The organism is Arthrobacter sp. D5-1 (genome assembly GCF_017357425.1).
In the GTDB taxonomy this organism is placed as follows: domain Bacteria; phylum Actinomycetota; class Actinomycetes; order Actinomycetales; family Micrococcaceae; genus Arthrobacter.
Map to the genome: position 1 here is coordinate 2,111,518 of NZ_CP014571.1, position 57,671 is coordinate 2,169,188.

A 57,671-nucleotide genomic window follows, 5' to 3' on the forward strand; every position below is an offset into this window, starting at 1 on the left:
AACTCACCAAGAACCTCAGCGCCGGCTTGGGCCGCGCAGCTGCAGAAGCCTAGAAAAGGAAACCGCGAAGCGAATGCAGACCGTCCTCCACGCAGCGGCAATGGTCCCCATGAGTATCCCGAGCCCATCGTGGTCCGGTTTCGACATTCCGCTACCGTGGGGGACGCTGCGTATCCACGCTTACGCCCTCTGCATCCTGGCGGGCATCATCGTTGGCCTGTGGCTGACGTCGGCCCGATGGAAGCGCCGTGGCGCTCCTGAAGGCAGCCTGTGGGACATTGCCATCTGGGCAATTCCTTTCGGCATCATCGGCGGCCGGCTCTACCATGTGTTCTCCTCGCCTGACGCTTACTTCGGTCCGGGCTTTGACGGTACCGGGGACCTGTCCCTGATTCCGCAGATTCAGCGAGGCGGACTCGGCATTTGGGGTGCCGTCATCCTGGGTGCCGTGGGCGCGTGGATTGGTTGCCGCCGGGCAGGCGTCAAACTGACGGCTTTCCTGGACGCAGCTGCGCCGGGACTTCTGCTGGCCCAGGCGATCGGCCGTTTGGGGAACTGGTTCAACCAGGAACTCTTCGGTGCGCCGACCACCTTGCCTTGGGGACTGGAGATTGATCCAGCCAACGCGAACTTCCCGCCGGATATGGCGGCAGGCACGCTGTTTCACCCCACGTTCCTCTACGAGATGCTGTGGAACCTGCTGGGCGTGGCCATCCTTCTGCTGCTGGACAAGAAGTTCAACTTCCGGTGGGGACGGCTCTTCTGGCTCTACGCGGTGTACTACACCCTGGGCCGGGTGTGGATCGAGGCGTTGCGCATCGATGATGCTGAACAGATCAATCTGTTTGGCATTACCACCAGGCTCAATGTGTGGACCAGCATCTTTGTCTTCATTGCTGCGCTGGCCATCTTCTTCATCCTCGGCCGCCGGGGACGGCCTGTGCCCGACACTCCTTACTTGGCGGGGCGCGAGCCGGAAGAGAAGGCCGGAAAAGAGGCCATTCCGGTGACGAGCGTCACCAGTCATGATGTGGACGCATCTGTCTCAGATACTGGTTCGCGTGGTAATCTCCCTGATAACCAAAGCGATTCGGGCCACGTTGACGAGCCGCAGAAAACAGCAGGGAAGCCGGAAAAGGACAGCACGTCCGCCCCGGAATCCACATCTGCTGCAACTGCCGCAAGGAAGGCCCCCGGATCCACGCCGAAGGCTGACGACACCAAGTAGTCACGTTCGGTCAAGGGGCAACAGAGTCACCGCTCGTAGGGCCCAGTCCACAGCGTCGTGGCACCCCGGAAACCGGACCGCAGCATACCGATGTTTACTGGTCAAGCCGGGGCCAGAGGTCTGCGTAACTGTTCGTTGCGCTGGATCGGCTGGCCTACAATTCCAATTACTAGCGCTTTGTTGTGCCCGTCACAGGGCAGGCAAGGTGGGGCCAACGTTGTCCCTTCCATACGCACGATCTCGAGGAAGGACGTCTCCCATGACCCATCTTCATAACCCCGGTTGGTCCGAAAATATCGAACCTCAGGGTGCCATGTCTCCATTCAAGCGCTTTGCCGCGCTCCCGGAGGCCCAGGGTCTTTACAACCCTGATACGGAGAAGGACGCCTGCGGCCTGGCTATTATTGCCACGCTCCGCGGGGAACCGGGATACGACATCGTGGAAGCGGCTCTGACCGCCCTCCGCAATCTCGAACACCGCGGCGCCGTGGGCGCCGACGAAGGTACCGGCGACGGTGCGGGCCTGCTTATGCAGGTACCGGACGAGTTCTTCCGGGCCGTCACCGAATTCGAACTGCCCGCCCCTGGCCAGTACGTGGTGGGCACAGCTTTCCTTCCCGCCGAGTCCCGCGAAGCAGAAACCGCGAAGGCCGGCATTGAAGCGCTTGCAGCCGACGAAGGCCTGACGGTCCTCGGCTGGCGTGAAGTTCCAGTGGTCGCCGATCTGGTCGGCGCCATGGCACGGGCCTGTATGCCGTACTTCTCGCAGCCGTTCTTTGCCTCTGCCACCGGTGAGCAGCTTGAGCACAATGAGCTGGACTCCCGCGCTTGGCGCATCCGCAAGCGTGCCCAGAACAAGTTCGGCGTGTACTTCCCGTCGCTGTCCTCGCGCACCGTCGTTTACAAGGGCATGCTGACCACAGCCCAGTTGGAGCCGTTCTACCCGGACCTTTCGGATAAGCGCTTCAAGACGAAGCTCGCCATTGTCCACTCGCGCTTCTCTACCAACACGTTCCCGTCATGGCCTTTGGCGCAGCCTTTCCGCACCATCGCGCACAACGGTGAAATCAACACGGTCAAGGGCAACCGCAACTGGATGCGTGCGCGTCAGTCGCAGCTGGCGAGCCCGCTGCTGGGTTCCGTTCCCGAAGAGCTGTACCCGATCTGCACCCCCGGTGCCTCGGACTCCGCTTCCTTCGACGAGGTTGCCGAGCTCCTGTGGCTGTCCGGCCGCCCCATCACGCACTCCATCATGATGATGATCCCGGAAGCGTGGGAGAACCACGCCACCATGGATCCCGCCCGCCGTGCTTTCTATGAGTACCACTCACTGCTCATGGAGCCGTGGGACGGTCCGGCCGCGGTTTCCTTTACCGACGGCAACCTCGTTGGTGCAACCCTGGACCGCAACGGCCTGCGCCCGGGACGCTACTGGATCACCGAAGACGGCCTCATCATCTTTGCCTCCGAAGTTGGGGTGATCGAGGTAGAGCCTTCCAACGTGGTCAAGAAGGGCCGCGTCGCCCCCGGCAAGATGTTCCTGGTGGACACCGAAGCCGGACGCATCATTGACGACGCCGAGGTCAAGGCCGAGGTTGCTGCTGCCAATCCGTGGGCTGAATGGCTCAAGGACAACCTGATCGACATCAACGAGCTCCCTGAGCGCGAGCACGTGGTCCACACCGCGGCGTCGGTCAACATCCGCCAGCGCACGTTCGGGTACACCACCGAAGAGCTCAAGATCCTGCTCGGCCCGATGGCCCGCACGGGTGCCGAGCCCCTGGGTGCCATGGGTTCGGATACTCCTGTCGCCGTGCTTTCCAAGCGCCCACGCCTGCTGTTCGACTACTTTGTGCAGTCCTTCGCCCAGGTCACCAACCCGCCACTGGACGCCATCCGCGAGGAACTGGTCACTTCACTGAAGTGTGCCATCGGCCCCAACGGCAACCTCCTGGACGGCAAGCAGGTCCGCCAGCCGCAGATCTCCCTGCCGTTCCCGGTCATCAACAACGACCAGCTCGCCAAGATCGCGAACATCGAGACGCCCGACGGCGACCGCATCGCCATGAAGGTCCGCGGCCTTTACCGCCCGGAGGGTGGGGAAGCGGCACTTCGTGCACGCCTGACCGAAATCTGCGAACAGGTTTCCGGCGCGATCAACCGCGGTGTGCAGTACGTGGTGCTGTCCGACCGTGACTCAAACGCACAGTGGGCGCCGATTCCCTCGCTCCTGCTGGTCAGCGCCGTTCACCACCACCTGCTCCGCAGCGCCAACCGCACCAAGACCGCGCTGGTGGTTGAGGCCGGCGATGTCCGCGAGACGCACCACGTCGCCGTGCTCATTGGCTACGGCGCGTCCGCAGTCAACCCATACCTGGCCATGGAATCGGTGGAACAGCTGATCTCCAATGGTGACGTCACGGGCGTCACCGCTGAAGACGGCGTCTACAACCTGATCAAGGGTCTCGGCAAGGGTGTCCTGAAGATCATGTCCAAGATGGGTATTTCCACCGTGGCTTCCTACACGGGCGCCCAGACCTTTGAAGCGCTGGGCCTGTCCCAGGAGCTCGTGGACGAATTCTTCTCCGGCACGCATTCCCAGCTGGGGGGCGTCGGCTTGGACGTCATCGCTGCCGAAGTTTCGGCGCGCCACCAGATGGCCTACCCCGAAGGTGGCATCGAGCACCCGCACCAGCCGCTTCTTGGCGGTGGCGAGTACCAGTGGCGCCGCGACGGTGAACCGCACCTCTTCAACCCTGAGACTGTGTTCCGCCTGCAGCACGCTACCCGCGAACGCCGGTACGACATTTTCAAGGCCTACTCCAAGGGCATCGACGACCAGTCCGAGAACCTGATGACCCTGCGTGGGCTCCTGAAGTTCAAGGACGGTGTACGCCCTGCGGTTCCGCTCGAGGAAGTGGAACCGGTCTCCAGCATCGTCAAGCGGTTCTCTACCGGTGCCATGAGCTACGGCTCCATTTCCAAGGAAGCGCACGAGACCCTGGCCATTGCCATGAACCGTTTGGGCGCCAAATCCAATACGGGTGAAGGTGGCGAGGACGTTGACCGCCTGCTGGATCCGGAGCGCCGCTCTGCCATCAAGCAGATCGCTTCCGGCCGCTTCGGCGTCACCAGCCTGTACTTGACCAACGCCGACGACATCCAGATCAAGATGGCCCAGGGTGCCAAGCCCGGCGAAGGTGGCCAGCTGATGGCCCAGAAGGTCTACCCCTGGGTAGCCCGGACGCGTCACTCGACTCCCGGCGTTGGACTCATTTCCCCGCCCCCGCACCACGACATCTACTCGATCGAAGATCTCGCACAGCTCATCTACGATGCCAAGCGCGCCAACCCTTCGGCCCGTGTCCACGTGAAGCTGGTTTCGGAAGTCGGGATCGGCACGGTGGCGTCCGGCGTCACCAAGGCGAAGGCCGACGTCGTACTTGTTTCAGGTCACGACGGCGGTACCGGCGCCTCGCCGCTGAACTCGCTCAAGCACGCGGGCGTGCCGTGGGAACTCGGCCTGGCCGAGACCCAGCAGACCCTCATGCTCAACGGTCTCCGCGACCGCGTGGTGGTTCAGGTGGATGGCCAGCTCAAGACCGGCCGCGACGTTGTTATTGCTGCCCTGCTGGGTGGCGAGGAATACGGTTTCGCGACTGCTCCGCTGGTGGTTTCAGGCTGCATCATGATGCGCGTCTGCCACCTGGACACCTGTCCCGTTGGTGTTGCCACACAGAACCCCGAGCTCCGCTCCCGCTTCAACGGCAAGCCCGAGTTCGTGGTCAACTTCTTCGAGTTCCTCGCAGAAGAAGTCCGCGAAATCCTTGCAGAGCTCGGTTTCCGCAGCCTGGAAGAAGCCATCGGTCACGCCGAGGTGCTGGACACCCGCGAAGCGATCAACCACTGGAAGGCCGAAGGGCTGGACCTCGATCCCATCCTGCACGGGCTGGAGTTCGACGACGACGTGCCGCTGCGCAACATGACCGGCCAGAACCACGAGCTGGACAAGCACTTTGACCAGCGGCTCATCACCATGGCCCAGGAAGCACTCAGCGACCGCATGCCCGTCAAGATCACCCTCGACGTCATTAACACAGACCGGTCCGTGGGTACGATGCTGGGCCACGTGGTGACCAAGACCTTCGGCATCGATGTCCTGGCGACCGACACCATCGACGTCACGCTCAACGGCACCGCAGGCCAGTCGCTCGGAGCGTTCCTGCCCGCGGGCATTACGCTGCGGATGTTCGGCGATTCCAACGACTACGTCGGCAAGGGTCTCTCCGGCGGCCGCATCATCGTCCGCCCGGACCGCACCAACGTGTTCCAGGCAGAGCGCAATGTCATTGCAGGCAACGTCATCGGCTACGGTGCCACCAGCGGCGAGATGTTCCTGCGTGGCCAGGTTGGCGAACGCTTCCTGGTCCGAAACTCCGGTGCGACCGCCGTCGTCGAAGGTATTGGCGATCACGGGTGCGAGTACATGACCGGTGGCCAGACCTTGATCATCGGGCGCACCGGCCGTAACTTCGGTGCCGGCATGTCCGGTGGTACCGCCTATGTGCTGGACCTGCAGCCCGAGCGTGTCAACAAGATGGCCCTCGACACCGGCGAACTCCAGCTCCTGGAGCTCGATGCCGAGGACCGCGACATCGTTCACGGCCTCCTCACCAAGCACCTTGAGGAAACCGAATCCGTCCTGGCCGGCCGTCTGCTCGAAAACTTCGACGACACCGCCGCCCGCATCACCAAAGTACTGCCCCGCGACTACGCAGCAGTCCTGCAAACCCGTCTCGACGCCATTGAAGAGGGTTTGGACCCCGATGGCGAAGAAGTATGGTCTCGAATCCTGGAGGTAACCGGTGGCTGATCCACGCGGATTTCTGAAAGTCCGGCAGCGCGAAACGCAGCCACGCCGTCCTGTTCCCGTCCGCATCATGGACTGGAAAGAGGTGTACGAAGCACAGGAAAAGGGTGTCCTGAAGAGCCAGGCCGGCCGCTGCATGGACTGTGGCGTTCCGTTTTGCCACCAGGGTTGCCCGCTGGGCAACCTGATTCCTGAGTGGAACGACCTCGTGTGGCGGGATAAGGGTGAAGAAGCGATTGAGCGACTTCATGCCACGAATAACTTCCCGGAATTCACGGGCCGTCTGTGCCCTGCACCCTGCGAAGCGTCCTGCGTGCTGGGTATCAACCAGCCTGCAGTGACCATCAAGCAGGTCGAGGTTTCGATCATCGACCAGGCCTTCGACAACGACTGGGTCCAGCCGCTGCCGCCGACGCGCCTCACTGGCAAAACAGTGGCCGTGGTGGGATCCGGACCGGCAGGCCTGGCCGTGGCACAGCAGCTGACCCGTGTTGGCCACACCGTGGCCGTCTACGAACGCGACGACAAGATTGGCGGACTGCTCCGCTACGGCATCCCCGACTTCAAAATGGAGAAGGAACAGGTTGACCGCCGCCTGGAGCAGATGAAGGCCGAAGGCACCCGCTTCCGGACCGGAGTCGCCGTTGGTACAGACGTGACCTGGGAGCAGCTGCGTCGCCGTTACGATGCCGTCGTAGTCGCCACCGGTGCTACCGTGCCGCGTGACCTGCCCATCCCGGGCCGCGACCTTGAGGGCGTCCACTTCGCCATGGATTACCTGGTTCCTTCGAACCGTATGGTGGCAGGGGAGAACCCCGAAAACCACATTGATGCCCGCGGCAAGCACGTTGTCATCCTCGGTGGTGGCGATACCGGTGCTGACTGCATCGGCACCGCCCACCGCCATCAGGCCGCTTCGGTGACCACGCTCGCGATCGGCAAGCAGCCGCCGTCGGAACGTGCAGGACACCAGCCGTGGCCGACGTTCCCCACCCTCTTCGAGGTCGCAAGCGCCCACGAAGAAGGCGGCGAGCGTACCTACCTTGCGTCCACCGTTGAGTTCGTTGGAGAAAACGGCAAACTCACCGGCGTCAAAGTTGCTGAAACCGAGTTCGTGGACGGCAAACGCCTGCCCAAGGCCGGTACAGAACGGATCATCCCAGCTGACCTTGTCTTCCTGAGCCTTGGCTTTACCGGCGCTGAGCCGGCAGGAATCACGGAGCAGGTCAGCGCAGAGTTCGACGGTCGGGGCAACGTTGCCCGCGACGGCTACTACATGACGAACACCGAGGGCGTGTTTGTTGCCGGCGATGCCGGACGTGGCCAGTCACTGATTGTGTGGGCCATTGCGGAAGGCCGTGCATGTGCGGCCGCAGTGGACAAGTTCCTGATGGGAAGCACCATTCTCCCGGCACCGGTCGCCCCCACCGACCGGGCAATAGCGGTCTTATAGCGCCGGCAGGAACGTTTCTTTTACTCAATCAGCATGAACTACTTAGGGTAGGTATATGAGACGCGCGAAAATTGTGGCAACTTTCGGCCCGGCTATCTCCAGCTTCGACAACACCCTCGCGGTGCTGGAGGCCGGCGTCGACGTTGCTCGCATGAACATGAGCCACGGCGACTACTCCGTGCATGACATCACCTACGAAAACGTCCGCAAGGCTGCGGCGCAGCTGGGCAAGCCTGTTGCGATCATGGCTGACCTCCAGGGACCCAAGATCCGTCTTGGCCGTTTTGTTGACGGACCCCACGAGCTGGCCGTCGGCGACACCTTCACCATCACCACCGAAGACGTACCCGGCACCAAGGACATCTGCTCCACCACGCTCAAGAGCCTCACTGAAGACGTCAACGTGGGCGATGCCCTGCTGATCGACGACGGCAAGGTGGCCATGCGTGCCATCGAGGTTGACGACGTCAAAGTAGTCGCCACCGTTACTGTTGGCGGCAAGGTTTCCAACAACAAGGGCATCAACCTGCCCGGTGTTGCCGTCAACGTCCCCGCCTTGAGCGAAAAGGACGAGGACGACCTCCGTTGGGCCCTCAAGCGCGGCGCCGACCTCATCGCCCTCTCGTTCGTGCGTGATGCCTCAGACATCAAGCGCGTCCACGAGATCATGGACGAAGAAGGCCGCCGTGTTCCGGTGATCGCCAAGATCGAAAAGCCGCAGGCAGTGGAGCAGCTCCACGAAATCATCGACGCCTTCGACGCCATCATGGTTGCCCGTGGCGATCTCGGTGTCGAGCTGCCGCTCGAAGAGGTGCCGATCGTCCAGAAGCGTGCCATTGAACTGGCGCGTCGCTGGGCCAAGCCGGTCATCGTGGCTACCCAGGTACTGGAATCCATGATCGACAACCCGCGTCCGACGCGTGCCGAGGCTTCAGACTGCGCCAACGCAGTTCTCGACGGCGCCGATGCAGTCATGCTCTCCGGCGAAACCTCTGTGGGCCAGTACCCCATCGAAACCGTCAAGGTCATGGCCCGGATCATCGAGTCCACCGAAGTTCACGGCCTCGAGCGCGTCCCCCCGCTGGGTACCAAGCCCAAGACCCGCGGTGGCGCCATCACCCGTGCCGCCGTCGAAATCGCCGACCAGTTGGACGCAAAGTACATCTGTACTTTCACCCAGTCCGGTGACTCGGCACGCCGCCTTTCGCGCCTCCGCCCGGTCAAGCCGGTCTTCGCGTTCACGCCGGTGGAGCACGTCTGGAACCAGCTTGCCCTCACCTGGGGCATCCAGCCGGTACTGGTTCCCTCCGTGGGCCACACCGACGAGATGACCGCACAAGTGGACAAGAGCCTGCTGGAAATGGATCTTGTGGACGAAGGCGACCTGGTTGTCATCGCCGCCGGTTCCCCTCCAGGACAGGCCGGTTCCACGAACTCACTGAAGGTCCACAAGGTGGGTGACCTCGCCGATACCTCCAAGGTTGACGACGGTTCACGCAAGGAACCTGTTGGCCCGTGGCCTGAAAAGAAGTCCAAGACCAAGAGCTAGTTCTTCGGTTGTTGAATGCGGGCCCCGCCTTATGGCGGGGCCCGCATTTTTGTTTGTTGGTGGTGAGTACGACGGCGGCCGCCCACCTCGCAGGGCCGGTTCTAGCGGTCGTTGCAACACCCAGAATTTTTGGGAGTTGCAACGACCGTGTCGTCTTTAAAGAAGGTACCGGTAAACCGGCGGATGTACGCGCCTGAGCTAAGGACTCAGTTCTTTCAAGCCCTTGATCGTCTTGGCAGCGTCACTGCCGCAGCTTCGGAACTTGGACTGAATCGGGTGACTTGTTACCAGTGGTGCCGGAAGGCTGGCGTCCGGAACGAGAAGGTCGTCAGGACGCAGTACGCGCCAGAGCAGAAGGAAGAGTTCTTCACGGTCCTCCGGCGCGTGGAGAGCGTGACTCTGGCCGCTGCCGAACTTGGTTTGAACGTCAATACCTGCCACCGCTGGGCCTCGGAAGCGGGAATTGCCAGCAAAGCCCCAGGATCCGACCGGCGGGAGAAATTCCTTCGGCTGCGGAAGGTCGGAATGAGCCGAAGCGAAGCCATCACCGCCGTAGGTGTCAATCCTAAGACCGCCCGGGAGTGGGAACGCGGGATCAGGAAGTCTGGTGGGCGACGCATTTATCCGGATGGCCGGGTGGTCGATTACAAACGTGGTGTGACCACTAAGACCTCTTCCACCGGCACACCAGGAGTGGTGCCGGTGGAAGTATCAGCGTTAGAGAAACCTATTGACCCGCGATACCTCAATGTTCAGGAACGGGAATTGATCCGGGATCTGCAGGCAGCTGGCTCCTCGGTGAGGGCGATCGCCCGCACCATCGGCAGATCGCCTTCAACAGTCAGCCGGGAGCTGGCACGAAATACCGACCCCCTCCTGGGCTACTTGCCCCACGGAGCGCATCGCAAGGCAGCTACCCGGCGGAGGCGGCCCAAGTCCGCCAAACTGGCCATCGAGTCGGGCCTGCGCAACTACGTGAAAGACAAGTTGCTCCTAGGCTGGTCTCCAGAGCAGATCAGCCACACCCTGGTCGAAGAATTCCCCGACAGACCGGAGATGCGCGTGAGCACCGAGACCATTTATCAGGCCCTCTACCTCCAGGCACGGGGCGGACTCAAACGCGAGGTCCAGGCAGCGCTACGCACCGGCCGGACCCGCCGGAAACCCCACCGCACGGACGAGCAGCGCACCCCCAGATTCGTCGACCCGATGATCATGATTTCCGAACGACCACCCGAGATCGAGGACCGCGCGGTGCCCGGCCATTGGGAGGGCGACCTCATCACCGGGGCCCTGAACCAGTCCGCGATCGCGACCTTAGTCGAGCGCACCACCCGATACGTGATGCTCGTCCACCTCCCGGGCGACCACACCGCCGAAACTGTCCGCGACGGCCTCATCAAAACAATGGCGACATTGCCGGCACACCTGCGAGGCTCCCTGACCTGGGACCAAGGCGCCGAAATGGCAGCCCACAAATCCTTCACCCTCGCCACCGACATGCAGGTCTATTTTTGCGACCCCGCCAGCCCCTGGCAACGCGGCTCAAACGAAAACACCAACGGCCTGCTACGCCAATACTTCCCCAAAGGCACCGACCTATCCGCCTACGGACCCGAAGACCTCGAACACGTCGCCCAGGAACTCAACGGCCGCCCACGCAAAACGCTCGGCTGGAAAACCCCAGCCGAGCGCCTACGTGATTTACTACTAACCACCTAACCAACAGGTGTTGCAACGACTCCTAGAAACCGCCCAGGAGGTAAGCGGCCGCCGTCGTTGTTGTGGTTCTTGCGTCAGTTGACCTGGTTGATGATGGTTTCGGCAACCTCACGCATGCTGAGGCGACGGTCCATGGAGGTCTTCTGGATCCAGCGGAAGGCTTCCGGCTCCGTCAGGCCCATCTTGGTGGTCAGGAGGCTCTTGGCGCGCTCTACAAGCTTGCGCGTGGCGAACTGTTCCTGGAGGTCGGAAACCTCGTTCTCGAGCGCCTTGATTTCCTCGTGGCGGGAGAGAGCGATCTCAATGGCCGGAATCAGGTCCGCGGGGGAGAACGGCTTGACGACGTAAGCCATGGCACCGGCGTCGCGTGCCCGCTCCACCAGTTCCTTCTGGCTGAAAGCAGTCAGAAGGACAACAGGCGCGATGCGTGCCTTGACGATTTTCTCAGCCGCCGAAATGCCGTCCATCACGGGCATCTTCACGTCCATGAGGACAAGGTCAGGCTTCAGTTCCTCGGCCAGCTGCACAGCTTTCTCGCCGTTGTCTGCCTCGCCGACGACGTCGTACCCCTCGCCCTTCAAAATCTCGATAATGTCCAGGCGGATGAGGGTCTCATCCTCGGCTACGACAACGCGTCGGGCCGGCTGGGCTGTGGGTGTGGACTCCGTCTGTTCGGTCACGGGATCTCCTTGAAAAGGTTCGGCGGGTTCATGTCCATCTTAGTGTGGACTCTTTGATGGCAGGTTTTTGTTGCATCAGCGCGCCCGGTTCTTTGAATCAGCCTATCTGCATGTATAGTAATTTCGCGTGCTGGGAAAGGATCGCGTTGCTCACAGACGTGAGCAGTCAGCGAGATTTAACTTCCCGGTAATCCGCGCCCGAGTGGCGGAATTGGCAGACGCGCTGCACTCAAAATGCAGTATCGAAAGGTGTGTGGGTTCGAGTCCCACCTCGGGCACGGCAAACCCCCTCGTCAGAGGGGGTTTTTGCTTTAATGTGTGTACAAAGCTTGACGCGAGTCTCTGATGTGTGGCGCCGGCGTGTGCCTGGCGGCCGGTTGACCTGTGCAGTTGTGGGGGAGCGGGTTCAGGGTTGTGGCTGGTTTGCCCTCCGCCTGCTCTGTATTGGGGTTATGTATTTCTTTCTTGGTTCGTCCGGTAGGTCGTGGTTGGCCTACACCTCTTCACGGATAGGGGAACCGAGCGCATCATGACTTCGAGATCCTTCGACGAAGACTCTGCGTTCAGCGCTCTCCTGGAGGGAGGCTAGGCTGGGGAAGCCTTTGTCAGGCCAAGGAGGGTGTGTGCATTGTCCAAGCTCAATTCTGTTTTTTGACGGATCAGAGCGAGCTTCGGATTTTTGCCTACATAACTTCAGTGGTGAGCGTGTGTTCTCCATATCATGATCGGTTTTGAGGAGGCGTCGCCGCGGGCAAACCAGTGAGAACTGGACCATGAGGACAGCCCTTTTCCAGCCGAGTTCATGCCAGTAGTAAATGATTTGTGCCACTCGCATCTCGGGGCTATGCAGCTTTTCCCATGGTGAGTCCACTCGGCACATTGGCCGATGCCACGAATTTGAACGCTGGTCGCATGCCAACTCGCGAAGCGAAAGTTTCAAGCGGCCGGCGGTAAAACTGGCGTTGTGCTACAGCGTTTATCCGCGCCCAGGCGTCCTAGCGACGTGGCGGGGCTGAGGTCTTTCGCACGATGAGCCGCGGTGAGACCAGGACGTGCTCGGATTCGGTCCGGCCCTCGATCCTTGAGAGGAGCAGCTCCGCAGCTTGTCTGCCCATCTGGACGCCAGACTGGTCGACGGTGCTCAAACCGATAGGGGGGAGGCCCGTAGCGGGGATGTTGTCATAGCCTACGATCGACATGTCGTCCGGTATGTGGATCCCGGCTTCGAACAACGCAGTGTAGGCGCCAAGCGCGGCAACGTCGGCGCCGCCGTGCAGGGCAGATGGACGTTGGGCCAGAGGCCTGGCGGCGAGTGACCGGCCGGCTTCCAAGCCGCTCTCAGTTCCCCATCGCCCCGGGACGTGATCAATCCACTGTGAAAGCCCGTGCTTCTCCATGGCGAGGTCGTAGCCGCGGCGGCGGACTGTTTGTGGCATGCCTGGTTCGCTGTCGGGTTGCGTGTTGGCGAGCATCGAGATCCGCTCATGCCCCAGTGAAACAAGGTGGTCCACGATGAGCGCGCTGCCGGCGATGTCGTCGCTGGCGACGGTATCGAAGTACTTCGCTGGTCCGTGGCGGCCCAGGACAACCACGGGGATGGTTTGGCCAAGCTTTTCCAGCTCGTCGTTCGGTCCAAATGGTGCGATCAGGACCAGGCCGTCCATGCGTCTGTCGACCATTGCCTCGATGAGTTTCTGCTGTGCGTCGAGGCCTTGTCGTGCCTGCCCGATGAGCACCTGGTACCCAAGTTCTTCTGCGACATCGCGGATGCCCTCGGCAAGGACTGAGAAGAAGGTGTTGGAAAGGTCCACCAGGAACACACCCAAGGTGTAGCTGTTACCGCGCATTCCGCGGGCCAGGGCAAGGGGGCGGTAGTTGAGGAGGGTCATTGATTCCTCGACTTTGGTCCGCATGGCGGGGCTGACCCCATAGGCATTGCGGAGGACCTTGGAGACCGCGGCGCGTGAAACGCCCGCGTGCTCAGCAACGTCGCTGATGGTTGCGCGCTTCAATTGCTCCGTCATCTGCATCCCTTCTTGAGTGCCTTCTCCGTAATTGTAGATTGATCTACGAAAAAGTCTTGGCAGGAGCTGTGACATGACTTACAGTAGTAAAACGTAGACCGATCTACACAAAATCCACACAGGGCTCACAGCGTCATTAAGAGCCCTGTTTGAAACGTTCCACAGACTACGGAGTCCGTGGCTTTACGAGGAGGTAAAGATGGCCGCATCGAGCAAGCAGCGCTGGGCCGCTCTGGCTGGGGGAGTGACAGTCCTGGCGCTGGCTTTGACCGGTTGCAGTGGCGGTAGTTCCACTGCCAATGGAGACGAAAAGACCATCACATGGCTGGTGGACAACGCGGAAAACACCGTTGCCGCAGCGGAAAAGGTCGCCGAAGAATTCACCGCAGCCAATCCGGGGATCAAGGTTGAGGTGGAAACCCGTCCGCAGGGCGGCGATGGTGACAACATCGTCAAGACCCGGCTCTCGACCGGTGACATGGCGGACGTCTTCAACTACAACACCGGCTCGCTTCTGCAGCAGATCAATCCAGAGCAGAACCTGCAGCCCATTACCAGCGAGCCGTACCTGTCCAATATCACGGAGTCCTTCAAGCCTGTGGTGACGTCCGGCAGTGAAGTGTACGGGGTGCCGTTCAGTACCGGCATGGCCGGAGCGGTGCTCTATAACAAGAAGGTCTACGAAAAGCTCGGCTTGTCCGTCCCCAAGACCTGGGACGAATTCATGGACAACAGCCGCAAGATCAAGGACGCGGGCATCGCGCCGATCATCCAGTCCTACCAGACAACGTGGACCTCGCAGCTCTTTGTCCTTGGCGATTTCGCCAATGTGGTGACCGCGGACCCCAACTTCCCGGCAGACTACACCGCCAACAAGGCCAAATTCGCCACGAACGCCGCCGCAGTCAAGGGCTTCGAACACCTCGAGGAAGCCGGCAAGGCCGGTCTGTTTAACGAGGACTTCGCCTCCACCACCTATCAGCAGGCACAAGACATGCTGGTCAACGGTGAAGGCGCTCAGTACCCGATTTTGAGCTTCGCCTTGAACAACATCAAAGTGACCTACCCGGACAAGCTGAACGACCTTGGGCTGTTCCCGCTTCCTGGTGACGACGCGTCAAAGAACAAGCTGACCGTCTGGATGCCCGGCGGAACGTACATTCCCAAATCGTCCAAAAACATGGAGGAAGCCAAGAAGCTCCAGGCCTTCATCGCCAGCAAGGCCGGATGCGACGCGCAGACGGCGGCAGCGGGGGCGGCCGGGCCGTACCTTGTGAAGGATTGCGAGCTGCCCTCGGACGTCCCCGACGCGGTGAAGGACATGCTCCCGTACTTCGAAGATGAGGCCAAGAACAGCCCCGCGCTGGAATTCCTGTCCCCGGTCAAGGGTCCCGCCCTAGAACAGATCACCGTCGAGGTCGGTTCGGGTATCCGCACCGCCAAGGACGGCGCCGCCCTCTACGACGAGGACGTCAAAAAGCAGGCCAAGCAGCTGAACCTGCCCGGCTGGAACTAACCTCCGAAAACTACAAGCCGTCCGGGCTTTCCCGGCCCGGACGGCCCTTGGAGAGATTCTCATGACACTCAACACCGCACCGACGGCGACGGCGGTACGTCAAGCACCGCAGGCCGCCCACCCCAAGCGCCGCAAAGGCAAGTCAGCCTATCCGTACTGGTTTTACCTCCCCGCCGCGGTCATTTACACCGCACTATTCCTGGTCCCGACGGTTGTCTCGTTCTTCTTCAGCCTGACGCGCTGGAACCTCAACGAATTCACCTTCATTGGCCTGGACAACTTTGTTCAGTTCTTCCAGGAACCCGCGCTGATCAAGGGCCTGACCAACACCTTCATCTATGGGATAGTCACCTCCGTCCTGAAGGTCGTCCTGGGGATGCTTCTGGCAGTCCTGCTGACCTCCCAGATCATCGCCCGCGGCTACCTCCGCTCGGTAATGTTCTTCCCCGTGCTGCTAAGCAGCATCGGCGTCGGCATTGTCTTCACCGCCTTGATGGATCCCCGCAACGGCATGATCAACGAGGGCCTCGCAGCCATCGGTATCCAAGGGCCCGCGTGGCTCACCGACCCGGCGTGGGCGCTGCTTTCCGTAGCTTTGGTGGATGTCTGGAAGGGCGTTGGCCTGGCCACGGTCATTTACATCGCGGGCATCGTCTCCATCCCGCAGGAGTACTTTGAAGCGGCCAAGATGGACGGGGCAAGCTCCTTCAAGAGCTTCTTCAACATCACCTTGCCACTCGCCCGCCCGGCTACCGCAACGGTCATCATCCTGTCACTCATTGGCGGACTCCGGTCCTTCGACCTGATCTGGGCCATGACCAAGGGTGGCCCGGGATTTACCTCGGACGTCATCGCGTCCGTCATCTATAAGCAGTACCAAGCCGGCTTCTACGGCCTGTCCACGGCCGGGAACGTGGTCCTGTTCCTCATTGTCACGGCCATCATCCTGCCCCTGTCCATGTTCCTGAACCGCAAGGAGGTTGAACAGTGACCACTGCCCTCAAGCGCTATGGACTCGGTGTCCTGGCCATCGCCGTCAGCATTGTTGTTTTCATTATTCCGTTGCTCTTCATGGTCCTCACCGCCGTGAAAGACCGCAAGGAAGCGGCCAAGCTGGACTTCGCCTGGCCCACCAACATCCAGTTCGTGGAGAACTTCACCGCTGTCCTCTCGGCCAGGAAATTCATGCTGGTCACTGCGTTCATCAACAGCACCATACTGACGGTTGTCAGTGTGACCATCCTGGTGATCCTCGCGGCCATGGTGGCCTGGGTCCTTCAGCGACGTAAGTCCCGCTGGAATGGCGTTGCCAACTTCCTGATCCTGTCCGGCCTGATCATCCCCCCAGCGATCGTCCCCACTATCTGGGTGTTGCAGGGCATGGGACTCTTCAAAACACTCCCGGGGCTGATCCTCATCGAAGTGGCTTTCGGCCTATCCTTCTGTGTCATGTTGTTCCGGGCGTTCATTGCCTCGATTCCCAAGGAACTCGATGAGGCCGCAGTCATTGATGGTTGCGGGCCCGTGAGGTTGTTCTTCCGGGTGATCTTCCCGCTCCTGCGCTCCGTCATTGTGACCGTGATCGTGGTCCAGTCGGTACATATTTTCAACGACTTCCAGAACCCCCTCTACTTCCTCCCCGGAGACGCCAACGCCACGGTGCAGCTCACACTGTTCAACTTCCAGAGCCAGTTCACCACCAACTACAACCTGCTCTTCATGAACATCCTGCTCATCACCGTGCCGCCGTTCATCATGTACCTCTTCTTCAACCGCCAGATTGTCGCGGGCATGACAGCCGGCGCCGTCAAGGGCTGACCCAGCCGCTATCCGGCGCCAATCACACACATCAAGGAGACTTCCGCTATGCCTGCCATCGTGCACCCGGCAACGTTCGAGCACCTGCCCCCAACTCCCGGAAGCGGCACCCTGGGCATCGGCCTTCCAACCCCCCGCATTTCCTGGAAAACCAGCGCCGAACCCGGATGGGTCCAAGAGGCGTACCAAGTTTCGGTGACCACCGCTGAAGCGCAATGGACCAGCGAACGGACCGGATCGACGGAATCGGTACTCGTACCGTGGGAGGCAGCACCGCTGATTTCCTCCCAACGCGCCGAGGTCAGCGTCCGCGTTTGGGGGGCGGGCGAGCAGGAGCCCAGCGGCTGGAGCCAGCCATCCTCCGTCGAAACCGGCCTGCTTGAGCCCGGCGACTGGACCGCCGCTGCCATCACTCCAGCATGGGAAGAAGACCCGGAAGCCGAACGGCGGCCGCCACTGCTGCGTCGCGGCTTCACCCTTAACCGTCCGGTGGCATCTGCCCGCCTGTACGTCACGGCCCATGGGCTCTATGAGGTGGAGATCAATGGCGTGCGAGTAGGCGACGACGCTTTGTCGCCGGGTTGGACCGTCTACGGCCAGAGGCTCCGCTACTACACCTACGACGTCACCGAGCATGTGGCTAACGGCGACAACGCCATCGGCGCGTTCCTCGCGGATGGCTGGTATCGCGGCCGGATTGGCTTCAAGGGAGGGCACACCAACCTCTATGGCGACAAAGTGGCGCTTTTGGCTCAGCTCCACATCACGCACGACGACGGCTCGGTCACCGTGGTGGGCACGGACGAAACCTGGAAGGCTTCGTTCGGACCAATCCTCCTTTCCAGCTTGTACAAGGGCGAAAGCTACGATGCCCGCGAACTGCCAACCGGCTGGAGCAGCCCCGCGTTCGATGACTCCGGCTGGGAGCCGGTGACCGGCGTCGAACGCGACCCACGAACACTGGTGGCACCGGAAGGTCCGCCGGTCCGCTGCACTGACGAGATCCGTCCGGTGAGGGTGTGGACGTCACCGGCGGGCAAGACGTTGCTGGACTTTGGCCAGAACCTCGTGGGGCGCCTCCGAATTACCGTCTGCGGAGACGCCGGCTCCACTGTGACGCTCCGACATGCGGAAGTACTGCAGGACGGCGAGCTGTACACGCGCCCACTGCGCGGAGCCGACTCCACGGACCACTACACCCTGGCCGGGGCCGGCGAAGAAACCTGGGAGCCGAGGTTCACCATCCACGGCTTCCGCTACGCCGAGATCAGCGGTTGGACCGGCGGGGACATCGCCGACAACGTTGTGGCGCGGGTCTACCACACAGATATGCAACGCACCGGCTGGTTCGAGTCCTCCAACGCCGACCTCAACCGCTTGCATGAGAACGTCCTATGGAGCATGAAAGGCAACTTCGTGGACATCCCCACGGACTGCCCCCAGCGCGACGAACGCCTCGGCTGGACAGGAGACATCCAAGTGTTCGCCCCCACAGCCAGCTTCCTGTACGACTGCTCAGGCATGCTGTCCTCGTGGCTCAAGGACGTGGCCGCCGAGCAGCTCCCGGACGGCACCGTGCCCTGGTACGTACCCGTCATTCCCGGCGGAAACTACTGGACCCCCATTCGACCGGGCGCGGTCTGGGGCGACGTAGCGGTGCTGACCCCTTGGACCCTCCATGAGCGTTTCAACGATCCAGGCATCGTGGCCGCGCAGTATGAAAGCGCAAAGGGGTGGGTGGACCTTCTGGACCAGCTGGCCGGTGAGGGTCGCCTATGGAACGGCAGCTTCCAACTGGGCGACTGGCTTGACCCCACAGCCCCGCCTGAAGATCCCACCAAGGCCATGACCGACAAGCACCTGGTGGCAACGGCCTACTTTGCCTGGTCTGCGCGGCACCTGGCGAAGTCGGCCGCAGTCCTGGGCAAGTCCGACGACGAATTGCGCTACCTGACATTGTCCCGCGAAGTTGCCGCGGCGTTTGCCTGCGAATACATCCACCCGGATGGCATCATGAGCAGCGACGCCCAGACGGCCTATGCACTGGCGCTGGTGTTCGATCTCTTCCCGGATGCCGACTCCAAAGCACGTGCGGGCTCCCGCCTGGCTGAGCTGGTGCGAGCGAACGGAAACCGTATCGGCACAGGATTTGCCGGCACACCCGTGGTCTCTGACGCGCTTACGCTGTCGGGTGAAATCGATGCCGCTTACGATCTGCTGCTGGAAAAAGAATGCCCCTCCTGGCTCTACGCCGTAGGGCAGGGCGGAACCACCATCTGGGAGCGCTGGGATTCCATGCTCCCGGACGGCTCCATCAACCCCGGCGAAATGACGTCCTTCAACCACTACGCCTTAGGCGCCGTCGCGGACTGGATGCACCGAGTAGTCGCCGGACTTGCACCCCTGGAACCCGGTTATCGCAAAATCCTCGTCAAGCCGCAGCCAGGCGGTGGCCTCAGCTGGGCCTCAGCCCGCCATGAGACGCCGTACGGTACCGCTTCGGTGCAGTGGCGGATCGACGACGGGGACCTCACCGCCGTCGTCGATATCCCAACCGGGACCACCGCGCGAATCGAGCTGCCCGGGCAGGACCCGGTTGACGTGGGGCCCGGACGCCACGAGCTCGCGGCGCAGCTGGTTTCCTAGCGATTGATGCAAAGTGCCGGGCAGGGGACTTCCCTTGCCCGGCACCAAGTCACAAGCGTTCCGGGGCCGGCACTGCTGAGGAAGGTCCGATGACAGGACTCCGCTCGACACGAACCTGCAAATCACGGAGGGTAGGGCCATGCCCCGCACTCAAGGTGGAGAGTCTGTCCTCTCCCGCGCCGTCCGGATCATTGAAGCCTTCGGGCCCGGTGATACCGCGTTGACCGTCACAGAGATTTCCCGCCGTTCGGGGCTGCACATCGCCACTGCCTCGCGGCTTGTAGAGGAACTCAGTGGGTTTGGGTGGCTCCAGCGCGACGAGGACCGGAAGGTTCGGATCGGCGTCCGGATGTGGGAGCTGGCTTCCCGTGCTTCACCGACGCTGAGCCTCAGAGAAGCGGCGATGCCGGTCATGGAAGATCTGCACTCGATCGTCGGCCAGCACATCCAGCTGGGCGTCATGGAGGGCGATGAAGTGCTTTTCGTTGAACGGCTGACGGCTCCCGGGGCTGTCATCAATTACACCCGCGTTGCGGGTCGCTTGCCCTTGCACGCTTCGTCGTCGGGCCTTCTTCTGTTGGCTTATGCTCCGGCGGCCCAACAGGAGCGGATCATAGCCAGGCCTCTTGAGGTGTTCACCGACCAGACGATCAGCACTCCGCAGCAGCTCAGGTCTGCCCTTGCCGAGGTGCGTCGGCAGGGGTTCGCTTTTTTGGCGGGGCACCTCCACCCGGCCGCTGCCGGTGCGGCCGTTCCGGTCAGGGATCCCTTGGGCAAGGTGGTGGCTGCGTTGGCTGTGATTGTGCCGAATGATGCCATTGCGAGGTCCCGCATCGCCGTTCTGCAGGCCGCGTCGGCAGCTGTGACCCGCTCGATGGAGTATCCCGCACCGCCTCCGAGGTGACGCAGCTCTCAAAAGCGATCTCAATCATTGAGAATTCCGTAGAGGCGACGGACGACTGAAAGCGAGTCTTTACGGAGAACAACGCGAGCAAAGGAGCCGAATGTTCACCGAAGAGAATTTCCAATCATATGCCTCTGAGACCAAGTTGGTAGTGACCGCGAAGACGCATCTCGCGGATGGAGTTGTGTCCCTGAACCTGGCTCACCCGGCAGGGCGCAGATTGCCCGACTGGACGCCGGGATCGCACATTGACGTAGTACTGCCGTCCGGCATTAATCGTCAGTACTCCCTTTGCGGAGACCGATGGGATGCTCACAACTACCGCATTGCCGTCCTCCATGAGAGGGACGGTCGCGGCGGATCCGAGTTCATCCATCACGGGCTCACCGAGGGCACGACCCTCGCTGTTGGCGGGCCCCGTAACAATTTCCGCCTCGTACCATCCGAAAAGTACCTATTCATCGCCGGAGGCATCGGGATCACACCCATGCTGCCCATGATCCAGTCCGCCCACATGATGGGAGCGGACTGGAAGCTGCTGTACTTTGGACGGTCACGGCGCACTATGGCATTCCTGGACGAGCTCGCAGCCTATGGTGATCGCGTCATGATCGTGCCCAAGGACCAAGCAGGACCCCGCAGCGCATCGGACCTCATCGGACCAGCTTCAGTCGACACGAAGGTGTACGTCTGCGGTCCGCAGAGGCTCCTTGCCGCCGTTGAACGCCACTGCGCTGACTGGCAGCCCGGCCTCCTGCGCCTTGAACACTTCGCCGCGAAGTCGCACGGCGCCCCCATCAGAGACGCTTCTTTCGACGTCGAACTGGCCCGCGCAGGGCTCACCGTCACCGTTCAACCGGAGGTAAGCGTCCTCGAAGCGATCCAGAGAGCCGGCGTGCGGATGTTGACCTCGTGCAGGGAAGGCACGTGCGGAACCTGTGAAGTGACAGTCCTTGGCGGCCAACCAGACCACCGCGACTCCATTCTTAGCGACGCGGATCGGGCAGCGGGAAACTGCATGTTTCCTTGCGTCTCACGCTCCTGCGGGGACCGCCTCGTTCTTGACGTTTAGCCCCGGCACATCTCAGGAAGGACCCACCCATGACAACCATTATCAGCGACCCCAAAACCCCTTGCACTGACGTCGATCCGTTCAGCCGAGATGTCCTGGAAGATCCACTCCCGTTCCAGTCCGAACTCCGGGCTGCAGGCCCCGTCGTTTACCTCAACAAGTACGACGTCTACGCCATGGGCCGGTACGGGGAAGTACAGGCCGCGCTGACCGACTGGCAAACATTCCAGTCCGCCGCAGGTGTTGGCCTCAGCAACTTCCGGAAGGAAATGCCATGGCGACCACCGAGCCTTCTCCTCGAAGCCGACCCTCCCCACCATGACGCGCCACGTGCTCTGCTGACCAAGATTCTCGGACCCCGGGAGATCCGCAAACTGGCGGAATCCTGGACAGCCGACGCGGAAGAACTGGTGGACCAAGTCCTATCCCGTGGCCCGGAGTTCGACGCCGTCGCGGACCTGGCCGCGGCTTTCCCGCTTCGTGTCTTTCCAGATGCTGTGGGCATACCCCAAGCCGGCCGGGAGAACCTGCTCCCGTACGGGGACCACGCATTCAATGCCTTTGGCCCGCCCAACGAGCTCGTGGCAAAGGGTGCGGCGCGGGTGCCGGAACTGTCCGCCTCGATCGCCTCTCAATGTGCTCGGGAGGTGCTGACCACGGACGGATTCGGTGCCCAAATCTGGGCCGCCGCGGATCGGGGAGACATCACCGAGGCGCAGGCTCCGCTGATTGTCCGGTCACTGCTCACTGCCGGCGTGGACACCACGGTCAACGGCCTGGCCGCTGTACTTTACGCATTTGCGACCAACCCCGGCCAATGGGCCCGTCTTCGCGACAACCCCGCACTTTCACGTACCGCCTTTGACGAAGCCGTCCGCTTCGAGTCACCCGTCCAGACCTTCTTCCGGACTACCACACGGGACATCGAGGTGGGCGGGACGCTGATCCCCGAGGGCAGGAAGATTCTCATGTTCCTGGGATCAGCCAACCGGGATCCCCGGCGCTGGGACAATCCGGACACCTTCGACCTGAACCGGGATCCCTCCGGGCATGTGGGGTTCGGTTTCGGGATCCACCAGTGCGTCGGCCAACACATTGCCCGGCTCGAAGCGTCCACCCTTCTCGAAGTGCTCGCCCGAAGGATTGAATCCATCGAAATCTGTGGCCCCACACGCCGGCACCACAACAACACGCTGCGGGCATGGCAATCCTTGCCCGTGCGCGTCAAGACAAGTTCCACCTTTACAAGGAAGTAAACATGGACATTCTCAAAGACCTTCGCTCATCCCCGATGAGCAGGCTCCAAGTCCGGGCCGTTGCGGTGGCCATCGCCCTGATGCTCATTGACGGCATGGACGTTGCGGTGGCCGCCTATGCCGCACCCGCACTGTCCAAAGCGTGGAGCCTGGACCCCGTCACGTTGGGTTTCCTCCTCAGCTCCGGTCTCGTAGGGATGGCAGCGGGCTCGCTGATTCTCACGCCATTTTCAGACAAGATCGGCCGACGCCGAATGATGCTGGTGGCACTGATCCTCGTGAGCACGGGCATGGTCCTCTCGGTCTTTGCCGGCGACGTCATCCAGCTCATGGCCTACCGGGTGCTGGCCGGCCTGGGCATTGGCGGCATGATCGCCAACTTGAACGTGTTCGTCTCGGAGTACTCGTCGGATAAACGCCGCGGGAGCATTTTCGGGTTGTTCACCTCAGGGTTCGCCATCGGCGCGACTCTCGGTGGCTTCATTGCGGGGCCGTTGATTCCACACTTTGGCTGGCGCTCTGTGTTCGCCGTCGGGGCTGCGGCCAGCATCATCATGCTTGCGGTGACGTGGCGATTCCTCCCCGAATCGCTGGAGTACTTAGTCAGCAAGCGTCCGCCCAATGCCCTGGCCCGGATAAATGCCCTTCTCCTGCAAATGCGGAGGCCGGCCCTGGCCGAACTCCCTGACCTATCTCAGGGGCAGCAAGTGCAGCGCGGAATCAGGGACCTGTTCGCCGGACGAATGGCCATCCAATCACTCCTGCTGTGGACTGGCTACGGCTTGATGATCGCCGCTTACTACTTCGCCAGTACGTGGACACCCAAGCTCATTGCCACTTCATCGGGCGACGACAGCCTGGGCGTGACCATGGGGCTTGTGGTCAACTTCGGTGGCATCATCGGTTGCTTCATCTTCAGCATCCTGGCCGTTTTCCTGCGCAGCCGGCACTTGCTGCTGGGATCCCTACTGGTCTCTGCCCTGATCTACGCACTTTTTGGGACGACGTTCAACCAAACATCACTGGCCATCGTGATCGGCGCAGTTCTCGGTGTGGTCACTTCTGCCAACGTTGCGGGGTTCTACGCCACCACACCCACCCTGTTCCCGGCCGCCTTGCGCGGAACGGGCATCGGTTGGATGGTGGGCATCGGACGACTCGTCTCGATCGTTTCGCCCATCCTTGTGGGCTATCTGCTGGCCGGCGGGTGGAAGGCAGAGAACGTCTTCATTCTCTTCGGCATCCCGTTAGTGGTATCGGCCTTGTCGATGGCGGCGATCTGGTCGCTTGCCTCCCGGAAGCCGGTAGGGGAGCGGGGTAGCGAGACGGTGAGTGTGGGCTAAAAGTAGCCCGAAACGAATTCGACGTCGGCACTCTCTTGAGTGCCGACGTCGATCGCTGCGGGAATGGAGGCCACTCCTGAGGCTGTCGATTTCACAAAGAAAACATGCAGTGTTTGCGCGCTACTGCTAAATACCCTCTTGTGGGTCGGTTTTTAACTTGCTAGGCTTCTTTGAAAGCAGGATCGAAACGATTCAAAAGGCTCCTGCTCCCAGAAACTTTGTGATTCAAAGGAGAGTCCCATGAATGCTCTTGACCAACGGGCCGCGACCCGCCACGGGTGGCGGGTTGCTTTTGCTTCCGGCCTTGCCTCCTACGTTGACGCCGGAGCCATCGCAGGCACAGGCACCGCTCTGGTGATTCTTCAAGGTCCGCTTGGTTTGACGCCCGGGCAGATTGGCCAAATGTCAGCGCTCCTGACAGTAATGATCGCCGGCGGCGCGCTCATTGGCGGCCGGCTAGGTGACAGGTTGGGCCGTCGTCGCGTTTTCCTCGCCACCCTCAGCATTTTCATTGTGGCTGCATTGGCTCTCATGCTTTTCCCGAGCGTTGCAGTCCTCTACGTAGGCCTGGCCGTGCTCGGCTTTGCGGCCGGAGCGGACCTCCCCGTCTCCATGGCGATGATCGCCGAGTCGGCACCCGAGGATAAGCGCGGAAAGATGGTGACCTTCACACATGTGCTATGGATGGCGGGCATCCTGGGCGTCATTGTCATCAGCATCTTCTTCGGCAACGCAGGAGTTCTCGGTGCTCAAATCATCTACGGCCATTTGGCGGTGGTTGCATTGCTTGCAGTTGCGCTGCGGTGGGGCATTAAGGAATCGCACCTCTGGACCGAAGCGCACAATCGTCCTGTAGCCAATGACGCAGTCGATGAGGAACGCGTGGATCTGCGATCCTTGCGTGCGCTCTTCGCGCCCAAGCTCCTGGCACCCCTGGCAGCCACTGGCCTCTTCTATGCCTTGGTCAACATCGCCGCCAACACCAACGGACAGTTCTCCACGTACCTCTTCGTAAATGTAGCTGGCACCGACGTCGCCACGGCCTCGATGCTGGGACTGGGCATTCTGCTCCTCAGCGTGGCAGGCCTGTTCATCATGATGAAAATCGTTGACACCTCCAAGCGACACCGTTCGTTTACCATCGCCGCCGTCGTCGCCGTCGCCGGTCTTGCAGTCCCGCTCGTCTTCGGCGTCACCGCCGTGACACTGGTGATTATGGGCGTGCTGGGTGCACTTGGCGGTGCCATCGCCGGCGAACCAATGTACAAGATCTGGTCACAAGAGCTTTTCCCCACCAGCCACCGAAGCACGGCGCAAGGCATCACCATCGCCTTCGCCCGCCTCGTTGCGGCCGGGGCAGCCCTGGTGACTCCACTGATCATCTCGGCAGGTCCCACGCTGCTCTTTGTCTTCCTGATCATCACCTCCGGCGCGGCGTACCTGATCGGCATCTTCTGGATCTTCCGGATGCGCACCTTCCTCAAGGGCGACGGCGGCGTGACGGTTACCCAGGACGCGCGCCAGAACGTGGCAGGCTAAGCGGCTAAGTTATGACGATGCAAACCGAGGTAACCACAGCAGACATTGAACGCCCCAAGCGCGTGCGTCGGACTGGTCCGTACAAGGCAGCCGATGCCAGGCGCCAAGCCATCCTGGAAACGGCAATCGAGCACTTTGCGCAATGGGGTTACTTCAACTCCTCAATGCCAAAGATCGCAGCCGACGTGGGGTTGACTAAAGCCGGCCTGATGCACCACTTTGCCAGCAAGGAAGAGCTCCTCGCAGCTGTTCTGGAACTGCGTGACCAGCGTGCAATCGCCGCTTTCTTTGCCGAGGACTTCCAGAACGATCCCGTCAAGTACTTCGGGCAGGTGGCCGCCCAGGCAGCGTTCAACGAAACCCAGCCAGGACTGACCCAAATGTTCACCGTGCTGGCAGCAGAAGCGTCCAACGAGGAACATCCCGCCCACGAGTACTTCCAGCGGCGATACAAAAGCATCATCGAAGCAGCGTCCGGGATTCTTACGCCGATGATCGCTGCTGGAGCCCTTCGCGAAGGCACGGACGTGCGTCAGGTTGCCGCTGAAGTCCTGGCAGTCGTGGATGGCTTCACCATCCAGTGGGCTTTCGATAAAGCGAATACATCGTTGCACAGCATGGTCTTCAACTACCTTGACCGGCTTTCGCGGTCAGTTACCCCTGACGGCCGCGGGCTCGGGGACTGACGTCGTCTCCCGCCGGTTTTGCCGGCCACCTACTCCTCATGCATTAGAGAAAGAAGCTCATGACAGCACTACTCCCGTGGTCCGCGACGATGATTGCGCCCAACGAGGACTTCAATGGAGCGCCCCTGCTGCGGAAGGAATTCGCCCTGGCAGACAGCCACGGCTCACCCGTCAAAGCGATCCTTCGCGCTACGTCCTTCGGTGTTTACGAGGCCTCCATCAACGGACGTCTGGTGGGCGAGGATGTCTTGAGCCCAGGTTGGAGTGCCTACGAGTGGCGGCTCCGCTACCGCAGTTACGACATCACACACTTGCTGGAACCCGTCAATGTCATCGGCGCTGCCCTTGGCAACGGCTGGTACCGGGGCAACTTGTCCTGGAACGGCAATTCTGAGTTCTACGGCTCGGAACTTGGCTTCTTCGGCCAGCTGGACATCGAATATGCGGACGGCTTCGTCCAGACACTCAGCAGTGATTCGTCCTGGCAGTCCGGCCCCTCGGCCATCCTCGCCAATGACCTCTACAACGGACAAACCATTGACGCCAGGCTCACCGCGGACAACTGGACCAAGCCCGGTTCCGACACGAGATCTTGGGGCGGCGTCCACGCCCTAGAGTTTGACACCGCTCGCCTGGCCGAGCCGATCAGCCCGCCTGTGGTCCGGAACGAAGTCCTCAGGCCCGTGGATATCTTCACGTCCCCCAGCGGCAAAACACTCCTGGACTTTGGACAGAACCTGGTTGGATGGCTCCGGTTTACGGTTCAGGGCCAACGCGGTGACACCATTACCGTCCGCCACGCCGAAGTACTCGAGGACGGTGAACTTGGCGTCCGTCCGCTGCGCACGGCGCAAGCCACGGACAGCCTCATTCTTTCCGGTGGGCCGGACTTCTTTGAGCCGACGTTCACGTTCCATGGCTTCCGCTATGCCGAGGTGACTGGCTGGCCGGGTGAGCTGACAGCGGATTCCGTGGAAGCCGTCGTCGTACATTCCGCGCTTGAGCGGACCGGCACGTTCGAATGCTCCAATCCACTGGTGAACCAGCTGCACAGGAACATTGTCTGGGGGCTGAAGGGTAACTTCCTGGACCTGCCCACGGACTGCCCTCAACGAAACGAGCGGCTCGGCTGGACTGGTGACATCGCCGTGTTCGCGCCCACCGCTGCCTACCTGTACGACGTCAAGGACTTCCTGCAGGACTGGCTCCAGGACCTTGCCGCCGAGCAGGGAGCCGCCGACGGGATGGTCCCGTTTACCGTGCCGGACATCCTCAAATATGAGGAACACCCCAAGGAATTTCCGGCCCCCGAGTCCACCGCGCTCTGGAGTGAAGCCGCCGTCTGGGTTCCCTGGGCGCTGTGGGATGCCTATGGAGACCAGGATGTTCTGCGCCGGCAATACGACTCGATGACTGCCCACACCCGACGGGTTGAGGGGTTGCTCTCCGAGACTGGCCTATGGGACCGGGGTTTCCAGTTCGGCGACTGGCTGGATCCCGACGCCGCACCCGACCAGCCGTGGAACTCCAAAGCGGATAACGGCGTCGTAGCCACGGCCTGCCTCTACCGCACCGCCAGACTCATGTCGGAAACCGCCGCGATCCTCGGCCACGCTGACGACGCGGAGGAGTTCAGTGACCTCGCCGAACGTGTACGTTCCGCCTTCAACAGCCACTACGTTGGCCCGGACGGCATCATTCTCAGCGACTGCACCACCGTTTACGCCCTCGCCGTTGCTTTTGACGTGCTCGACGGCGACGGGGAACGAACGTTCGCAGGGAACCGCCTCGCTGAACTTGTCTCCCGCAACGGGTATCGGGTGTCCACCGGTTTCGCCGGCACACCCTTTATAACGTGGGCTCTGTCCGAATCGGGACACGTTGACGATGCCTACAGGCTTCTCTTGGAGGAACAGTGTCCCTCGTGGCTCTACCCGGTGACCATGGGGGCCACCACCGTCTGGGAACGCTGGGACTCGATGCTGCCCGACGGAACCATCAACCAGGGCGAGATGACCAGCTTCAACCACTATGCCCTGGGTGCAGTTGCCGATTGGCTGCACAAGGTGGTCGGCGGTATACGGCCACTTGAGCCCGGATACGCCAGGGTTCTTTATGCACCCAAGCCCGGCCACGGAATCCAATGGGCCAATACCAGCCTGGTCACGCCGCACGGAACCGTGGCCAGCGAGTGGCATCTCCAAGAAGGGGGAGGCTACGAGTTCAGCGTTACGGTGCCCGATGGCGTATCTGCCGAAATTGACGTGCCGTCGATGCCTCGGCAAGAAGTAGGCTCTGGCACGCATACGTTCCGTACCTCTGGGCTGGTCCTGACAGGAGAAGGCAAATGAGCGCGAGGGCCACCCATGCCCCCTACCAGGACGCAACCCTCCCCGTGAGCGAGCGGGTAGAAGACCTCCTCGGAAGCATGACCCTGGAAGAAAAAGCCGGGCAAATGTTCCATGCCATCACTTTCGGCGGAGCATCCGTGGACGCAGGAACCCAAGGTCTGATTGCCGACGGATTCATGAGCCACTTCAACGTCCACCAACTGCCGGATGCGCGGACGGCGGCCCGGTGGCATAACGCCATTCAGGAGCTGGCATCCCGGACGAGACTGGGTATTCCCATTACAGTCTCGACGGATCCCCGGCATGCCTTCGCCGAGAACCAGGGCGCGTCCTTCGCAGCCGGCTTCTTCTCCGCATGGCCCGAGCCCATAGGCATGGCCGCACTCCGGGATCCCGAAACTGTTCGGCGCTTCGCTGACACGGCACGCCAGGAATACCTCGCCGTTGGACTTCGGGCAGCCCTGCACCCCACCGTGGACCTCGCCACCGAACCAAGGTGGGCCAGGCAATACAGCGGCTTCGGCCAAGACCCCGAGCTCACGGGCCAGCTGGCCGCGGCCTACCTTGAGGGGTTTCAGGGCGGTTCCGTAGGCGATCAGAGTGTTGCGTGCATGACCAAACACTTCCCTGGAGGCGGGCCCCAAAAAGACGGGGAAGACCCGCACTTCCCGTATGGGCGTGAACAGGTCTATCCGGGTGGCAGGTTCGAGGACCACCTGCTGCCATTCCGTCACGCCATCGGCGCCGGCACCAGCGCCATCATGCCCTACTACGGAATGCCCGCGGAACTACGCCGCAACGGTGAGGCCATCGAGGAAGTAGGGTTCGGGTTTAACCGACAAATGATCACCGGACTGCTGCGCGAGGAACTCGGCTACGACGGTGTGGTGTGCACTGACTGGGGGCTCCTGCACGACTCGGACGTGTTCGGCATGAATCTGCCCGCCAGGGCCTGGGGCGTTGAGCACCTCTCCGTTGATGACCGCATAATCAAGGCCATTGAAGCGGGCTGCGACCAGTTCGGTGGAGAAGCCTGCCCCGAAATCCTCGTGGCCCTGGTGAAGTCGGGCCGCATCCGGGTACAGCGCATCGACGAATCAGTGCGGCGGTTGCTGAAGGTCAAATTCGAGCTCGGGCTCTTTGAGAACCGCTACGTGGATGAGGAAGAAGCTGTAGCCGTCGTGGGCAACGCAGAATTCCGTGAGGAGGGCCTCAAAGCACAGAGTCGGTCCGTGGTGGCTCTCAAAACTGTATCGGGTGTCTTGCCGTTGAGCTCCTCGACTCGTGTGTACCTGGAGGGGATGCCGCCCGATGCCTTCGCTGATTGTGCTGTCATCGCACCTACTCCGGACGATGCCGACGTCGCGATTGTCCGTCTCGATGCCCCTTACGAGCCACGCAATGATCTGTTCCTTGAAGCGATGTTCCATGCCGGGAGCCTGGAGTTCGATGCCACTACCGTGGCACGTATTGAAGAACTCGCTTCGAAAGCACCCGTGGTCCTTGCGATCAACCTCGACCGTCCGGCGATACTCACGCCGCTGGAACCGCACTGTACGGCTCTCTTGGCCACGTTCGGAGTCTCCGATCAGGCCCTCGTGCGGGTGCTGACAGGCAAGGCAAATCCCGAAGGCCGGCTTCCCTTTGAATTGCCACGATCAACTCAAGCCGTCCTTGAGGCCCACAGCGATGAACCGGGTGGTACCCGGGATCCTTTGTACGCCTATGGTTACGGGCTGAATCGACTGGAACGCAACAGCACGTAAGGAGAACGCTCGATGTTCGGCTGACTCAATCGTGTGGCGCAGTCGCCGACTCGCCTCGGTTCTGATCTAGTGTCGTGTCGTCACTACTGCGGCGTGGTGCCGGGCAAGAGTGGATGCGGTGTCGACCTAGCATAGTTTTCGAAGGAACCGGCTGTCCTGGTAGGGATGAGACATTCGAAGCGAATCAGCCGGGTTTCTCCATGAACGGGAGGTCTCGAAGCTACTTTTGCTCCTGGAATTTAGCCGCCGATGACGGAGATTCGGTCAACCTGCTCAGTCTTGGAAAAAGTGGTTTATGCCATGTCGAGTCGGGTCTTGTAGGCGGTGTTTTTGTTGGTGTTCCAGCCTGCGATGATTCCGGCTCCGAGCATGTGGTCGGTGAGACTGGCGAAGCGGTATCCGGGGTCTGTGTCGAGGGCGAGCTGCATATATTGGTGTGCTTTGGATCCTCGGCCTTCCCACCAGTTGATGTAGCCGATGGTGGTGAGGATAGGGGCTGCGTGTTGCGGGCTGGTTCTGGTGTAGGAGTGTAGGAGGAGTTGTTGTGCCCATTCGATCCGTGACCACCTGGGCGCGGTTTGGGTTTGGGCGAAGAGGATGTGTTGGGGTGGTTCGTTGATGCCGGGGATGTCGGCCATGAGCCGGTCTCGGATGTGGGGGAATTGGAAGTTTGCGATGAGGGTGATGCAGGCTTCGTCGGTGGGGAAGTCGCTTGACTCCAGCATGGTTGTCCAGAGGCCGCTCGCTTGTTGCGCAGCTTCTTGAGGTGTCTGGGCTCGGATGATGCTCATGCAGTTTTCGACGGCGATCGCGTGGTCTGCTTCGTGGGTCGGTGCTGGAAGGACGATCCGGTTGGTGGGTTCTATGGTGCTGCCGCGGTAGATGAATTCGGCGTTGACGCGGCTGTATTCGGTGGTGCTGATGGGCAGGCTGATGTCTTGTCCGGGCTCGCTGTCCTAGGGGGAGTAGGTTTCGTCGCTGACGAAGATTCCGTCGCGTATGGTGATGCCGTTCTCGGCGAGGACTCCGGTGAGCGCGGCAATGGTCGCTGCATGTGGTTTGGGCTGGCCGGGTTCAAAGTGGGCTGAGGTGTAGAGGGCGAAGACGATGCTTGTCGCGCTGGTGTCACTGGTGAGGTAGCTGCTGACGGTGCGGGCGTAGGGGAGTTCCGTGCCGGGTTGACGGGGGAGGTCGATGCGGAGGGTGGCTCCGACCTTGCCTTTGTCCAGGGCGATGCAGACCAGACTCTCTTGGGGCCAGAACCCCAGGGTGTGCCCGATGAAGCTCAGTAGATCTGCCGGGTCCTTGATGGTGAGCGCATCCATTGTCCTTATCCTTTGCCCGTGTGCTGATTCTGTGGTCTTGTGGGCCGTTCTGATAGGGACCCGTGCGCCGGTAGAGGGCTGGAGTGCAAATCGGGGGACCGGGCCGATCCGGAAAGTTCGGAAGGGGACAAGTGGCGTAGGAGCGCCGAGCGAACTTTCCAGACCGGCGCTGGCATGTCAGCGCCTTGGCTGCGCGGCGGCCCGTCCAGCGATGGTCGGGATATCAGAATGACAAACAGCGTTGTTGCTTCTGGCTATTCATGGAGGGGTCATGACCTCACGTCATGACGTCAGTGAGAGCGCTCCTTTGCCTGAAGGTGATCAGTAAGGACGCGTCGCCTTTTAGGTTCGTCCAATTCCAGTGCGCGGTCTCGGAGAGCCAAGGGTGTGATTTCCCAACCTCTCACTTGAAGTCTGGCCGCCGCAGATGCCGCTGGATAGCGTAAACGATGATCCCATCGGTAGCTGCCGGTTCGCCTCAGAGGAGGAATACTATGGGTCTCGGCGACAAAGTCGGGAATGCGGGGAGAAAGCTTGCCGGTAAGGTCAAAGAAGCCACCGGCAGGGCAAACGGTGACGACCGCCTCAGGGCCGAAGGAAAAAGGGACCAGCTCAGGGCGGACCTCAGACAGGCTGTCGAGAAGGTGAAGGACGCGTTCAAGAAGCGCTGACCACCGGTAAACGCCAGGCTGTTTTCTACGTCGAATGTAGATGCGACAGCATCGATAATCATTGCGACGACAACGAACCCAAGGTCAGGCACAGCTCGGCAGCTTGGCCTTCAGGACAAACTGGTCAAGGTCGGCTGCTCCCGGAAGCCCATCCTGCACGTCGCAATGTGATGGTTTTTCCATGAGCTCAGCATGCAGTCGGTAGAGCCTCGACGGTCATCCGCAGGACCTAAGCGGGGGAAGGTGACTGTTGCTGTGCCGCGGCATGCGGGGTCTGAGGGTTCCAACGTGGCCATGACCTCACAATGGTAGGAGCGCCGTAACATTCGTGCCCAGCAGTTCGGAGCCTTGGACGCTTAGGCATGGCTAACCTAAACTTCCTGGGAGGGTCCCCGATCTCTCTCCGACAGTTTGCAGAAAGTATCCCCATGAAAATTCCCAATATTGCGCTGGCCAAAATTGCACTCGTTGCCACCGCCACCCTCGGCCTCGCAGCCTGCGGCTCCAATGCTTCGACTGCCCCCGCGTCGTCCGAACCTGCTGCCGCCGATGGCATCACGGTGTACAACGCCCAGCACGAAAGCCTGACCAAAGAATGGATCGCCGCCTTTACCAAGGAGACGGGAATCAAGGTCACCTTGCGCCAGGGGTCGGACACTGAAATGTCCAACCAGATCATTCAGGAGGGCGCAGCCTCGCCTGCTGACGTCTTCCTGACGGAGAATTCCCCGGCCATGGCTCAGGTTGAAAACGCCGGCCTCTTCGCCGACGTAGACAAGACCACCATTGACCAGGTGCCCGCAGAGTTCCGTCCTTCCACCGGCAAATGGACCGGTATCGCAGCCCGCTCCACCGTGTTGGTGTACGACAAAAACAAGATCAGCGAAGACAAGCTACCCAAGTCCATGCTGGATTTGGCCAACCCGGAGTGGAAGGGCAAGTGGGCAGCGTCGCCCACCGGCGCCGACTTCCAGGCCATAGTCTCCGCGCTGTTGGAACTGAAGGGCGAAGCCGCCACTGAGGCATGGCTTAAAGGCATGAAGGACAACTTCAAGGCCTACAAGGGCAACGGCACGGCCATGAAGGCTGTTAACGCCGGCGAAGTTGATGCCGCGTTGATCTACCACTACTACTACTACGGCGACCAGGCCAAGACCGGCGAGAACTCCAAGAACGTCACGCCGTACTACTTCAAGAACCAGGATCCGGGTGCCTTCGTATCTGTGTCCGGAGGTGGCGTGCTGAAGTCCTCCAAAAAGGCAGCCGACGCCCAGGCTTTCCTGAAGTTCATCACGGGCAAGAAGGGCCAGGAGATCCTGAAGACCGGCACGTCCTTCGAATACGCCATCGCCTCGCAGGTTGAGGCAAACGAGAAGCTGGTTCCCATCAAGGAACTGCAGGCTCCCGTGGTTGATCCGGCAAAGCTGAACTCCTCCAAGGTCACGGACCTGATGACCCAGGCGGGACTGCTGTAATTCGGTGACAACCAAGTTTACGGTTTCCGGCCGGCCAGGTCCGGGAAACACGCCGATGGCGGGCAAGGGCAAGCGCCTTCGCCCGCCTTTCGGCGTTTCCGCCGTATCGGTCCTGGCGGTCCTGATCGCCTTCTTTTCGCTGATCCCGCTCGGCTACGTGGTCTACATGACCGTCGCGACCGGGTGGGACACCGCCGTCGAACTCATAGTCCGTCCGCGCGTTGGCGAGCTTCTCCTAAACACGATTCTGCTAACCGTACTGACCGTTCCGCTATGCCTTGTGCTCGGTGTTGGTGGGGCTTGGCTGGTGGAGCGCACTACCTTGCGTGGCCGCACATGGTGGGCTGTTGCGCTGGCTGCGCCACTGGCAGTTCCGGCGTTCGTGAACAGCTATGCGTGGGTGTCCGCGATACCGTCGCTGGAGGGCATATGGTCTGGCGTGCTGATCGCCACGCTGTCCTACTTCCCTTTGGTGTACATTCCAGCCGCGGCAACGCTAAGCAGGCTGGACCCCGCTATTGAGCAGTCCGCGGCTTCGTTGGGCCTGGGTCCTTGGGCAGTGTTCCTCAGGGTGGTTATGCCGCAGCTCCGCATTGCCATGACCGGTGGCGCCCTGCTGGTGGCGTTGCATCTCCTCGCGGAGTATGGAGCCTTCGCGATGATCCGCTTTGATACCTTCACGACGGCGATCATGGTTCAGTTCCAGTCGACGTTCAACGGCACCGCCGGAAACATGCTGGCCAGCGTCCTTGTTTTCCTGTGCTTGGTCCTGCTCCTGGCCGAGGTGAAGAGCCGCGGTACGGCCCGTTACGCAAGGATCGGTTCGGGCGCACAGGCGAAGGCAACAAGGCTGGAGCTGGGTAGGTTCCAGGCCCCAGCCCAGTTGGCCATGCTTGCTGTCACGATCCTGGCTTTCGGCGTGCCGGTCTGGATGGTCCTGCGCTGGATCGCTGCGGGTGGCCCGGAGGTGTGGGTGGTCGGCGAGTTCGCCCCGGCATTGCTGCAAACCCTTCTGTATGGGGCTGCCGGCGCGGTGGCCACCACCGTGGTGGCGTTCCCCATGGCATACCTTGCGGTCAGGCGGCCCAGCTGGTTCAGCAAGGTCCTGGAGCTGTCCAACTATGTAACGAGCTCGCTGCCGGGCATTGTTGTGGGCTTGGCGTTCGTCACCGTCAGCATCAGGGTTCTGCCGGGCATCTATCAGTCAGCAGGGGTCCTGGTTGCGGCGTACGTGCTGCTGTTCCTTCCCCGGGCACTGGTGAACCTTCGGGCGGGCCTTGCCCAGGCACCCAAGGAGTTGGATGAGGCCGCGCAATCTCTGGGCAAGGCTCCGATGGCGTCATTTTTCAGGGTCACTTTGCGGCTCACAGCCCCTGCGGCTGCCGGCGGTGCGGCGTTGGTGTTCCTTGCCATTGTCAACGAGTTGACGGCGACGCTTCTGCTCTCGCCGAACGGGACCCGGACCCTGGCCACCGAATTTTGGAGCAAGAGCAGCGAGATCGACTATGCCGGCGCAGCACCTTATGCGCTGTTGATGATCCTGCTCTCGGCCCCCATGACCTACCTGCTCTTCCATCAGTCCAAGAAAGTTGCCGGACAGTGACCGAACAATCTCCACCCAGGCTGCCCGCCCCACGGGTTGCGCCCACAGTGGCTCCCACCACGAACACGCACTTGGACATCTCCGATGTCACTAAGAACTTCGGTTCCCAGTCGGTGTTGAAGGGCGTCAACCTGTCCGTCGCATTGGGGGGAACCACCGCCATCGTTGGACCTTCCGGCTCGGGTAAGACCACGCTGTTACGGCTTATTGCAGGCTTCGAACATCCTGACACCGGGACCATCAGCCTCAATGGTTCCACCGTTGCCGGCAACGGAGTCCGGGTTCCGGCGCACAAGCGGCAGGTGGGCTATGTTGCCCAGGACGGTGCCCTGTTTCCGCACCTTTCGGTGGGGCAGAACATCGCCTTCGGGCTGGATTCCGGAAAGCTCGACGGCGGTCGGCGGGCGGTGGGTGCCCGCGTTCAGGAACTGCTCGAGATGGTGTCGTTGGAAGGTTCCATGGCGAAGCGGCGCCCGCACCAGCTTTCCGGCGGCCAGCAGCAACGGGTTGCGCTGGCGCGCGCTCTAGCGCGGGAACCGAAGCTCATGTTGTTGGATGAGCCGTTCTCGGCCCTTGACGCGGGCCTTCGAGTCGCAACGCGGCGTTCGGTGGCTGAGGTGCTGAGCGCCGCAGGCGTGACCACCATCCTCGTGACCCATGATCAGGCCGAAGCATTGTCGTTTGCGGACCAGGTAGCAATCATGCGGGGTGGAAAACTGGCGCAGATCGGCAATCCCTTTGTGGTGTACACCCGCCCGGCGGACCGCGCCACTGCCGAGTTCCTCGGTGACGCCGTCATTCTGGACGCATGGTTGGAGGGATCACTGGCCACGTGTTCACTCGGCGGGATTCCGGTGCGCCGTCCCCCTGCACAGGGACGGGTGCAGCTGATGCTGCGGCCGGAACAGATCCGCATCGCCCCCGACGGACCCATCCGCGGAGTCGTTGTGGACACGGATTACTTCGGACCCGAGACCACTGTCCGCATCAAGCTCGCGGCCTATAGCGCTGCCGACGGCGGAGTCTCTGGTAATGGCCACCGCTACCCCGGCGGCGGTGAGGTGATCACCATCCGGCACTGGAACGCTTCGATTACCAAGCCCGGGACGGAACTGTGCCTTCGCGTTGTCGGCGAGGGAGTGGCCTTTCCCCAGGAGATTCAATGACAACAACAACGCTCGACCTTGCACCCGTTCCCTTTGCCGCGCAGCTTGCCCGTTTCGGAGATAGCCCGGCCATTCGCGGTGGCTCGCGCACCATCTCGTACGCAGAGCTTGCAGATCTGGTAGCTACGACCGCAGCCCGGCTCGGCCCTGTCCGTCGGCTTGTTGCACTGACCGCCTCGAATGACGTGGACTCACTGGTTGCCTACCTGGCCGCGCTGACCGGAAACCACGCGATCATCCTCCTGCCCGCGGACAAGCCCGCTGCGCTCGAATCGCTCGTGGCCGCGTATGACCCGGACGTCATCATGCGTTCAGGGGCCGGCGAACCTGTGCTGGAGGAACGCCGGCCCGGGACCCGGCATGAACTCCACCCTGAGCTGGCACTACTCCTCAGCACCTCCGGCTCCACAGGCTCACCCAAGCTGGTCAGGCTTTCATTGGAAAACCTGCAGTCCAACGCCGAGTCCATTGCCGAGTATCTGGGCATAGGTCCACACGACCGGGCAGCCACCACGCTGCCGATGTCTTACTGCTACGGCCTGTCGGTGATCAACAGCCACCTCCTCCGGGGCGCATCGCTGGTGGTGACCGACTTGTCCGTGGTGGACCCGTGCTTCTGGAATCTTTTCCACGCCGAAGGGGCTACATCGTTTGCCGCCGTGCCCTACACCTTTGAGCTGCTTAAACGTGTGGGCTTCGCGGACATGGACCTGCCCTCGCTCCGTTATGTGACCCAGGCCGGTGGTCGCCTGAGCCCGGACAATGTTCGAGACTACGCTGGGCTTGGTGCACGACGGGGCTGGGACCTCGTTGTCATGTACGGACAGACCGAAGCCACCGCCAGAATGGCCTACCTGCCACCGGACCTCGCCGCTGAACATCCACAGGCCATCGGAGTTCCGGTGCCCGGTGGAACATTCCGGCTTGAACATGTTCCCGGACTCGAAGAGTCTGAGCTGATTTACGCCGGACCAAACGTCATGCTCGGCTACGCCGAAAGTCCTCAGGACCTGGCCTTGGGACGGACCGTAGCTGAACTCCGAACGGGGGACCTGGCCAAGCGCACCCCCAACGGGCTCTACGAGATCGTGGGCAGACGAAGCCGTTTCATCAAAGTGGTCGGTCTTCGGGTGGACTTGGGCCACGTCGAGCGCATTCTGAGCGGGTTGGGGGTTTGCGCGGCCGTAGCAGGCACAGACGGCCAGCTCGTTGCCGCAGTTGAAGGGGATCACGATCTCGCCCTGATAGCAAAGACCGTCGCCCATGACCTTGGGCTGCCGCGCGCCGCCGTCGACCTCCATCCCGTCCCCGAGATACCCCGGCTGGCGAACGGAAAGCCTGACTACCCTGCCATCATCGCTATGGCGTCCCGACCGGAGATGCCAGCCAACGAGCCACCTCCGCCTCACGCCGGCACGGACGTGCGGACGATCTTCGCCGAAGTACTCGAAACGGCCAACGTCACGGACACGGACACCTTCGTGTCGCTCGGCGGAGACTCACTCTCGTACGTCGCGGCCTCAGTTCGCCTGGAGCAGGAACTCGGTTACCTTCCGCGGGGATGGCATCTGATGCCCATCCGCGAGCTCACCCCCGGACTGAAACAGGCCGAGCGCGCCGGGCATACCGCCAAACCGATCCATGGGCGGGTACGCACATGGCAAAAGCGGTTGCTTGCACCGATGGAGACAAGCGTCGTCCTGCGGGCAGTGGCCATCGTCTTCATCGTTTCCACGCACATCGGCCTGTTCTCCTGGGAAGGAACAGCTCACGTACTGATGGCCCTCGCCGGCTACAACTTTGCCCGTTTCCAGCTTGAGGGAAATCGGCGTTCCCGTTTCCGACGGCACTTGCGGGCCATTGCCCGGATCGTGGTTCCCAGCGTGGCGGTGATAGCAGTCGCGTTCGCTGTCACTGATGACTACGGCTGGCACAACGTTCTTCTTCTGAACTCACTCGTCGGCCCGCAAGGGTGGACAGACATGTCCCGCTTCTGGTTCGTCGAGGTGCTGGTTCACATCCTTCTCGGACTTGCGCTGCTTCTGGCTATCCCGGCCGTCGATCGGGCCATGCGTAGATGGCCTTGGGCCTTCCCGCTCGCGTTGGCGGGCTTGGATCTCCTGCAACGGTTCGACGTCGTTGAGCTGCCCTATCCCGGCCAGGGGCCTGTTCTGTGGCTCTTCGCCTTCGGCTGGGCTGCCGCCGTGTCCCACACGCTCCGGCAGCGCATTCTTCTCACCGCCGTTGCCCTATGCACGATCCCGGGATCCTTCGAAGACACCTACCGCAGCGCCACGATTCTCGCGGGCTTCCTCGTTCTCCTCTGGATTAACACCATGCCCCTCCCGCGCGGCATGCACAGGTTCGTCGCCCTACTGGCCAGTGCTTCCCTGTATATATACGTCACCCATTGGCTCGTATACCCAATGGTCATTCAGATTGATAAGGGTCTGGCGGTGTGGGCATCCCTGGCCGTCGGCGTGGCCTATTGGGCTCTTATGAGCAGGGTCATGGGGGCTGCGGAAAGTTGGCTGCGACCAGCGCGTCCAACTGCTGTTGAGCGACCTGGTTCCATGTCCTGATAGGGATGTCGCCTAGCTGCCTTATCCCGGACCTGGTGGGAAGCCTTGCTGACACGGCCTCTCGAGACGACTAGGGGACAGGGAGCGCCAGAGTCTTGCTGCGAGAGATGAAGGTGAACTGTAGCTGAATAACGCAGCTTTCTGGATACCTACGGCCACGGTACTGTCCCAGTGCTCGAATAGATCGCCGCTCTGGACACGTCCAGCGCTTGGGAGTTCAAAGGATGAGCTGGTCGCGGATGTGCGGGAACTGGAAGTTGGCCATCAGGGCAGTGGTTTTCTCTTCTGTGAGGTAATCGCGGCTGTCGGGCATTGTGGTCCAAAGTTCGTGTGCCTGCCGGACGGCTTTCTCGGGGTTTAATGACTTGATGGCGATCATGTGGTTTTCGATGACGGTCGCTTCCACAGCCTGGTGCGTTCGTGGTGGCAGGGTGATTTGGTCAGTGGGGGGGCGATGGTGCTGCCGCGGTAGATGAATTCGGCGTTGACTTGGCTGTACTCGGTGGTGCTGAGGGGCAGGGTTCTGTCTTGGCCCGCTCCGGTGTCATAGGGGGGGGCGGCCGTGTCGCTACCGACGAAGATTCCGTTGCGGATGGTGACGCCGGTTTCTGCGACGACTCCGGTGAGCGCTGCGATGGTCGCGGTGTGGGCGTTCGACTGGCCAGGTTCGGAAGCGGCACTGGTATACCGGGCGAAGACAATGCTTGTGGCTTTGGAGTCATTTGTGAGGTCGCTGGCGACGGTCCGGGCGAAGAGGACTTCGTGGCATGGCTGGCGGGAGAGGTCGATGGGGAGCGTTGCACCTACTTTGCTGTTGCCGAGGGTGATGCAGACGAGGCTCACCTGTGGCCAGAAGCCGAGGGTGTGTCCGATGAAGCTGAGTAAATCTGCCGGGTTTTTGATGGTCAGCGCGTTCATGGTCCTGTTCCTTGCCCTAATTCGGTGTGCATGTGGTTTGTTGGGGTTGGGTGTCCTTCTGTTAGGGGACCTGGGCGCTGGGGTAGGGGCTGTAGTGCAACCTGGGGGACCGGGAGCGCCGGAAAGTTCGTCAGGATGGGAGCGACGTAAGAGCGCCGAGCGAAGTTCCGGGCCGGGTCGGCGCGTCAGCGCCTTGGAATTTATGGATGAGGTGAGTCGGTCGGTTGGAGAGAGCGGGTGGTCCAGCAAGGAAAAGTGGTCGGGTGTGAGACTTGTTCAGGGCCCGCAACTTTGACGCCGTGGGCAGTTGAGCCGGTTCAGCGGTGTCGAACCGTCATGCTGTTGGGAAAATATGAGTTCCCGCGGAAGAGTCAAATGCCCGCGTTCCCTTGACCCCGCCAGAAATGTTCGTGCATTTTGAATTGCGGCACGAAATGTTTTGGAGACTTCTTCAGCTTTCCGGCACGGGTAGGGCAAGATCATGCTGGGGGAGCTAGGCATGTTGATCTGAACAGCTGGGTGATGAACCCAGCAGTTTATGTTTCGACGACGATAGGTCCCTTTGTGAGCGTTCCCGCCGGCTGGTACACCGACCCTCAAAACTCTGCACTTGTCCGCTACTGGGACGGCATGCGCTGGACCGATCACGTCCAACCTGTCCAGCCCGCACAGCTGGCGGATTTACCGACTGCTCCCCGGGAGCCGGCCCCGGCGCGTCAACATTCTCAGGAACCGCAGGAACTGAATCAGGGACGCGTTGGAGGCACGCGCAAGGTCGGATTCTTCGGTGCCAAGAAGACAGCCGAGACCGCCCTCGCCGATGTCGAGCGGCTGCAAAGGATCCTGGATGAGCGTGGCCTGCTCGAGTTCGACCAGATAGAAGCCAGCCGGGATGAGCTTCGCCGCACTGCTGAGAACGAACGCAGGGAATGGGCATCTGAGAACCAACGGCTTCAGTCTCAACTGCACTCCCTGCGTTCTGAACTTGCCGAAGCCGAAGGCCAGTTGGTGACCGCTCGCGCCTCGGCCGCGCTGCAGGAAGTCGGAGTCTTTGACTTCGACCACCCAGCAGAACACTCCGCTCACCTGTCTGCCCGGCTGGATTCCGTCCGTGCCCAATACAAGGAGATGGCCCGGGCAAAGCAGGCCATCCACGCGACGTCGAACTTCACGTTCAACAACTCCGCGAAGCAGGGCATGAAGTTCGTGAACCAGATGTCGACCATCATGCTGCGTGCCTATAACGCCGAAGCCGAGAACTGCGTGAAAACGGTCAAAGCTGGAAACTTGGCAACCGCGACGGCGCGCCTGACCAAGGCGAAAGAACAGATCGAACGCCAAGGCACCATGATTGACCTACGAGTCGACGAGACCTACCACCACCTGCGCATCCAGGAAATGGTGCTCGCCGCGGAACACCTCCAAGCTCTTGCCGCGGAGAAGGAACTGGAGCGCGCCCGACGCGAAGATCTGCGCGAGCAGAAGAAAGCCGAAGCGGAACTCGCCGCCGCCCGGCAAAAGCTCGCCAAGGAACGGGCCATGCACCAGGCAACCCTGGACGCACTCATAGCCAACGGCGACCTCGAAGGCGCAGAACGAATGCGCGCCAAAATCGCTGAAGACGAACTCGCCCTCGCCGACGTGGAACGGCGCGCTGCGAACATTCGCGCCGGCTACGTGTACGTCATCTCCAACATCGGCGCTTTCGGGGAAAACATGGTCAAGATCGGCATGACCCGCCGGTTGGAGCCCATGGACCGGGTCAACGAACTCGGAGATGCGTCCGTACCGTTCCGCTTCGACGTACATGCGCTTTTTTACTCCGACGATGCCCTCGCCACCGAGGCAATGCTGCACCGGACGTTCGCTGAGCAGCGCGTCAACAAGGTCAACCTCCGTCGCGAATTCTTCCGGGTCACCCCGCACCAGGTACTGGAAGTGCTGAAAGAACACCACGTCGAACTCGTGGAATTCACCGAACAACCCACCGCCGAAGAATTCCGCCTCAGCACACCGGAGGCAGAGGCTTTGCCTGTGTAACGCACAGCGGCCAAGTCCCGGCGAACGCATCCACAGCGCGAATGGAGTCGGCCGTTCGTTCGGCGCATGTCATAGGCGCCGTTATCGGCTTTCACTTTCGCAGTGTAGATATCGCCCGCGGCGCGCCTCCTCCTTCTGTGCGGGTGACGCCCGGCTCGTGCCGCGGAGAAGCCAAGGATGTCCGGACCAGCCAGGCATGGGATGACCCGGCGTTGGACGAGCGCCGTCTATGCTCCAGGGCTGCGACCGGGTTCCCCATAGCCGCGTCGGCGACTTGGTGACTAGCTCATTAGCCGGAAGTTCGCCGGTCGCGAATTGATCTGAGGACCGAAGCGGATGAAAAAACTCTTGTCAAATTAAATAACAGTTTCGTGTAGTTTGGTCAAATCTTGTAATTAGATCGGTCGCTGTGCATACGGTTGGGGCGTACTGAACATGATCTATTGCCATCTCAAGGGGGAGGGACCAACATGTCAGGAAGTATCGGTAGATTTGTCCTCGTTCTCGCAACCAGCACTGCACTGCTTTTTGGCGGCGCGGGCGGAGCGAACGCAGCGACGGGTGTACAGCAGGTTCAGAGGGAGACAGCAGCGACGCAGGATGAGGCTTCGAGAGCTCAGATAGAGTCTGCCATCGAGAGTGCTTTCGCAGGCGACACCGCCGGGCTGGCCGCCTTACTCGAAGGCCCGCGAGCAGCTTTGACGCAAGTCGTCCTCAAGGACCGTTTGGAGGAACGCGGTGACTTGCGTCGGGCCGAGTCCTTGAAAATCACCGCCGAGGCGGTTGATCCAGCTCCGATGTCCACTGGGCAGTATGACTACTACTGCACCGGGTACAACGGCGTTACGATCGGATGGAACGGGATGGAGGTCCTGGCCTGCCACGGCTGGTTAGACACTTATATTTCTGGACGTCATGTGGCCCACTATAATCCGGATCTAATTCCGCGCGGTGCACCTGTCACTGTCGGGTGCGCATACGCCATGATCGGCGTCGTTGTGTCACTAACAGTACCCCTAGGAGTAGTAGGCTGGGCGGTATTCGGTACGGGAGTTCTTTATGCAGGAGGAGGTGTGGTTGTATCCTGTGGATAAAGTGAATAATCCTTCTCCATGGACAGCTATTGTCACAACGCAATTGTTGGTATTGGTCGGTTTGAGCGCCATGCTGTTTCGATTCGAGGCGAAGTGGTACGACTACGTCCTAGTTTTGGTGGTGGTAGTCTACGAGGTCCTCGTTATCCGGGCCCTGGTTCGTCGAGCTAAGACAGTAGTATCCAACGAGTCTGGACGGCAGTCATCGGCCAGCTCACCACGGACGTGATCCGAGTTAGTGAAAAACCCCAGTAAAGCCCCGCGTCGGTTGACTAGGGGCTTTACTTGTGCGGTGAAGTGCCCGTCTCGTGGTGGAGGGCAGGCCTCATTTGGCCTCGCCGGAAGCCAATGCGTCGAAGAATCGGCAACCTGCCGAAGCCTTTAACCGGGCTGCAAAAGTTGTGGCGCCCGGGGCGGCCTGTTTGTGGCCCTTCGGATCTGGTACTTCCCCATGGCTTAGACGGTGAATCTCTCTACGATGAAAGTCCTGCCGAATAAGCGAGACGACCGGTGCCTTCTAGGGTACAAACGTCCCAACAGAATTTGCGTCCTCATTCTGTTACGAACGGTGGCAGCAAACAAGATCCTGTAGTCCGTGCGGAGGGCAAAGGCAGAGTCTGCACAATATCTGCATGGCGCACGGAGTATGCAGGGGTTGCAAAAGGGATAAGTGGACAATGTCCACACTTCCCGCCCCGGACTGCCTCTTACAACCGGCGAACGGGCCCGGATTCCGCATGTTTCCAGCACTTCCAAGTGTTTCCAAGGCCCAGAATCCCTTTCGATTCCCACCTCGGGCACGGCATACCCCCTCGTCAGAGGGGTTTTTGCTTTAACGTGTTGACAATTATCGACACGAGTCTCTGATGTGTGGTGCCGGCGTGTGCCTGGCGGCCGGTTGGCCTGTGCAGTTGTGGGGGAGCGGGTTCAGGGTCGTGGCTCGTGAGCCCTCCGCCTGCTCTGAACTGGGGCTATGGGTTCCTCTCGCGGTTCGTGCGGTAGGTCGTCGTTGGCCTACACCTCTTCATGGGTAGGGGGACTGAGCGCAACATGACCTCGGGATCTTGCGTCAAAGTTCTTGGTTTCGGCTCGTTGGTGGAGTTAGGAGCCACGTATTGCGATGACCCTCCAGAACGGTGAAGCCGCAGGGGTGCAGCCGCATCTTCATGGCCAAACCGTTGCCTATGAATCGTCTTCTTGATCCAAGGCTAACTCGCGGAAGCTGGACCGGACTCGCCGGGCGTATGCCGAAGCAACCCGAATATACTTCGAAGCCATCGCCCAGACCCGGGCAACCGCTAGTGAGAAAACAGTCACCGACTTCCGCGAGGACATCCGCCGGCTGGGACGTACATAACCGGCCCTATACCCAAAGAACCAGCCACAACCACGAAAATAAGATCAGCGTGATCAGGACTGCGCCTTCCGCGTCCTGTGCCGCCTGGCACCATGGATTGTCCTCCGGCTGCAGTCGGCGAAGGTCTCTCATCGCCACAGATAATCGCCACAGATATACGGTTAGGGGAAGGTGTCGTCGCTGGCGGCCGCGCTCTGCCGATCTTCGCGGGTCGCACCCTCATCCTCCAGCTTTAATCGTCGTCTGGGGATGCGATGAACCGCATCAGCGTTTCCATGAGGTGCAGGGATTCCCGTTCGGGGTCCAGGAGGTACTGGATCCGAAGGCCGTCCACCATGGCCATCACCATGGTGACTTTGTCGTCGGCGGTCAGTTCCTGGCTGTCTTCGGTGGTGGACAGTTTCTTGCTGGTGAAGTGTTCGCGCATCTTGGCGCGCCGGGAAATGAAGAAGTCGTGAGCCGGGTGGTTGGGGTTGGTGGCGGCGATGGTGATAGCGAGCCAGTTCCGGAGGTGCTCGGGGTGGGCGAACTCTTCTTGGAGGATGCTGCTCAGGACCTTCTCGCGGGGGACTTTTGATTCCATGATGCGGTTGGCGAGTTCGGCGTCGTCGAGGTCGCGCTGGGCCAGGGCGGCAAGGAGGAGGTCGTCCTTGGTGGCGAAGTGGCGGAGTAGTGCGGCGTGGGTGACGTTGGCCCGTGCCGCGATGTCGCGGAGGCTGGCGCGTTCGTAGCCGTGCTCAGCGAAGCTGGCAGAGGCCGCACGGACTATTTCAGCCCGCCTCGCCGGAGTGGTGGCGTACGGGCCGCGACGGCGGGAGGCTGGACTTGGTGAGGTTGCCTGCTCGGTAGTTGTGGTCACTGCGCCAAACCTTCTTTCCTAAGCTACGGGCAATTTCTCCGGGGGTCTTGTCAATTGTAACCACCATGACTACTATTCACGAATAGTAACCACGATGGTTACTCTTTACTTGGTTCGACGATGTCGTCGCAGGGCCACGCTGCGGATGCCGGCAGCGGGCGACCACTTTCTTGAAGGAGTCATTGGTGACTACGAACAATCACGAGGCCCCCAGCCTCGCCGGGGGCGTCGCTGCCGCACAGCCGGTCCCTGGCAACCAGCCGCCAACCGCGGATCCGAGCACTCAACTGATGGAGGAACCTCAGAGTCCCGTCAGCAGGAGTTACATCTTTTGGCTGATGCTCGCCAGCTTCGGAGCGTCCATTGCCATGATGGTGCCGCTTTCCTACGGCATCGCTGTGAGGATCACGGAGCTCGCCCCCGGCCAGGAACAGGTACTGGGCTTCATCACGGGCATAGCCCAGCTGGTCTACCTGATCATCAGCCCGATCGTGGGGATCTGGAGCGACCGGACGAGGTCCCGCTTTGGTCGCCGCAGCCCGTTCATCTTCCTGGGTACGGCCATCGGTCTGGCCGGCCTGGTAGTCATGGGTCTGGCGCCCAACCTGCTCCTGGTAGGAGCCGGATGGATCCTTGGTATGTCCGGTTGGTCGATCTCCGGCGCTGCCATTCAGAACCTGATGGCGGACAAACTGCCGGAAGCGCAGCGCGGACGGGTCTCAGCGCTAACAGGCCTCATGACCCAAATCGCGCCTGTTTTGGGCATTGGTGTTGCCTACGCTGTCTCCTCAAACACTCTCCTGGTCTTCGTGGTCCCAGGCGTCATCGGTGCAATACTTTTGGCGCTGTTCCCGCTCATCAAGCCGGAGGGCAGCTCCAAAGACGTCGTCATTGATTCGCAGGTAACGTTCCGCTCGGTGGTTGCCAGCTACGGTTTCAGCGTCCGGAAGTACCCCGATTTCGCGTGGAACTGGTTGGGCCGCTTCGTCTTCTTCATGGGCCTGTACTTCAACACCACCTTCGGCACGTTCTTTTACGCGCAGCGCCTTGGACTTCCCGTCCGAGAGGTGGCGGGAGTTGTGGCCACGATCGGCATGTTGGGTGTCGTCGCGGCAGCAGCAGGTGCCCTGCTGGGTGGCTTCCTCTCGGACAAGCTCAGGCGGCGCAGGCTGTTCGTCATCATCGCTGCTTTGATCTTCGTGGCAGGGGCCTTGGCTGAGGCTTTCGCCTGGTCGCTTCCGCAGCTGATCATCGGTGCAGTCCTCATGCAGACTGCCATCGCCGTGTTCGCGACCGTTGACCAAGCCATCATCTTCGCCATCCTGCCCAACCGCACGGAAACGGCGCGCTACATGGCGGTGGTGGCCTTCGCGCAAAAGATCCCCAGTGCAGTGGCACCCCTAATCGCATCGGTGATCATCACCATCGGCATTACGGGAACGGACAAGAACTACACCTTCCTCTATCTGGCCGGCGCTGTCCTTGCGCTCCTTGGCGGCTCCGTCATCGCTCTCAAGGTTAAGTCCGTTCGCTAATGGAAACACCGTTCGAATCAATGCCGACGAAAGTAGAACCAACCACCATGGACCACATGCCATTCGGGCTTACCGTGGACAGCGGCGGGGATCAGTTCCCTGTCACGGGGCCGGCTCCTCGGTTGTCTTGGAAAGTCAACGCAGGGATCCCGGCAAAGGCCTTCGAGCTGGAGGCGACGGTCGACGGCGTGGCGCAGCCACTTGCGTCCACTACCACTCACCTCTTCGTTCCCTGGCCTTGGGCTGAACTGCGCAGCAGGCAGCGGATAGCCTGGCGCGTGCGCGCCGCGGAACCAGCGGCCAGTTGGTCGGTGTGGTCCCCTTTTGAGGCGGGTCTTTTCGACGCCGATTGGACGGCTTCGTGGATTTCACCAGTTGAGGGGGAAGACAGGCCATACGGCCAGCGTCCAGCTCACGTGCTTGCTACGGAGTTTGATCTGGGAGACCTGACCGGCTCCCAGGCCGTGACCTCGGCCCGACTCTACGCCACAGCACTGGGCGTTTACACTGCCGCGATCAATGGTCAACGTGCCGGTACAGCGGAACTGTCCCCCGGGTCGACGTCGTACGACCGTACTCTCTACGCCCAGGCGTCCGACGTGACGTCGCTGGTTCGGTCGGGCGGGAACCGCATGGAAATCGAGCTCTCGGACGGCTGGTACCGGGGACAGGTGGGGGCGTTCCGGCACCCTGCCCAATGGGGAACGAAGCTCGGTGCCCGGGCAGAACTGCACCTCGAATTCGAGGATGGTTCCCACCGCATGATTGGAACGGACGGCAAGTGGACAAGCGCACCATCGCCCACGACCCGTGCGGATCTCATGGAAGGTCAAACGGTCGACTTCACGGTTCCGTCCGCGGCTCCGTCCGTGGTTTTGGTGGACGAAGTGACCGCACCGGGAATCGAATGGTCACCCGCCCCGCCGGTCAAAGTGATCGCTTCGCGCCCAGCTGAGAGTCTTCATGAACTGCGGCCCGGTGTCTGGATCGCAGACTTTGGCCAGAATGCCTCCGGTTGGATCCGGCTCCACGATCTTGGACCTGCCGGCACGCGTACCGTCATTGACTATGGCGAGCACCTTGGCCCTGACGGGGACCTGTCAACCTCGCATCTTGATTCACATCGGCCAGGTGAACCCGCCCGGATCTTCTCACAACGGGACGAAGTCACGGCAGGGGAGGAGCGTGCTGTTTTTGAACCACGGCACACGGTCCACGGATTCCAGTACGCCCGCATCACCCGCGACGCGACAGGCATAGACCTGGCCCCGTTGGATCCCGCCGGCGTCACCATGCAGGTGGTTCACACTGACCTGCCACAAACCGGTGATTTCTCCTGCAGCGATGAAGACCTGAATGCCCTGCACCGAATCGGGGAGTGGAGCTTCCTCGGCAACGCAGTGGACGTCCCCACGGATTGCCCCACGCGTGAACGCCTGGCATGGACGGGTGACTACCAGGTCTTCATTTCCACAGCCACGCGGCTGCGGGATGTGCTGGGGTTCAGCCGCAAATGGTTGCGGTCCGTCCGTGACGATCAACTCGAGGACGGGCGCATCGCCAACTTTTCTCCTGATGGTCGCATGATCAAGAATCACGTGGATGATCAGTTCGCCATGATGACCGGTTCGGCTGGTTGGGGAGACGCAATAGTCGCGGTGCCGTGGGAGCTCTACGAGGCTTATGGAGATGAAGCAGTTCTTGCTGAGAACTGGGACGCCATGGTCCGGTGGGTCCAATGGGCACTGGAGATGGCACGGACGACCCGGCACCACGAGCGCGTGAAAGCATCAGCCACGCCCGAGCCTTACGAGCAGTACCTCTGGGATGGCACTTTCCATTGGGGCGAATGGACGGAGCCCAAAAAGCGCGACGTCGACGGGCGCCTGATCGACCCCGTCCAGGACAACCCCATGGCTTGGTTCATGGAGGACAAGGGAGAGGTCGGGACAGCGTATCTGTACCGCTCGGCCGCGACTCTTGGGCGCATCGCTGAGGTTCTGGGGCAGCCGGAGGATGCAGCGAAATACGGCGACGTTGCCGAGTCAGTCCGTGACGCCTGGCGTCTTGCGTACCTCCGGGACGATGGCACTACAGCGGCCGACACCCAGGCAAGCTACGTCAGGGCGTTGTCCTTCGGGCTGCTTCCCATGGAGTCGCGCAGCCGTGCGGCGGACCGCCTGGTTGAGTTGATCCGCGAGGCTGGAACCCACCTTGGTACGGGCTTCCTGTCCACTGGCGATCTGCTTCCTGTGCTCGTTGAAGCCGGACGATTGGACGTTGCCCATGAGCTCCTTTTCCAGCGCACGGCACCGTCCTGGCTGTCCATGGTGGACAAAGGCGCAACAACCATTTGGGAGTCCTGGGAAGGGATCGACGAGCACGGTCATGCGCAGGATTCCCTCAACCACTACAGCAAAGCCACTGTCCTCCGGTTCCTGCATGAGCACACTCTGGGACTGAGGCAGGCGGCAAGATCCATTGCTTGGCGCTCCATAGTGATCGCTCCAACGTTGGCCCCGGGTATCACTTGGGCCAAGGGAACCCACGAGTCCCCGTACGGCACCATCCGTGTCCACTGGCAGCTCGACGGCGACACCCTGCGGATCGATGCCGATATCCCTGCCGAAACAGAAGCGCGCATCGTCTTCCCGGACGGCTCCGAGCACCACGCAGGACCAGGCCGCTTCCGGGCCAGCGCACCCGTATCCATCCACGAACCCGAGGCCGTTCCCGCGACCTGACGAGACACCTTCCAAACCGCTCCGAAAACACACTGACTTAACGAAAGAAGAGAACAACCATGACCACTTTCCCCGCCGACTTTCTCTGGGGCGCGGCAACCGCCGGCCACCAGATCGAAGGCAACAACGTCAACAGCGACTGGTGGGCACGTGAACTGACCATGCCAGGCATGGAACTCTCCGGAGACGCCTGCGACAGCTACCACCGCTACCGTGAAGACATCGATCTCCTGGCCGATGCCGGCCTTACGTCCTACCGTTTCAGCCTCGAATGGTCACGTATTGAACCCGCCCCGGGAGCCTTCTCCAAGGCCGAACTGGCCCATTACCGCCGCATGATCGAGCACTGCTTCGCCCGGAACGTCACCCCCGTGGTCACTTTGCAGCACTTCACCACTCCGCAGTGGTTCGCGAACGACGGCGGCTGGTTGGCCCCGGACGCTTCTGAAAAGTTCCAGCGGTACGTCACGGAGGCCACCACCATCCTGGAAGGCGTGGACTGGGTGGTGACCATGAATGAACCCAATATGCAGGCGGCGATCATGACGGCCATGCGCCGCATGCAACAACACGATGGTGCCGAGTGGCAGAGCCCCACCGTCGAGGGAACCGAAGAGACCAAACAAACACACAGCGACTTCCTCACCTACGCTGATCCGGAGATCGGGCGAGCATTCACCGCCATCCACCACGCTGCCCGCGACATCGTCCGAGCCCGCACCACCGCGAAAGTCGGGTGGACCATCGCCGCAGGGGCTCTCACCGCGGCTCCCGGCGGGGAGGAGAAACTCCTCGAAATCCGCTACGGCAAGGAAGACGTCTACTGGGAAGGCAGCCGCGGCGATGACTTTGTAGGAGTGCAGGCCTACTCAAGTCAGGAAGTGGACGCCAACGGCCTGGTACCTCACCCTGCCAACCCGGACAATACGCTGGTGGGCACCGCCTACCGCCCCGACGCCCTCGCCATGGCGGTGCGGCACGCCTGGTCAGTAACCGGCGGAGTCCCGGTGATGGTCACCGAAAACGGCATCGCGACCGCCGACGACAACCAGCGCATCCGATACACCTCAGAGGCCCTGCAAGGTTTGCAGCATGCCATGGCTGACGGCATCGACGTCCGCGGCTACCTCCACTGGTCCCTGCTGGACAACTTCGAATGGGGACACTGGGAACCAACCTTTGGTCTGATTGCCGTGGACAGGGACACGTTCACACGCATACCCAAACCGAGCCTCGCCTGGCTGGGAAGTGTCGCCCGAAGCAACCAACTCGACGTCGAGGTTCCCGCGTGACCACCGCATTCGCCGACGCTTCCCTTACCCCAGTCCGGGACCTGCTTTCCCTGACCGGCCGCACGGCTGTCATCACCGGTGCCGCCCAAGGCCTGGGCAAAGCCATCGCGATCCGCTTGGCCGAAGCCGGGGCGGACGTTCTTCTGGCAGACATCGACGGCGAACGCGCCCGGGAAGCTGCCGCAGAAATCGCTGCACGCTTCCCAGCCCGATCGCTGGGGATCGATATGGACGTGGCCGCCTCGGGGTCAGTGCGAAAGGCCGCCTCGTTTGCGGCAGCTGAGCTGGGAGGCATCGACATCTGGGTCAACAACGCCGGCATCTTTCCCAGCACACTGGTCCTGGAAACGCAGGATGAAGAGTGGGAGAAAGTGTTCGCCGTCAACACCCGAGGAGTCTTCAATGGCTCCCGTGAAGCCGTACGCCACATGGCAGGCAGCGGAGTGATCATCAACATCATCTCCACCGCAGGCTTTGAGGGAACAGCCCCCGGCCTTGCCTCCTATGTGGGATCCAAGCACGCCGTCCGCGGCATGACCAAGCAGATGGCGCTGGAGTTCGCATCCATGGGAATCAGGGTGCTGGGAGTAGCGCCCACCTTCGTACCCACCGAGGGCACCATGGCGGCTGCCGCCGCAATGCACACCGGGGACGCTGGTCTGACGTCGGAGTCCCGGACTAACGCGGTGATGACCGGCAGTCTTATGGGGCGGCTGGGAACCCCGGACGACATTGCACGAGTGGTCTTGTTTTGCGCCAGTGACTTGTCCACCGTCATGACCGGCAGCACCCTCCTGGCCGACGCCGGCAAAACGATCTAAGAGTCCTTGGTCAGCACTTCCGTCAGGGAACGAAGGCCCGGGCAACATAGCCCGGGCCTTCGACTTGATCCAACCTTCGGCCGCGGACATGGTCGGGATACATAATGACCTGCATATTTTTCGGGGCGGGCCACCGCATGACTGGAACCTCGAGTGTGCACGCTCAAGTACGCTTCACTGCGTCGACGTAGATTTAGCTACTACTTAGTGGCCCTGGAACGCTTCCGCCAGCCACCACGAACCACCGTCGGACGCGATCTTGGCGTCGATCACCAGGGGCCGGTTCTGCGTTCCGGCTTGGTAGGCGGCGATCCATGGGCGCACAGCATCGAGGTCGCCCACGGACCGGACGGTCACACCTTCGGCGCCGAATCCGCGCGCGATCGCGGCGATGTCCGTTTCCGGGAACACGACGCTGGAGAGCTCGGCCTCCGAGTGCTCCGAAGCGAAGTGGTGGACTTCCGCGCCGTAGGCAGCGTCGTTGTAGACGATGCACACCAGGGGCAGTTTCAGCCTCGCAGCGGTCTCCAACTCGCTGATTCCCATGAGGAACCCACCGTCACCGGCGCCCAGGACGGGCAAGCGGTGTGGTTGGGCAAGGGCGGCTCCGATGGCCGTGTACAGGCCCAGCCCGATCGCTTGGAATGCTTGGGTGAAGCAGAAACCGAACTCGTCCGGCACAGCAAGGTATTGGCTGGGGTAGCCCATGAAGTTGCCCGAGTCGACGGCCACGATCCGCTCTGCGGGCAGCAGGGTGTCGAGTTCGCGGGTGAGGACGCGGGGATCGATGGATGTTGCCGTGGACAGGTCCGCTGTGGAAACGTCCCGCCACCGCGAGCCCTGCTTGATGGCCAGCGCGTTGGCCTCGGTGCGGTACTTCTCCGCCGACTCGGGCTGTAAACCGGCCAGCGCGGCCAGCGCATCGGCCGCGGTCAGCCCCGAATCACCAAGAACTCCCAGAGTGATGGGCCGGTTGGCACCCAGGGCGGAGTCTTCGACGTCGATCTGCACCACTGTGGTGCCGGCCGAAATGAGCCGACCGTGCCGCATGGTCCACATGTTCAGCGCGCAACCCCACCCCACAATCAGGTCCGCGCCGCTGATGAACTCCGCCGTGGTGGGCGAGGAAAAACCACCGGAAATGCCAAGGTTGTGGGAGTCGCCGTTGAACAGTCCGCTCGCCACCGCAGAGGTGGCCACCAGCGCACCGGCATGCTGCGCCAGTGCCAGGATTTCGTCCCGGGCGCCGCGTCCGCCGCGTCCAGCGACGAAGACTGGCCGTTCCGCTGCGGCAATGAGTGCCACCAGTTGTTCCACGGCGGCAGCGTCAGGGCGGATCTTCAACGGTTCAGGCACGACGACGGCACCCACCTCGTCCGCGGCGGTTCCGCTTTGGACGTCCAGCGGCAAGCTCAGGACCACTGTGCGGCGCTCATTCACGGCGGTCCGGAAAGCCCTGACGGTGTCCGCGACGGCCGTTGCGGGGGAGTGGATCCGTTCGGCCACGGCTCCTACGCTGCGGGCCAAGGCGTCCTGGTCGATCTTGAAGTTGGACCGGATTGCTGCAGCCTGCGTATCGGCGGTGAGCACAATCATCGGGGTCCGGCTCTTCGCGGCTTCACCGATTCCCGTGATCGCGTTGCTCAGCCCGCAGCCCTGGTGCGTGGTGACAACGCCCACCTTCCCGGACATCCGGGTATAGGCGTCAGCCATGGTCGCCGCGCCACCTTCATGCCGGGCTGCCGTGAACGGGATGCCCTGGGCCATGAGCGTGCCGGTGACATCGAAGTTGCCGCTTCCCACCACCCCGAAAACGTGTCCGACACCGAGCTTCGCCAGCGTTCTGCCCACAAGCGCGGAGACCCGTACCTGCTCGCTCATGCCTTCTCCGCCGCGTCTTTTTCAATCAGTGCGTACACGCGGCTGGGGCTGCCCGTCCCGCCCACGATCGGCAACGGAGCAACCACCAAGGTGGCACCGGTAACGGGAAGACGGTCCACGTTCCGGAGCGACGTCACGCCGTACTTGTCCGCGCCCAGCAGGAACGAGTGGACGGGGAACATCGGATCCAGGGTACCGGCTTGGCCTGCGTCGATGCCCACGGTTTCCACGCCGAAACCGCTGATCGAAGTGTTGCCGGCGAGCCACTTGGCACCTGCCGCGGAGACCCCGGGAGTGTGCGGTCCGGCGTCGTCGGCATTGACGAAAGCCGCAGCGTCAGTGCCACGGGCGGCCCAACCGGTCCGGAAAATGACCCAGCAGTTCTCCGGAAACAACCCGTGCTCATCCTGCCACTGCTCAAAGTGCTCCGGTTCCAGCAGGAAATCCGGGTCCGCGGAGACCTCGGTGGTCTTGTCGATCACGGCGATAGGGCCCACCAGGCGGTGTGGTTCGATCTGGTCCACGGACTTTCCGTCCTTGCCCGTGATCCAGTGCACCGGAGCGTCCAAGTGCGTCCCGGCGTGTTCGCCCACCGTGACGTCGTTCCACGCCCAGGCCGGTCCGGCGTCGTCGAAATTGCTCACCGGTGAGACAGAAAGCCCCACCGTGTTCGCGAACGGCTGCGGCAGGTTCAGGATGGGGGTTTCGGAACTGAGCGGTGTGGTGAGATCGATGATTTCCACGGAACCACTCGAAAGGGCTGCAGTGAGCCCGGCCAGAACAGACATTGTTCTCCTATCGCTTGCTGATTGAGTTGGCATGAAAGACGACTTCATGAGAGAGGAGCGGCAATTTCAATTGCTCGTATCGAACACAGCGTCGAAAACGCTACTGTCGTCGGTGCTTTCCGGGTCCGGGAGTTGGGCCGCCCGATACCACTCCCGGGATGGCCACGAGCTGTCTGCCGCTACATTGAACCAGGTCAGTCGTTCGCTCGAATCGTGTTCCGGGCAGATGCCGTCGGTTCTGGGACAGCCGGCTGTCACGGCAGCGGCGCCCCGCCCCAAGAGGGTGGCGATGACGAAGTGGCCGAGCATTGAGCAACCATCAGTGACCAGAAGTCGCTTACTTTTTGGGTCTGAAAGGAAGTCGTTCTCGCTAGGTCTGGCGCTTGGCTCGATGGAATCGGGGGGGTCGGTTGCTGGGCGGGCGACGACAACGCCACGTCCGGCTGCATCCAGTCGCAGTTCCATGACCACAGGCTCGCCTGTGACGCAGCCTGGCAAGAGATGAGCCACGATGGTGGGCCCCTCCATCGAGGCCACACTCCCAATGGTCCAAGGCAGTCGTTCCTGGAAGTACGGTTCGTTGCTTGAGTGAATTGTGGTTTTCGCGGACAGAAGGCCCCGGCGATCAGCGACTTCCCAGCTCAATTCGGTGCCTAAGCAGTTATGGCAGGCATCCCGGGGAGGGTATTGAACGTTGCTGCAGCCCGGGCATCGTTGAAGGATGAATCGCCCGGCCGCGGCTCCGCGGATCAACACCATGGCAACAATGGATTGCGCCACATTTGCTTGTTCGGCTGTCCGAACCACCTTGGCAACAACAAAGGTTAAGCTGGTGGCCGCCGCCGCTGCCCCGAGGACCAACAAACCCACAACCGCCGGGGTGCCGAAGTTAACGCCGAAGAAGAGCGTGCCGCTGGCAAGCAGCACCGCGCTGGCGACGACTCCCAGCGAAAAACCAACGACTGCTTTGGCGGCGATTATGGTCCACTGCGGCACTGCTATGGACCTGATCCGGCCGAGGGTTCCCTGTTCCTTTTCCACCAGTAGCCCAAGGACACCGAATCCCACCGTGAACAAGAGAAACAAGCCTGTTTGACCGGCCACCAAGCCAGCCCGAAGCGACAACTGCCCAGCTGGCGCGATTCCTTCCGTGACATGGAGGATCGGGTCGCCGGTCACCGCGATTCGTCCAATGCCTGCCGCCGCATCAGGGGGACTCCACCCAGTCTCGCAGCCGTCTCCGTTACCGACGCAGTGGTGAACTGGTCCACGATTCCGGTCACGATTGAGATCAAGACACTCGTCTCGAGGACGGACCCGCTGCCTTCAATAAGTTGCAGGGTGGACGGCTGCCCTGTAGCCAGGGCGGAACTGAAGTCGGTCGGGATGACTATGCCCAAGGCGGCACCGGTAGTGCGGGTTTCCGGACCTACGGCATCCGGCGGCACCTGACGGACGGTGACCTTCATGGACTCGACCGAATCCAGCGAGTCGAGCAACGCAGCACCTAGGGGACCGGAGTCTTGGACGCTTGCTACGACAGCCGCTGGTTGCAGGTCGACGCTGCCGGTACCCAGTCGACCGAAAGCCAAGCTCAGGACTCCCATCAGTGCCAAGGGGACGATCAGCGAAAAGATGAGCACCGACCTGTCCCTCAGCCGTTGACGAAAATCATTGCCGACCATGGTCCACAACGCCCGCACGGTCAGTCCCTGAGCGCTTTGCCGGTTAAGTGCAGGAATACCGATTCGAGGTCCGGACGAGTCACCGATACTGATGCCAGGGTCATTCCTGAGCGGGCAGCGGTGGTAACAATGCCGGCAAGGAGTGCGGCGCCGTCCCTGACGGTGAGTATCAGTTCGGTTCCTCCGGAATCAGTGACGCGGTGAACACCGTCGAGCGACCTCAGTGCTTCAGCGGCTGCCGTGGTTCTGCCGGTCCCCACAAGGCTGATCCGGTCCACGCCGCCGGTTAGTGTAATAAGCTCGTCCCTGGTTCCTTCAGCTTGGACCCGGCCTTGGTCCAAGATGGCAATCCGGTCACAGAGGCGCTCGGCCTCTTCCATGTAATGGGTGGTGTACAGGACAGCGGTGCCTTCCCTTGAGAGGTTTCCCACCGCCTCAAGAATTGAGTTCCGGGATTGTGGGTCAACTCCCACCGTCGGTTCGTCGAGGATCAGCAAACCGGGACGGTGCAGCAAGCCGATTCCAATGTTCAAACGACGCTTCATACCACCGGAGAATTTCTTGGTTTGTTCACCAGCCCGCTCAGCCAATCCAAGAAGATCCAAAACCGTATCGACCCTGGAGTTCAATTCCTTCCGGGTGAGACTTTGGAGCCGGCCGAAGTAGTTCAGGTTCTCGCGTGCCGTCAGATCCGGATAGATGGCGAGCTCTTGGGGGACCAGTCCCAGGTTGCGTTTCGCGGCTACACCCCCTGGGTCCATCCGGATACCGGCCACGTCCACTGATCCGGAATCGGCGGGGACCAGACCGGCGACCATGTTGATGATGGTGGTTTTTCCGGCTCCGTTCGGGCCCAGGAGGCCGTAAGTCTCACCGGGGCGGATGGCGATGGAGACGTCGTCGACGGCGGTTAGGTCACCGAATTTCTTGACGAGCCGGTCCGCTGACAAGACTGTTCCGGTGCGAGGCGGTGCCACCTGATTCTTCAAGGGCGCACCGCGCTATTCCAAGCCGGCCCGTGTTGCGTCGTTGAGTGGAGTTTGAAGCGACATCGGCGCCGAAAGGTCGAATCGTCTCCCGGTTACCGAGGCCGGAACAATTCTGAAGAGGTGGTCCTGCCCCACTCCCTGCCACGGGAAAAGGGCGCGCCTGATCTCATCAAGTCGAGGGCCTTCGGACCCTGCGTCCTCAACTGTGCCTTTTACAACCACACTCCACGCAATTCCGAATTCGGCACTGACGGAGTCTGCCTCGATGGCCACCACGGCGTCATCCTCCATGGCCCACTGTTTGGTTCCCGGTCCCGTCCTGAAAACTATCGTTTCGTTATCCACCGCGAAATTTACGGGAAAAATATCAGGGTGGCTGTTGACGATTACGGAGAGCCGTCCGATGTTGGTCTCGCCCAGCAG

The 57,671-nt window shown here is 61.5% G+C and carries 41 protein-coding genes and 1 tRNA gene (2 of these 42 only partly in view); 29 read left to right on the top strand and 13 right to left on the bottom strand.

The features are described 5' to 3' along the window. The 6 genes from trpA to AYX22_RS09695 form a co-directional block, all read left to right on the top strand. On the top strand, positions 1–53 hold the final stretch of the coding sequence (gene trpA / locus AYX22_RS09670; RefSeq protein WP_207597215.1) for a tryptophan synthase subunit alpha. It extends 760 nt beyond the left edge of the window; the window shows 53 of its 813 coding nt (coding positions 761–813); its start codon lies beyond the left edge, outside the window; the stop codon is at positions 51–53. 20 nt (positions 54–73) lie between these two features. Next, positions 74–1,228: a prolipoprotein diacylglyceryl transferase gene (gene lgt / locus AYX22_RS09675; protein WP_207597216.1), complete on the top strand. Its 1,155-nt coding sequence runs from the start codon at positions 74–76 to the stop codon at positions 1,226–1,228. Between the two features lie 259 nt (positions 1,229–1,487). Further along, on the top strand, positions 1,488–6,101 hold the full coding sequence (gene gltB, locus AYX22_RS09680) for a glutamate synthase large subunit (RefSeq protein WP_207597217.1): 4,614 nt from the start codon (positions 1,488–1,490) through the stop codon (positions 6,099–6,101). Beyond that, the gene (locus AYX22_RS09685; protein WP_207597218.1) at positions 6,094–7,551 is read left to right on the top strand and encodes a glutamate synthase subunit beta; all 1,458 of its coding nucleotides are present in this window, start codon (positions 6,094–6,096) and stop codon (positions 7,549–7,551) included. Before gltB ends, AYX22_RS09685 begins: the two co-directional genes overlap by 8 nt. 55 nt (positions 7,552–7,606) lie before the next feature. After that, complete coding sequence (gene pyk / locus AYX22_RS09690) at positions 7,607–9,100, top strand: pyruvate kinase (RefSeq protein WP_089594632.1); 1,494 nt, start codon at positions 7,607–7,609, stop codon at positions 9,098–9,100. A 525-nt stretch (positions 9,101–9,625) separates the two neighbouring features. Continuing rightward, positions 9,626–10,822: an IS30 family transposase gene (locus tag AYX22_RS09695; RefSeq protein ID WP_207597538.1), complete on the top strand. Its 1,197-nt coding sequence runs from the start codon at positions 9,626–9,628 to the stop codon at positions 10,820–10,822. Positions 10,823–10,896: 74 nt separating this feature from the next. On the opposite strand, the gene AYX22_RS09700 is transcribed toward AYX22_RS09695, so the two are convergent. Further along, complete coding sequence (locus AYX22_RS09700) at positions 10,897–11,502, bottom strand: response regulator (RefSeq protein ID WP_026540371.1); 606 nt, start codon at positions 11,500–11,502, stop codon at positions 10,897–10,899. A 196-nt stretch (positions 11,503–11,698) separates the two neighbouring features. Here AYX22_RS09700 and AYX22_RS09705 point away from each other — a divergent pair. Next, positions 11,699–11,780 (top strand) — tRNA-Leu (locus tag AYX22_RS09705). Positions 11,781–12,497: 717 nt separating this feature from the next. Here the strand turns inward: AYX22_RS09705 and AYX22_RS09710 are convergent. Further along, the gene (locus tag AYX22_RS09710) at positions 12,498–13,526 is read right to left on the bottom strand and encodes a LacI family DNA-binding transcriptional regulator (RefSeq protein ID WP_207597219.1); all 1,029 of its coding nucleotides are present in this window, start codon (positions 13,524–13,526) and stop codon (positions 12,498–12,500) included. Between the two features lie 199 nt (positions 13,527–13,725). Between AYX22_RS09710 and AYX22_RS09715 the strand changes: the two genes are divergently transcribed. From AYX22_RS09715 to AYX22_RS09770, 12 genes are all read left to right on the top strand, one after another. Further along, the gene (locus AYX22_RS09715) at positions 13,726–15,042 is read left to right on the top strand and encodes an extracellular solute-binding protein (RefSeq protein ID WP_207597220.1); all 1,317 of its coding nucleotides are present in this window, start codon (positions 13,726–13,728) and stop codon (positions 15,040–15,042) included. 61 nt (positions 15,043–15,103) lie between these two features. Continuing rightward, positions 15,104–16,033, top strand: coding sequence for a sugar ABC transporter permease (locus tag AYX22_RS09720; RefSeq protein ID WP_207597221.1), 930 nt, complete (start codon positions 15,104–15,106; stop codon positions 16,031–16,033). Next, positions 16,030–16,860, top strand: a complete 831-nt coding sequence (locus tag AYX22_RS09725) for a carbohydrate ABC transporter permease (RefSeq protein WP_207597222.1) — start codon at positions 16,030–16,032, stop codon at positions 16,858–16,860. The genes AYX22_RS09720 and AYX22_RS09725 overlap by 4 nt, the downstream gene beginning before the upstream one ends. A 48-nt stretch (positions 16,861–16,908) precedes the next feature. Next, positions 16,909–19,506, top strand: a complete 2,598-nt coding sequence (locus tag AYX22_RS09730; protein ID WP_207597223.1) for a glycoside hydrolase family 78 protein — start codon at positions 16,909–16,911, stop codon at positions 19,504–19,506. A gap of 139 nt (positions 19,507–19,645) precedes the next feature. After that, a complete protein-coding gene (locus AYX22_RS09735) occupies positions 19,646–20,410 on the top strand; it encodes an IclR family transcriptional regulator (protein ID WP_207597224.1) in 765 nt (254 codons plus the stop codon). A gap of 100 nt (positions 20,411–20,510) precedes the next feature. Then, complete coding sequence (locus tag AYX22_RS09740; RefSeq protein ID WP_207597225.1) at positions 20,511–21,482, top strand: PDR/VanB family oxidoreductase; 972 nt, start codon at positions 20,511–20,513, stop codon at positions 21,480–21,482. Between the two features lie 29 nt (positions 21,483–21,511). After that, a complete protein-coding gene (locus AYX22_RS09745; protein WP_207597226.1) occupies positions 21,512–22,738 on the top strand; it encodes a cytochrome P450 in 1,227 nt (408 codons plus the stop codon). Between the two features lie 2 nt (positions 22,739–22,740). Next, on the top strand, positions 22,741–24,081 hold the full coding sequence (locus AYX22_RS09750) for an MFS transporter (protein WP_207597227.1): 1,341 nt from the start codon (positions 22,741–22,743) through the stop codon (positions 24,079–24,081). Between the two features lie 240 nt (positions 24,082–24,321). After that, the gene (locus AYX22_RS09755; protein ID WP_207597228.1) at positions 24,322–25,620 is read left to right on the top strand and encodes an MFS transporter; all 1,299 of its coding nucleotides are present in this window, start codon (positions 24,322–24,324) and stop codon (positions 25,618–25,620) included. A 17-nt stretch (positions 25,621–25,637) separates the two neighbouring features. Beyond that, entirely contained in the window at positions 25,638–26,306 is a 669-nt protein-coding gene (locus AYX22_RS09760) for a TetR/AcrR family transcriptional regulator (protein WP_207597229.1), read from the top strand. A 59-nt stretch (positions 26,307–26,365) separates the two neighbouring features. Next, positions 26,366–28,657: an alpha-L-rhamnosidase gene (locus AYX22_RS09765; RefSeq protein ID WP_207597230.1), complete on the top strand. Its 2,292-nt coding sequence runs from the start codon at positions 26,366–26,368 to the stop codon at positions 28,655–28,657. After that, on the top strand, positions 28,654–30,423 hold the full coding sequence (locus AYX22_RS09770) for a glycoside hydrolase family 3 N-terminal domain-containing protein (protein WP_207597231.1): 1,770 nt from the start codon (positions 28,654–28,656) through the stop codon (positions 30,421–30,423). The genes AYX22_RS09765 and AYX22_RS09770 overlap by 4 nt, the downstream gene beginning before the upstream one ends. 293 nt (positions 30,424–30,716) lie before the next feature. Here the strand turns inward: AYX22_RS09770 and AYX22_RS24025 are convergent, their stop codons facing one another. Both AYX22_RS24025 and AYX22_RS24030 read right to left on the bottom strand, forming a co-directional pair. Beyond that, the gene (locus AYX22_RS24025; protein ID WP_242703579.1) at positions 30,717–31,214 is read right to left on the bottom strand and encodes a DUF4192 family protein; all 498 of its coding nucleotides are present in this window, start codon (positions 31,212–31,214) and stop codon (positions 30,717–30,719) included. Between the two features lie 165 nt (positions 31,215–31,379). Beyond that, positions 31,380–31,748 (bottom strand): DUF4192 family protein, encoded by a 369-nt coding sequence (locus tag AYX22_RS24030; RefSeq protein WP_242703580.1) that lies wholly within the window; start codon positions 31,746–31,748, stop codon positions 31,380–31,382. A gap of 494 nt (positions 31,749–32,242) precedes the next feature. Here AYX22_RS24030 and AYX22_RS09780 point away from each other — a divergent pair, with 494 nt between their 5' ends. The 5 genes from AYX22_RS09780 to AYX22_RS09800 all read left to right on the top strand — a co-directional run bounded on the left by AYX22_RS09780 (position 32,243) and on the right by AYX22_RS09800 (position 39,245). Continuing rightward, positions 32,243–32,419: a CsbD family protein gene (locus AYX22_RS09780; protein WP_207597232.1), complete on the top strand. Its 177-nt coding sequence runs from the start codon at positions 32,243–32,245 to the stop codon at positions 32,417–32,419. A gap of 428 nt (positions 32,420–32,847) precedes the next feature. Beyond that, complete coding sequence (locus AYX22_RS09785; protein ID WP_207597233.1) at positions 32,848–33,894, top strand: iron ABC transporter substrate-binding protein; 1,047 nt, start codon at positions 32,848–32,850, stop codon at positions 33,892–33,894. Positions 33,895–33,949: 55 nt separating this feature from the next. Further along, positions 33,950–35,497, top strand: a complete 1,548-nt coding sequence (locus AYX22_RS09790) for an iron ABC transporter permease (protein WP_207597539.1) — start codon at positions 33,950–33,952, stop codon at positions 35,495–35,497. Next, complete coding sequence (locus tag AYX22_RS09795; RefSeq protein WP_207597234.1) at positions 35,494–36,663, top strand: ABC transporter ATP-binding protein; 1,170 nt, start codon at positions 35,494–35,496, stop codon at positions 36,661–36,663. Before AYX22_RS09790 ends, AYX22_RS09795 begins: the two co-directional genes overlap by 4 nt. Next, a complete protein-coding gene (locus AYX22_RS09800; RefSeq protein WP_207597235.1) occupies positions 36,660–39,245 on the top strand; it encodes an AMP-binding protein in 2,586 nt (861 codons plus the stop codon). The genes AYX22_RS09795 and AYX22_RS09800 overlap by 4 nt, the downstream gene beginning before the upstream one ends. Positions 39,246–39,462: 217 nt before the next feature. Here AYX22_RS09800 and AYX22_RS09805 read toward each other — a convergent pair whose 3' ends face one another. Continuing rightward, positions 39,463–39,651, bottom strand: coding sequence for a hypothetical protein (locus AYX22_RS09805; RefSeq protein ID WP_207597236.1), 189 nt, complete (start codon positions 39,649–39,651; stop codon positions 39,463–39,465). After that, complete coding sequence (locus AYX22_RS09810; protein ID WP_207597237.1) at positions 39,621–40,163, bottom strand: DUF4192 family protein; 543 nt, start codon at positions 40,161–40,163, stop codon at positions 39,621–39,623. The genes AYX22_RS09805 and AYX22_RS09810 overlap by 31 nt, the downstream gene beginning before the upstream one ends. Before the next feature lie 564 nt (positions 40,164–40,727). Between AYX22_RS09810 and AYX22_RS09815 the strand changes: the two genes are divergently transcribed. Next, positions 40,728–42,203: a DUF4041 domain-containing protein gene (locus tag AYX22_RS09815; RefSeq protein ID WP_207597238.1), complete on the top strand. Its 1,476-nt coding sequence runs from the start codon at positions 40,728–40,730 to the stop codon at positions 42,201–42,203. A 2,683-nt stretch (positions 42,204–44,886) separates the two neighbouring features. On the opposite strand, the gene AYX22_RS09820 is transcribed toward AYX22_RS09815, so the two are convergent. Further along, complete coding sequence (locus AYX22_RS09820; RefSeq protein ID WP_207597239.1) at positions 44,887–45,513, bottom strand: TetR/AcrR family transcriptional regulator; 627 nt, start codon at positions 45,511–45,513, stop codon at positions 44,887–44,889. A 185-nt stretch (positions 45,514–45,698) separates the two neighbouring features. On the opposite strand from AYX22_RS09820, the gene AYX22_RS09825 reads away from it, so the two are divergent. The 4 genes from AYX22_RS09825 to AYX22_RS09840 are packed head-to-tail and all read left to right on the top strand — an operon-like array spanning position 45,699 to position 51,905. Continuing rightward, positions 45,699–47,048: an MFS transporter gene (locus AYX22_RS09825; RefSeq protein ID WP_242703581.1), complete on the top strand. Its 1,350-nt coding sequence runs from the start codon at positions 45,699–45,701 to the stop codon at positions 47,046–47,048. Between the two features lie 47 nt (positions 47,049–47,095). After that, positions 47,096–49,792, top strand: coding sequence for a family 78 glycoside hydrolase catalytic domain (locus AYX22_RS09830; RefSeq protein ID WP_242703582.1), 2,697 nt, complete (start codon positions 47,096–47,098; stop codon positions 49,790–49,792). A gap of 59 nt (positions 49,793–49,851) precedes the next feature. Then, on the top strand, positions 49,852–51,084 hold the full coding sequence (locus tag AYX22_RS09835; RefSeq protein WP_207597242.1) for a family 1 glycosylhydrolase: 1,233 nt from the start codon (positions 49,852–49,854) through the stop codon (positions 51,082–51,084). After that, entirely contained in the window at positions 51,081–51,905 is an 825-nt protein-coding gene (locus AYX22_RS09840) for an SDR family oxidoreductase (protein ID WP_207597243.1), read from the top strand. Before AYX22_RS09835 ends, AYX22_RS09840 begins: the two co-directional genes overlap by 4 nt. Positions 51,906–52,109: 204 nt before the next feature. On the opposite strand, the gene AYX22_RS09845 is transcribed toward AYX22_RS09840, so the two are convergent. The 6 genes from AYX22_RS09845 to AYX22_RS09870 form a co-directional block, all read right to left on the bottom strand. After that, positions 52,110–53,786, bottom strand: coding sequence for a thiamine pyrophosphate-binding protein (locus tag AYX22_RS09845; RefSeq protein WP_207597244.1), 1,677 nt, complete (start codon positions 53,784–53,786; stop codon positions 52,110–52,112). Then, positions 53,783–54,574: a cyclase family protein gene (locus tag AYX22_RS09850; RefSeq protein ID WP_207597245.1), complete on the bottom strand. Its 792-nt coding sequence runs from the start codon at positions 54,572–54,574 to the stop codon at positions 53,783–53,785. The genes AYX22_RS09845 and AYX22_RS09850 overlap by 4 nt, the downstream gene beginning before the upstream one ends. 66 nt (positions 54,575–54,640) lie before the next feature. After that, positions 54,641–55,753: a zinc ribbon domain-containing protein gene (locus AYX22_RS24035; RefSeq protein ID WP_242703583.1), complete on the bottom strand. Its 1,113-nt coding sequence runs from the start codon at positions 55,751–55,753 to the stop codon at positions 54,641–54,643. After that, the gene (locus tag AYX22_RS24040; protein ID WP_242703584.1) at positions 55,750–56,217 is read right to left on the bottom strand and encodes a hypothetical protein; all 468 of its coding nucleotides are present in this window, start codon (positions 56,215–56,217) and stop codon (positions 55,750–55,752) included. Before AYX22_RS24040 ends, AYX22_RS24035 begins: the two co-directional genes overlap by 4 nt. Before the next feature lie 62 nt (positions 56,218–56,279). Next, positions 56,280–57,236: an ABC transporter ATP-binding protein gene (locus AYX22_RS09865; protein ID WP_207597246.1), complete on the bottom strand. Its 957-nt coding sequence runs from the start codon at positions 57,234–57,236 to the stop codon at positions 56,280–56,282. A gap of 24 nt (positions 57,237–57,260) precedes the next feature. Further along, on the bottom strand, positions 57,261–57,671 hold the 3' portion of the coding sequence (locus AYX22_RS09870) for a pyridoxamine 5'-phosphate oxidase family protein (RefSeq protein WP_207597247.1). The gene runs 60 nt beyond the window's last position; the window shows 411 of its 471 coding nt (coding positions 61–471); its start codon lies off the right edge, out of view; the stop codon is at positions 57,261–57,263.

Bases quoted from the DNA above. Each gene is read 5' to 3' on its own strand.
- AYX22_RS09850 (WP_207597245.1), bottom strand. From the start codon at position 54,574: ATGTCTGTTCTGGCCGGGCTCACTGCAGCCCTTTCGAGTGGTTCCGTG.
- pyk (WP_089594632.1), top strand. From the start codon at position 7,607: ATGAGACGCGCGAAAATTGTGGCAACTTTCGGCCCGGCTATCTCCAGC.
- AYX22_RS09735 (WP_207597224.1), top strand. From the start codon at position 19,646: ATGCCCCGCACTCAAGGTGGAGAGTCTGTCCTCTCCCGCGCCGTCCGG.
- AYX22_RS09740 (WP_207597225.1), top strand. From the start codon at position 20,511: ATGTTCACCGAAGAGAATTTCCAATCATATGCCTCTGAGACCAAGTTG.
- gltB (WP_207597217.1), top strand. From the start codon at position 1,488: ATGACCCATCTTCATAACCCCGGTTGGTCCGAAAATATCGAACCTCAG.
- AYX22_RS09755 (WP_207597228.1), top strand. From the start codon at position 24,322: ATGAATGCTCTTGACCAACGGGCCGCGACCCGCCACGGGTGGCGGGTT.
- AYX22_RS09765 (WP_207597230.1), top strand. From the start codon at position 26,366: ATGACAGCACTACTCCCGTGGTCCGCGACGATGATTGCGCCCAACGAG.
- AYX22_RS09760 (WP_207597229.1), top strand. From the start codon at position 25,638: ATGCAAACCGAGGTAACCACAGCAGACATTGAACGCCCCAAGCGCGTG.
- AYX22_RS24030 (WP_242703580.1), bottom strand. From the start codon at position 31,748: ATGGATGCGCTCACCATCAAGGACCCGGCAGATCTACTGAGCTTCATC.
- lgt (WP_207597216.1), top strand. From the start codon at position 74: ATGCAGACCGTCCTCCACGCAGCGGCAATGGTCCCCATGAGTATCCCG.
- AYX22_RS09790 (WP_207597539.1), top strand. From the start codon at position 33,950: ATGGCGGGCAAGGGCAAGCGCCTTCGCCCGCCTTTCGGCGTTTCCGCC.
- AYX22_RS09730 (WP_207597223.1), top strand. From the start codon at position 16,909: ATGCCTGCCATCGTGCACCCGGCAACGTTCGAGCACCTGCCCCCAACT.
- AYX22_RS09830 (WP_242703582.1), top strand. From the start codon at position 47,096: ATGGACCACATGCCATTCGGGCTTACCGTGGACAGCGGCGGGGATCAG.
- AYX22_RS09785 (WP_207597233.1), top strand. From the start codon at position 32,848: ATGAAAATTCCCAATATTGCGCTGGCCAAAATTGCACTCGTTGCCACC.
- AYX22_RS09750 (WP_207597227.1), top strand. From the start codon at position 22,741: ATGGACATTCTCAAAGACCTTCGCTCATCCCCGATGAGCAGGCTCCAA.
- AYX22_RS09720 (WP_207597221.1), top strand. From the start codon at position 15,104: ATGACACTCAACACCGCACCGACGGCGACGGCGGTACGTCAAGCACCG.
- AYX22_RS09800 (WP_207597235.1), top strand. From the start codon at position 36,660: ATGACAACAACAACGCTCGACCTTGCACCCGTTCCCTTTGCCGCGCAG.
- AYX22_RS09695 (WP_207597538.1), top strand. From the start codon at position 9,626: ATGAGCCGAAGCGAAGCCATCACCGCCGTAGGTGTCAATCCTAAGACC.
- AYX22_RS09810 (WP_207597237.1), bottom strand. From the start codon at position 40,163: ATGAACGCGCTGACCATCAAAAACCCGGCAGATTTACTCAGCTTCATC.
- AYX22_RS09770 (WP_207597231.1), top strand. From the start codon at position 28,654: ATGAGCGCGAGGGCCACCCATGCCCCCTACCAGGACGCAACCCTCCCC.
- AYX22_RS09845 (WP_207597244.1), bottom strand. From the start codon at position 53,786: ATGAGCGAGCAGGTACGGGTCTCCGCGCTTGTGGGCAGAACGCTGGCG.
- AYX22_RS09745 (WP_207597226.1), top strand. From the start codon at position 21,512: ATGACAACCATTATCAGCGACCCCAAAACCCCTTGCACTGACGTCGAT.
- AYX22_RS09835 (WP_207597242.1), top strand. From the start codon at position 49,852: ATGACCACTTTCCCCGCCGACTTTCTCTGGGGCGCGGCAACCGCCGGC.
- AYX22_RS09780 (WP_207597232.1), top strand. From the start codon at position 32,243: ATGGGTCTCGGCGACAAAGTCGGGAATGCGGGGAGAAAGCTTGCCGGT.
- AYX22_RS09710 (WP_207597219.1), bottom strand. From the start codon at position 13,526: ATGACGGAGCAATTGAAGCGCGCAACCATCAGCGACGTTGCTGAGCAC.
- AYX22_RS09715 (WP_207597220.1), top strand. From the start codon at position 13,726: ATGGCCGCATCGAGCAAGCAGCGCTGGGCCGCTCTGGCTGGGGGAGTG.
- AYX22_RS24025 (WP_242703579.1), bottom strand. From the start codon at position 31,214: ATGAGCATCATCCGAGCCCAGACACCTCAAGAAGCTGCGCAACAAGCG.